Source organism: Exiguobacterium sp. s125, from assembly GCF_018618605.1.
Classification (GTDB): Bacteria; Bacillota; Bacilli; order Exiguobacteriales; family Exiguobacteriaceae; genus Exiguobacterium_A; species Exiguobacterium_A oxidotolerans.
The window spans coordinates 1-41,840 of sequence record NZ_JACSMI010000010.1 but is presented as its reverse complement, the minus strand read 5'-3'; the positions used below and the strand labels follow the sequence as shown (position 1 = coordinate 41,840).

The 41,840-nt window shown below is 47.8% G+C and carries 43 protein-coding genes and 2 tRNA genes; 1 reads left to right on the top strand and 44 read right to left on the bottom strand.

Annotation, left to right across the window (positions count from 1 at the left end):
* Positions 1–365 precede the first annotated feature (365 nt).
* From lysS to metG, 35 genes are all read right to left on the bottom strand, one after another.
* Positions 366–1,847: a lysine--tRNA ligase gene (gene lysS / locus KNQ05_RS15255; protein WP_157898521.1), complete on the bottom strand. Its 1,482-nt coding sequence runs from the start codon at positions 1,845–1,847 to the stop codon at positions 366–368.
* 169 nt (positions 1,848–2,016) lie between these two features.
* A complete protein-coding gene (dusB, locus tag KNQ05_RS15250; RefSeq protein ID WP_214771757.1) occupies positions 2,017–3,012 on the bottom strand; it encodes a tRNA dihydrouridine synthase DusB in 996 nt (331 codons plus the stop codon).
* 31 nt (positions 3,013–3,043) lie between these two features.
* Positions 3,044–3,541, bottom strand: coding sequence for a 2-amino-4-hydroxy-6-hydroxymethyldihydropteridine diphosphokinase (folK, locus tag KNQ05_RS15245; RefSeq protein WP_214806010.1), 498 nt, complete (start codon positions 3,539–3,541; stop codon positions 3,044–3,046).
* On the bottom strand, positions 3,538–3,909 hold the full coding sequence (gene folB / locus KNQ05_RS15240) for a dihydroneopterin aldolase (RefSeq protein WP_088835988.1): 372 nt from the start codon (positions 3,907–3,909) through the stop codon (positions 3,538–3,540). The genes folK and folB overlap by 4 nt, the downstream gene beginning before the upstream one ends.
* Positions 3,910–3,911: 2 nt before the next feature.
* Complete coding sequence (gene folP, locus KNQ05_RS15235; RefSeq protein WP_159172872.1) at positions 3,912–4,703, bottom strand: dihydropteroate synthase; 792 nt, start codon at positions 4,701–4,703, stop codon at positions 3,912–3,914.
* Positions 4,700–5,539, bottom strand: coding sequence for an aminodeoxychorismate lyase (gene pabC / locus KNQ05_RS15230; protein WP_214806008.1), 840 nt, complete (start codon positions 5,537–5,539; stop codon positions 4,700–4,702). The genes folP and pabC overlap by 4 nt, the downstream gene beginning before the upstream one ends.
* On the bottom strand, positions 5,523–6,104 hold the full coding sequence (locus KNQ05_RS15225) for an anthranilate synthase component II (protein WP_214767897.1): 582 nt from the start codon (positions 6,102–6,104) through the stop codon (positions 5,523–5,525). Before KNQ05_RS15225 ends, pabC begins: the two co-directional genes overlap by 17 nt.
* The gene (locus KNQ05_RS15220; RefSeq protein WP_353048603.1) at positions 6,101–7,489 is read right to left on the bottom strand and encodes an anthranilate synthase component I family protein; all 1,389 of its coding nucleotides are present in this window, start codon (positions 7,487–7,489) and stop codon (positions 6,101–6,103) included. Before KNQ05_RS15220 ends, KNQ05_RS15225 begins: the two co-directional genes overlap by 4 nt.
* A gap of 92 nt (positions 7,490–7,581) precedes the next feature.
* Positions 7,582–8,526 (bottom strand): cysteine synthase A, encoded by a 945-nt coding sequence (gene cysK / locus KNQ05_RS15215; RefSeq protein WP_214806005.1) that lies wholly within the window; start codon positions 8,524–8,526, stop codon positions 7,582–7,584.
* An 80-nt stretch (positions 8,527–8,606) separates the two neighbouring features.
* A complete protein-coding gene (locus KNQ05_RS15210; protein ID WP_214803562.1) occupies positions 8,607–8,918 on the bottom strand; it encodes a SurA N-terminal domain-containing protein in 312 nt (103 codons plus the stop codon).
* 12 nt (positions 8,919–8,930) lie between these two features.
* Positions 8,931–9,857 (bottom strand): Hsp33 family molecular chaperone HslO, encoded by a 927-nt coding sequence (hslO, locus tag KNQ05_RS15205; protein WP_029332221.1) that lies wholly within the window; start codon positions 9,855–9,857, stop codon positions 8,931–8,933.
* An 11-nt stretch (positions 9,858–9,868) separates the two neighbouring features.
* Positions 9,869–10,630 (bottom strand): type III pantothenate kinase, encoded by a 762-nt coding sequence (locus KNQ05_RS15200; protein WP_088835982.1) that lies wholly within the window; start codon positions 10,628–10,630, stop codon positions 9,869–9,871.
* A 161-nt stretch (positions 10,631–10,791) separates the two neighbouring features.
* On the bottom strand, positions 10,792–12,798 hold the full coding sequence (gene ftsH, locus KNQ05_RS15195; RefSeq protein ID WP_088835981.1) for an ATP-dependent zinc metalloprotease FtsH: 2,007 nt from the start codon (positions 12,796–12,798) through the stop codon (positions 10,792–10,794).
* Between the two features lie 120 nt (positions 12,799–12,918).
* On the bottom strand, positions 12,919–13,464 hold the full coding sequence (hpt, locus tag KNQ05_RS15190; protein ID WP_012368964.1) for a hypoxanthine phosphoribosyltransferase: 546 nt from the start codon (positions 13,462–13,464) through the stop codon (positions 12,919–12,921).
* Between the two features lie 33 nt (positions 13,465–13,497).
* The gene (tilS, locus tag KNQ05_RS15185) at positions 13,498–14,742 is read right to left on the bottom strand and encodes a tRNA lysidine(34) synthetase TilS (RefSeq protein WP_214767901.1); all 1,245 of its coding nucleotides are present in this window, start codon (positions 14,740–14,742) and stop codon (positions 13,498–13,500) included.
* A gap of 76 nt (positions 14,743–14,818) precedes the next feature.
* Positions 14,819–14,890 (bottom strand) — tRNA-Glu (locus KNQ05_RS15180).
* A gap of 9 nt (positions 14,891–14,899) precedes the next feature.
* Positions 14,900–14,976: transfer RNA gene (locus KNQ05_RS15175), tRNA-Met, on the bottom strand.
* 153 nt (positions 14,977–15,129) lie between these two features.
* The gene (locus tag KNQ05_RS15170; RefSeq protein WP_088835979.1) at positions 15,130–15,654 is read right to left on the bottom strand and encodes a S1 domain-containing RNA-binding protein; all 525 of its coding nucleotides are present in this window, start codon (positions 15,652–15,654) and stop codon (positions 15,130–15,132) included.
* An 83-nt stretch (positions 15,655–15,737) separates the two neighbouring features.
* Positions 15,738–16,118, bottom strand: coding sequence for an FtsB family cell division protein (locus KNQ05_RS15165; RefSeq protein ID WP_088835978.1), 381 nt, complete (start codon positions 16,116–16,118; stop codon positions 15,738–15,740).
* A 65-nt stretch (positions 16,119–16,183) separates the two neighbouring features.
* Positions 16,184–16,456 carry an RNA-binding S4 domain-containing protein gene (locus KNQ05_RS15160; protein ID WP_214767903.1) on the bottom strand — a complete coding sequence of 91 codons (273 nt, stop codon included), beginning with the start codon at positions 16,454–16,456 and terminating at the stop codon, positions 16,184–16,186.
* Positions 16,453–17,883 (bottom strand): bifunctional methyltransferase/pyrophosphohydrolase YabN, encoded by a 1,431-nt coding sequence (gene yabN / locus KNQ05_RS15155; protein ID WP_214803555.1) that lies wholly within the window; start codon positions 17,881–17,883, stop codon positions 16,453–16,455. The genes KNQ05_RS15160 and yabN overlap by 4 nt, the downstream gene beginning before the upstream one ends.
* Positions 17,880–19,430 carry a polysaccharide biosynthesis protein gene (locus KNQ05_RS15150; protein WP_088835975.1) on the bottom strand — a complete coding sequence of 517 codons (1,551 nt, stop codon included), beginning with the start codon at positions 19,428–19,430 and terminating at the stop codon, positions 17,880–17,882. The genes yabN and KNQ05_RS15150 overlap by 4 nt, the downstream gene beginning before the upstream one ends.
* Positions 19,427–22,945 carry a transcription-repair coupling factor gene (gene mfd / locus KNQ05_RS15145; protein WP_088835974.1) on the bottom strand — a complete coding sequence of 1,173 codons (3,519 nt, stop codon included), beginning with the start codon at positions 22,943–22,945 and terminating at the stop codon, positions 19,427–19,429. The genes KNQ05_RS15150 and mfd overlap by 4 nt, the downstream gene beginning before the upstream one ends.
* Before the next feature lie 55 nt (positions 22,946–23,000).
* Positions 23,001–23,558 carry an aminoacyl-tRNA hydrolase gene (gene pth, locus KNQ05_RS15140; RefSeq protein ID WP_088835973.1) on the bottom strand — a complete coding sequence of 186 codons (558 nt, stop codon included), beginning with the start codon at positions 23,556–23,558 and terminating at the stop codon, positions 23,001–23,003.
* 100 nt (positions 23,559–23,658) lie between these two features.
* Positions 23,659–24,615 carry a ribose-phosphate diphosphokinase gene (locus KNQ05_RS15135; RefSeq protein WP_029332210.1) on the bottom strand — a complete coding sequence of 319 codons (957 nt, stop codon included), beginning with the start codon at positions 24,613–24,615 and terminating at the stop codon, positions 23,659–23,661.
* Positions 24,616–24,684: 69 nt separating this feature from the next.
* Positions 24,685–26,034, bottom strand: a complete 1,350-nt coding sequence (gene glmU, locus KNQ05_RS15130) for a bifunctional UDP-N-acetylglucosamine diphosphorylase/glucosamine-1-phosphate N-acetyltransferase GlmU (RefSeq protein ID WP_214767913.1) — start codon at positions 26,032–26,034, stop codon at positions 24,685–24,687.
* Positions 26,035–26,360: 326 nt separating this feature from the next.
* The gene (gene spoVG, locus KNQ05_RS15125; protein ID WP_088835971.1) at positions 26,361–26,672 is read right to left on the bottom strand and encodes a septation regulator SpoVG; all 312 of its coding nucleotides are present in this window, start codon (positions 26,670–26,672) and stop codon (positions 26,361–26,363) included.
* A gap of 162 nt (positions 26,673–26,834) precedes the next feature.
* On the bottom strand, positions 26,835–27,674 hold the full coding sequence (purR, locus tag KNQ05_RS15120; protein ID WP_029332207.1) for a pur operon repressor: 840 nt from the start codon (positions 27,672–27,674) through the stop codon (positions 26,835–26,837).
* 69 nt (positions 27,675–27,743) lie between these two features.
* Positions 27,744–28,604: a 4-(cytidine 5'-diphospho)-2-C-methyl-D-erythritol kinase gene (gene ispE / locus KNQ05_RS15115; RefSeq protein WP_088835970.1), complete on the bottom strand. Its 861-nt coding sequence runs from the start codon at positions 28,602–28,604 to the stop codon at positions 27,744–27,746.
* A gap of 96 nt (positions 28,605–28,700) precedes the next feature.
* Positions 28,701–28,940, bottom strand: a complete 240-nt coding sequence (locus KNQ05_RS15110) for a Veg family protein (protein WP_012368950.1) — start codon at positions 28,938–28,940, stop codon at positions 28,701–28,703.
* An 84-nt stretch (positions 28,941–29,024) separates the two neighbouring features.
* On the bottom strand, positions 29,025–29,903 hold the full coding sequence (gene rsmA / locus KNQ05_RS15105; RefSeq protein ID WP_029332205.1) for a 16S rRNA (adenine(1518)-N(6)/adenine(1519)-N(6))-dimethyltransferase RsmA: 879 nt from the start codon (positions 29,901–29,903) through the stop codon (positions 29,025–29,027).
* Positions 29,900–30,457 (bottom strand): ribonuclease M5, encoded by a 558-nt coding sequence (rnmV, locus tag KNQ05_RS15100; protein ID WP_088838386.1) that lies wholly within the window; start codon positions 30,455–30,457, stop codon positions 29,900–29,902. Before rnmV ends, rsmA begins: the two co-directional genes overlap by 4 nt.
* Positions 30,458–30,526: 69 nt before the next feature.
* Complete coding sequence (locus KNQ05_RS15790) at positions 30,527–31,807, bottom strand: 3D domain-containing protein (RefSeq protein WP_088835969.1); 1,281 nt, start codon at positions 31,805–31,807, stop codon at positions 30,527–30,529.
* Positions 31,804–32,571 (bottom strand): TatD family hydrolase, encoded by a 768-nt coding sequence (locus KNQ05_RS15090; RefSeq protein WP_088835968.1) that lies wholly within the window; start codon positions 32,569–32,571, stop codon positions 31,804–31,806. The genes KNQ05_RS15790 and KNQ05_RS15090 overlap by 4 nt, the downstream gene beginning before the upstream one ends.
* A 58-nt stretch (positions 32,572–32,629) precedes the next feature.
* Positions 32,630–34,582 (bottom strand): methionine--tRNA ligase, encoded by a 1,953-nt coding sequence (gene metG, locus KNQ05_RS15085; RefSeq protein ID WP_214767919.1) that lies wholly within the window; start codon positions 34,580–34,582, stop codon positions 32,630–32,632.
* 341 nt (positions 34,583–34,923) lie between these two features.
* Here metG and KNQ05_RS15080 point away from each other — a divergent pair, with 341 nt between their 5' ends.
* Entirely contained in the window at positions 34,924–35,220 is a 297-nt protein-coding gene (locus KNQ05_RS15080; protein ID WP_012368944.1) for a transition state genes transcriptional regulator AbrB, read from the top strand.
* A gap of 41 nt (positions 35,221–35,261) precedes the next feature.
* On the opposite strand, the gene rsmI is transcribed toward KNQ05_RS15080, so the two are convergent.
* Genes rsmI through KNQ05_RS15035 form a run of 9 tightly spaced genes read right to left on the bottom strand, consistent with a single transcriptional unit; the run spans position 35,262 to position 41,720 of the window.
* Entirely contained in the window at positions 35,262–36,119 is an 858-nt protein-coding gene (gene rsmI, locus KNQ05_RS15075) for a 16S rRNA (cytidine(1402)-2'-O)-methyltransferase (RefSeq protein ID WP_214767922.1), read from the bottom strand.
* The gene (locus KNQ05_RS15070) at positions 36,116–36,370 is read right to left on the bottom strand and encodes a GIY-YIG nuclease family protein (RefSeq protein WP_088835965.1); all 255 of its coding nucleotides are present in this window, start codon (positions 36,368–36,370) and stop codon (positions 36,116–36,118) included. The genes rsmI and KNQ05_RS15070 overlap by 4 nt, the downstream gene beginning before the upstream one ends.
* Positions 36,363–37,100 (bottom strand): tRNA1(Val) (adenine(37)-N6)-methyltransferase, encoded by a 738-nt coding sequence (locus KNQ05_RS15065; protein WP_214767925.1) that lies wholly within the window; start codon positions 37,098–37,100, stop codon positions 36,363–36,365. The genes KNQ05_RS15070 and KNQ05_RS15065 overlap by 8 nt, the downstream gene beginning before the upstream one ends.
* Positions 37,101–37,149: 49 nt before the next feature.
* Positions 37,150–37,512, bottom strand: a complete 363-nt coding sequence (yabA, locus tag KNQ05_RS15060; RefSeq protein ID WP_029332197.1) for a DNA replication initiation control protein YabA — start codon at positions 37,510–37,512, stop codon at positions 37,150–37,152.
* Entirely contained in the window at positions 37,509–38,339 is an 831-nt protein-coding gene (locus KNQ05_RS15055) for a PSP1 domain-containing protein (protein ID WP_029332196.1), read from the bottom strand. Before KNQ05_RS15055 ends, yabA begins: the two co-directional genes overlap by 4 nt.
* A 6-nt stretch (positions 38,340–38,345) precedes the next feature.
* Positions 38,346–39,338, bottom strand: coding sequence for a DNA polymerase III subunit delta' (locus KNQ05_RS15050; RefSeq protein ID WP_088835963.1), 993 nt, complete (start codon positions 39,336–39,338; stop codon positions 38,346–38,348).
* Positions 39,338–39,667, bottom strand: a complete 330-nt coding sequence (locus tag KNQ05_RS15045) for a cyclic-di-AMP receptor (protein ID WP_029332194.1) — start codon at positions 39,665–39,667, stop codon at positions 39,338–39,340. The genes KNQ05_RS15050 and KNQ05_RS15045 overlap by 1 nt, the downstream gene beginning before the upstream one ends.
* A complete protein-coding gene (gene tmk, locus KNQ05_RS15040) occupies positions 39,664–40,302 on the bottom strand; it encodes a dTMP kinase (RefSeq protein WP_088835962.1) in 639 nt (212 codons plus the stop codon). The genes KNQ05_RS15045 and tmk overlap by 4 nt, the downstream gene beginning before the upstream one ends.
* Positions 40,299–41,720 carry an aminotransferase class I/II-fold pyridoxal phosphate-dependent enzyme gene (locus KNQ05_RS15035; protein ID WP_214806002.1) on the bottom strand — a complete coding sequence of 474 codons (1,422 nt, stop codon included), beginning with the start codon at positions 41,718–41,720 and terminating at the stop codon, positions 40,299–40,301. Before KNQ05_RS15035 ends, tmk begins: the two co-directional genes overlap by 4 nt.
* Between the last annotated feature and the right edge of the window lie 120 nt (positions 41,721–41,840).

Below are 41,840 nucleotides of genomic sequence, written 5' to 3'. Positions count from 1 at the left end.
CGTTGACGAAGCTTGCGCTTCATTCATTGTTTGTATCCGAAGATACGTTTTTTGCCTCATCGTTCAGTTTTCAAAGTTCGTCGTGTCGTTTTCAGCGACTTTAATATCTTACCAAGTTATCAACACAATTGTCAACAACTTTTTTTGATATTTTTTTCGGTGTGTCACAACCATTTGCGGCACAAGAAATAATATACCACGGCTTTTTCGATTGTACAAGCATTTTATTAGAAAAACATTTAAAAAGATTATTTACCCGTTTTATTGCTGATTGATTCCAATCCATCATGTCTTTTCGAGCCTTCATTTTTCATAATAAAGCTCCCTCTCTACTATATATAGAAGAAAGGGAGCAAACGTGTTTGTTAGTTTTGTTGGTGGCGCATCGTTGGGAATAAGAGAACGTCCCGAATCGATGGTGCATTTGTTAGCAACATGACAAGGCGATCGATTCCGATTCCAAGTCCACCCGTTGGCGGCATTCCGTATTCCAATGCTTCGATGAAATCATTATCCATCTCGTGTGCTTCGTCGTTCCCAGCTTCCTTTTCAACAAGCTGTGCTTCGAAACGTTCACGTTGGTCGATTGGATCGTTTAACTCCGTGAAGGCATTCGCATGTTCACGACGCACGATGAATAATTCGAAACGATCCGTAAAGCGTGGATCTTCTGGGTTTTTCTTCGCGAGTGGTGAAATTTCAACTGGGTGACCATAAACGAAAGTCGGTTGAACGAGTGTCTCCTCGATTTTTTGTTCGAAGAATTCGTTTAAGATATGCCCCGTCGACATATGTGACTGAACTTCGATTCCGTGTTCATGGGCAAGTTCATGGGCCCGCTCTTTCGAAATATCATCAAAGAAATTGATTCCTGTCGCTTCTTTAACGAGATCTGCCATATGGGCACGTTTCCAACCAACCGTTAAATCGATGACGTCTTCGCCATACGTAACTTTTGTTGTCCCAAGTACTTCTTGAGCGACGTGAGCAATCAGGTTTTCTGTTAAATCCATGATATCTTCATAGTCCGCATATGCCTCATACAACTCAATCATCGTGAACTCTGGGTTATGGCGTGTTGAAATTCCTTCATTTCGGAAGACACGACCAATTTCATATACTTTTTCGAGTCCACCGACGATAAGACGTTTTAGGTGCAACTCAATCGCGATTCGCATGTAAAGCGTCATATCAAGAGCATTGTGGTGCGTGATGAACGGACGGGCAGATGCTCCACCTGCGATTGTGTGTAACATCGGTGTTTCGACTTCCAAGTAGCCGAGACTATCGAGGTATTGACGGATGCCTCGAATTACTTTGCTTCGGGCGATGAATGTCTCCCGTGATTCCGTGTTCGTAATGAGATCGAGATAACGTTGACGGTACCGTTGTTCCACATCTTTTAATCCATGATATTTATCTGGAAGCGGACGAAGTGCTTTCGTCAACAATGTAAACGACGTGACATGGACTGATAACTCGCCGACGTTCGTTTTAAAGACATAACCACTGATTCCGATGATATCACCTAAATCGCATGTCTTGTAAATTTCATATGCTGCTTCTCCGACATCGTCTTTCCGGACATATAACTGAATTTGACCTGTCACATCCTGAACGTTCGTAAATCCAACTTTCCCTTTACGGCGTGTTGTCATGACACGTCCCGCAATCGTTACTTCCGGTTTTAATTCAGCTAATTCCTCTTTTTCGTTCTCGCCGTAAGCTGAACGAATGCTTGCTGTATCCGTTGACCGTTCAAAACGAGCACCGAACGGGTCGAGTCCTTGCTCACGCATCGCGTTCATCTTACCGAGACGCACCTGCATTTGATCATTCATTTCCATGTCCTGACTCACTGTATTCACTCCTTCTAAAAATTGTTCACGACGGTCTTCATCATTCTGCATCAAAAAGCTGCCGGCATGACCGACAGCACCTTGAAAAAACCGATTCGCTCATCTTTAATGCAATTAGCGTACCATAAAACGGGTAATGCCGACTATACTTTACCTGTCACGCATGTACTGCGGTTGTTTCCAAGGTTTCGACATACTGACGTAACAACTCTTGAAGACCGGCATGGGTATCAATATCGAATAAGGCTTTTCGGACTTGCCCGTTCCCACTTAATCCTTTGAGATACCACGCGACGTGGGTACGCATTTCACGAACGGCTAGTTTCTCACCTTTCAGTGCAACGAGTCGTGCCGCATGCAACAAGCAAATATCAATCTTTTCACGTGGTGTCGGCTCGGCTGGTAACGTCCCGGATTCGAGATACTGGATCGTCTGATAGAGCATCCATGGATTGCCGAGCGCCGCCCGACCAATCATCACACCATCTACACCGATTTCATCAATCATCCGTTGCGCGTCTTGCGGCGTTTGCACATCACCGTTTCCGATGATCGGAATCTGCACTGCCCGTTTTGCTTCCCCGATGATGTTCCAGTCCGCAACGCCCTCATACTTTTGCGAACGGGTCCGCCCGTGAATAGCAACCGCCTTTGCTCCACCCGCTTCCGCTGCCCGGACATTATCGACACAATAAATATGATGACTGTCCCACCCTGTCCGCATCTTCACCGTGACGGGCTTCTCGACCGCTTGCGATACAGCATGAACCATTTCATATACTTTATCGGGATCAAGCAACCATTTTGCACCGGCATCACATTTCGTGACTTTTGGAACCGGGCATCCCATGTTGATGTCAATGATATCCGCATTCGTGTTGGCATCGACATACTGTGCCGCCTTTACGAGTGTCTCCTTCGATCCGCCGTAAATCTGCAGACTGAGCGGCTTTTCGCGTTCGTCGACATACAGCATCTCTAACGTCCGTTCATTTTCATACAAAATCCCTTTATCGCTGACCATTTCCGCACAGACGAGTCCTGCCCCGAATTCTTTTGCAATCAAACGAAACGCAGGATTGCAGACGCCCGCCATCGGTGCGAGGATGACACGATTGTTCAGTTCGACGTCACCAATCTTAAAACCTGACATGTAGCGCTCTTCCTCTCTTCTTCAATACCCTCTATTCCTTCACGATTCGTCTGACGCCCGCTCGTTCCGTTTCCGGTAGTTGCGCGTAGAGTTCCTCGACCGTCCTCTTTAAATGCGGTACCTCATATTGCGGATTCAATTCCTGCAACGGCGCGAGGACAAATGCCCGCTCTTGCATCCGTGGATGCGGCACCGTTAATCCTTCTGAATGTATATCATCTGTATTATAAAGGATGATGTCAAGGTCTAACGTTCTCGGTCCATTCTCGAACAATCGCTTCCGTCCTTCTTGGCGTTCGATGCCCTGCAAGTGCTCGAGCAACACCTCCGCGGACCAACTCGTCTCAAGTTCGACGACCATGTTGTAGAATAAATCTTGATCGAGGTAACCGACAGGAACGGTCTCATAAATCGAGGACGGGCGAATCGCTTGAATCTCCGGGTACGCCGTCATCGCTTCAATTGCAGCATGTAAGTGCCCGGCCTTATCCCCGATGTTCGACCCAAGGGCGATGTAAGCACGGTTCATGCATAATCCCCCCGAACCCGATTGATTTCTACCGCGACATGCTCATAGTGCCCTGCGATCGGTGGATCAGGTTTGATGACTTTGACGGTCGCTTCCAAAATTCGTGGATCGAGCAAAAAGACGTGTCGGACGATTCGGTCCGCGAGCGCCTCGACCAACTGAACGGCCTCCCCTTCGACGACATGTTTCGTCGCTTCATAGAGTTCCGCATAATTGACACTTTCCCGTAAATCGTCCGTCTCGCCGGCGCGTGATAAATCAAGTCCGATGGATAAATCCACATTAAAGCGCTGTCCTAACTTCGTTTCTTCTGCGAACACTCCATGATAACCATAAAAACGCATCCCTGAAACGTGTATGCGATCCATCTTCATTCCCCCTTCGGTAATTCTGCTGCAAGCATCGCGTCCATCATCAGAGCGGCCCGCTTGATTTCTTTCACGTCATGGACACGCATCCACTCGCAACCTTGTTGGATTCCGTAACAGACGGTCGCAATCGTCCCTTCCACCCGTTCCGCCGCCGGGAGCCCGAGCGTCAATCCGATCAGTGACTTGCGTGACGTCCCAAGTAAAACCGGGTATCCAAAATCTGTCGCAATCGCGAGGTGACGCATCAAAAATAAATTCTCTTCATACGTTTTCATGAAACCAATCCCTGGATCAAGCCAAATCCGATTTTCCGAGACACCCGCCTGTTTCGCTAATCGGATTGATTCTTCAAGGTCGGCGCGGACTTCAGCTAAGACGTCTGTTCCGTGTGGTTCCGTCCGATTATGCATCAGGATGATTGGGACTTCGTGCCGGGCGGCGACCGTTACCATTGAACGATCCCCCCATTTCGAACCCCAAACGTCATTGATGAGATCTGCACCGGCACGGACAGCGGCTTCAGCGACTTCCGGTTTATACGTATCAATCGAAATCAAGACATCGAGCTCACGCTTCAAGCGACGAATCACTGGAACAACGCGGTCGATTTCATCTGCTGCTGAAACAAATGCCGCACCCGGTCGCGTCGATTCTCCACCAACATCGATTGCATCTGCCCCGTCCGCAACAAGTTGCCTAGCATGACGAACAGCGAGTTCGACATCAACGTATTGTCCACCATCTGAAAACGAATCCGGCGTCACATTTAAAATTCCCATGATTTTTGTCAACGTTTTTCCCTCCTCGACCACCGCGTCTCGACGGCCTCATCGAATAGCTGACGCACACGTTGATAGCCGCTTCCCGATTGACCCGAGAACGTTCGTCCGTCAAGTGATGAAACGGCGACTGCTTCTTGAACGGAATTCGTGTAGAGAATTTCGTCTGCCTCCATCAACTGTGGCAATAAAGCAAGGCGTTCTTCGACCATAAGTTGCTCCATCAAGAACTGGCGGGTGATCCCATTCAAGGCACCCGTCTCAAGCGACGGTGTATACCACTTCTCCCCATAACGCCAAAAAATGTTCGAAGTGATGCCTTCACAAATGAATCCTTCCTTCGTCAAGAAGAGCCCTTCCGCTTCCGGATTAAACAGTTGGCGTTTCGCAACTAGATTGTTCATGTAGTGATGCGACTTTAAGCGATACGCCGTTTCCGGTGTACTGCGTGGCAACCGGACCGTTTCAAGCGCCCGCTCCGTCGCTTGTCGCGCACCAATCGGTCTCGCATAAATCACGACCGTCGGCGTGTCATACCGCTCAACGGAGAGTCCGATATCACGGGGACCAGCCGAGACATTTAAGCGGATGTATAAATCAGTCGTCGCATGGGCACGGTATAAGGTCTCAATCGCAACTAACAGTTCATCCCGCGTATAGGGGATGACGATTCCAATCGCGGCACAACTCATCTGTAGCCGTTTAATATGATCATCAAATAAAAATGGATGTCCTGCATACGTACGAAATGTCTCAAAAATCCCCATTCCATATAAATAACCATGGTCAAATGGTGAAATCCGAACGTCTTCTTCTTTTACTACCTGTCCATCATGCCAAAGATACATATCGATTCAACTCCAAAAAGTTTTTTAACATCCGTTTCCCGTCTCGGGTCAAGATTGCTTCCGGATGAAACTGGACACCGACGATCGGTAACTCGCGATGTCGCAGGGCCATGATTTCTCCCCCTGCTTCCGCTGTCACTTCCAGGGCATCCGGAAAGGTCTCCCGCTCGACGACAAGCGAATGGTACCGTGTCACTGGTGTATCTTGAGCGATGCCTTCAAACATCCCGGTCGCGTCGTGAGACAATAACGAAACTTTTCCGTGCATTAAGTCTTGTGCCCGGACGACTTGTCCGCCGAAGACTTGTCCGATTGCTTGATGACCGAGGCAGACACCAAGGATAGGCAACTTGCCTGCGAAGTATTCGATCGCAGCAAGGCTGATGCCCGCCTTGTTCGGAGTACAAGGTCCTGGCGAAATCACTAGGTGATCGGGTTTGAGTTGTTCAATCTCCTCGAGTGTAATCGCATCATTCCGAAACACCTGGATCTCTTGCCCGAGCTCCCCAAAGTATTGGACTAAGTTGTACGTAAATGAGTCATAGTTATCAATCAATACAATCATGTCGTTCCCTCCGCCATTTCTTTTGCGACCCAAAGTGCCTTTGCCTTACTGAGTGATTCTTCATATTCGCTCACTGAACTAGAATCGGTGACGATTCCTGCTCCCGCCTGAATATAAGCGACGCCATCTTTGGCGACGAGCGTCCGAATCAAGATGTTGAAGATCGCATCGTCCGCCCAACTGATAAATCCGAGTGACCCTGTATAAATACCACGCCGGACCGGTTCTAACTCCTCGATGATCTCCATCGTCCGGATTTTTGGTGCACCGGTGATCGTCCCACCGGGGAACATCGCTGCGAGAACATCGCTCGCACCTTGGTGTTCCGCTACTTTCCCACGGACATTCGAGACGATATGTTGGACATGAGAATATTTTTCGATCACCATCAATTCATCGACATGAACGGACCCATACCGGCTGACCCGTCCTAAATCGTTGCGTTCTAAATCAACGAGCATGACGTGTTCCGCCCGCTCTTTTTCATTATCGAGCAGCGTCTTCGCAAGCGCTAAGTCTTCTGCTTCATCCTTCCCGCGCGGACGTGTCCCAGCAATCGGACGCGTCGCGAGATCGTCTCCAATTTTTTCGACGAGCAACTCGGGTGACGCTGAGACGAGCGTCAACTCTTCATCGACGAAGTAGCCCATGTACGGCGACGGGTTCACCTGCCGCAACACGTCATAGACATGAGCCGGCGATGTTAAGAGACGTTCATGTTGACGAACCGCAAGATTGACTTGAAAGACGTCACCCGCTTCAATATAACGTTTGACGCGGTCTGCCGCCTCGACAAAGTCGGCTTGTTCGAACGACCGACCCCGCTCTAACCGTTCATTCGAAACCGGGCGAAAGACTGGCGCAGGACTCTCCACTTTCCAAGCAAGTACTTCAGTTTCAAGTGCTGCTTCCGCTGCCTCGACCGTATCACGCGTCACGGCAACGAATAACTGACCTGCCTGTTCGTCATACACGGCGACTTCATCGTACCAATACAACGAAATATCTGCTGTTTCTAAATCGTCCTCCGCTTCGTCCGGTAATCGCTCTAAATACCGGACAGCGTCATAACTGACGTAGCCTGCCAGTCCACCGAAAAATGCAGGCATCCCGTCCGGACGAGCCGATGCATGACGTGCGCGTACTTCTTCAATTAATGAAAACGGAGAATCTGTTCGTTCTTCGACACCATCACGTGTTGTAATCGTCGTTTGTCCGGATTTCGTGCGTAACTGCCCGACCGGGTGCACACCAGCCATCGTATAGGAACCGATACGACCACTTTCGAGCCAGATATGACCGGTTTGTTCTTTTGTCCGCTCCACATAACGGTTATAAAATTGTTCCTTCGTCCATGTAAATGCTACATATCTCGTCTGTCGCACTTGCGTCCCCCACCTCTGTACGTATTCTGTCCTCATTATACGCAAAAAAAAGGCACGCGGGAGTCGAATGACTTCCGTGTGCCTGAAAAAAATTATAGTTTCGAACCTTCTTCTTCCTCGACTTGATAGAGTGGCGTACTGAGGTAACGTTCTCCATTCGAAGGAATGATCGCTAACACATTTTTGCCTTTTCCAAGACGTTTGGCCGTTTTAAGAGCTGCAGCGATTGCAGCACCTGAAGAAATCCCACCGAGAACTCCGTTTGATTTCGCGGCACGGCGCGCATGATCAAATGCTTCTTCCGTCGTGATTTGTTCGACACCGTCATAGATGTGTGTATCGAGAATCGAGGGTACGAATCCAGCACCAATTCCTTGGAGCTTGTGCGGACCCGGTTTACCACCCGAAAGAACAGGTGAATCCGTTGGTTCGACAGCGATGATTTCGATTCCCGGGAAGGCGTCGCGTAATACTTTACCAGCACCCGTGATCGTCCCACCTGTTCCGATTCCGGCGATGAAGGCATCCAGTGATAGTCCTTCGAACGCTTCAACGATTTCAGGTCCTGTCGTCTGTTCGTGAACGACGGGGTTCGCTCCGTTGTTGAATTGTTGCGGCATGAAATGACCATGTTCCTCTGCTTCCGCCATCGCTCGCGCGATTGCACCCTTCATTCCTTCCGGACCAGGTGTTAAAATCAACTCCGCGCCGTACGCACGAAGAAGAGTTCGACGTTCCATGCTCATTGTTTCTGGCATGACGAGAATGGCCCGGTATCCTTTCGCTGCTGCGACCATCGCTAGACCAATCCCGGTGTTGCCACTCGTTGGTTCGATGATCGTATCGCCCGCTTTCAGTTTCCCAGCATCCTCTGCCGCTTCAATCATCGACAGCGCAATCCGGTCTTTGACACTTGACCCGGGATTCATGTACTCCAGTTTCAAGTAGACATCTGCATCCTCTGGTCCTGTCAGATGGTTCAATTTGACGATCGGCGTGCGGCCGACTAAATCTAGTACTGAATTTGCAATACGCATGACCATTCCTCCTCATAATGAAAAACCTTTAATTCCAAGTAATCCGATAAATCAATTATCAATGGACTGGATGAAATCTGTCAATCAAAGCGCTCCACGGTAGGTTTCGTTCCATTTTTGGATTGACGTTCTATCGCTTCTTGAATCAAACGATCGAGTGTATCTTGTTCGTGTTCTTTACGCATTACTTGATAGACATCCGCTCGTGTGATGTCTTCGTCTCCCACTGTCGCGACGACGTCTTCAAGCGGTCCACCGATACTTTCTTGGACGATCTTCGGAGAATCAACTTTCGGTAGTTCTCCCATGAAGGCATATGCTCCCGTTAAAAAGTTCGTCAACAGTAAGATGAAAATCAACATCCACAAGTACTTAGAGTTTACATTTCCCATTTTCAGACCCTCTTATGCTCGTTCGAGCGATTTTTCACGAAGTGATTGTAATTCTTCGACGCCATACTGATAGTGTTCTGAACAGAAATGACAAACTGCCTCTGCTCCACCATCTTCATCAATCATCGATTGAATCTCGTCAGGTCCGAGCGCCACGATGGCTGTCGCGAGCTTTTCGCGATCACATGTGCAACCAAACGTAACCGGCACTGTATCGAGGACTTCGTATGATTCACCGAGGACGAGTTCAAGCATTTCTTCCGGTGTTTTTTCTTCTCCGACAAGAATCGAGATTGGTTTTAATGCGGCCACTCGTGCTTCGAGTGCGGCAATCGTTTCTTCCGATGCACCTGGCATCAATTGCACGATTAACCCACCTGCTGCGATGACCGACTCATCTTCCGGATAAACGAGCACACCTGCACCGACGACAGATGGACTTTGTTCTGAGACTGCGAAGTAATACGTAAAGTCTTCACTGATTTCACCGGTTTGGATCGGTGATTGCCCTCCGACGAAGTCACGAAGTCCTAAATCTTTGATAACGGAAATATTTCCGCGACCGACTGCATCGCCGACTTTTAATTTCGTCAGACCGTCTGCATTGACGTACGTATCCATTTCGACACGTGGATGGCTGACGTATCCACGGACCGTTCCTTTTGCATCGGCATCGACGATGATTTTTCCGATCGGACCGTCCCCTTCAACTTTCAGGGTCACACGTGTGTCGCCTTTTTGCATCGTTCCCATCATCGCACCGATTGTCAGCGTCCGGCCAAGCGCCGCCGTGACGACCGGAGTCGTTTGGTGCCGGAGCTGTGCTTCATACACCGACTTTGTCGAACGGATTGCAAATGCACGGACTTCGCCGTTAAAACCGAGCGCCCGTACTAAATAATCATCTTTTAGTTGTGCTAATAATTCTTCACGTTTCATTATTTATTCCCTCACTTATTTCGTTCGTAGATAATACGCAACCCGTCAAGCGTCAAAAATGGATCGACGATTTCAATCGTTGCGGATTCCTCGCTGATTAATCGGGCAAGCCCACCAGTCGCGATGACTTTTGCTTCACCCATTTCTTCTTTCATCCGGTGGACAAGACCGTCCACTTGCGCGACATATCCAAAATACGTCCCTGACTGCATCGCATGAATCGTATTCCGCCCAATCGCGGATTGTGGTTTCGCAATCTCAATGCGCGGCAGTTTTGCTGCTTTGTTATAGAGTGCCTCAGTCGACACCATGACACCCGGTGAAATGATTCCACCGTAATAGCGTTTTTGTGAATCGATATAACAATAGGTCGTTGCTGTCCCAAAGTCGACGATGATCAATGGACCATCATATTTGACCGTCGCGGCGACCGCATTGACGATTCGATCCGCCCCGACTTCCCTTGGGTTATCGACTTTTAAGTCGAGCCCGGTTTTAATACCTGGTCCAATCACGAACGGGCGTCGATTGAAATAACGGACGCACATATTCTCCAGTGGAAACACGACGGGGGGTACGACAGATGATAACACGATTCCCTCGATTTCTTCCACGTTTAACTCTGCATCCCGGAACAAGGCTTTGACGAGCATCCCGTACTCATCGGTCGTCCGTGTCCGATCGGTTGCGATCCGCCAGTGCTCGACCAATGTCTCGCCAGCATAGACACCCAGTACGATATTCGTATTTCCAACATCAATTACTAAGATCATTTGACTGATTCCCCACTTTTCTATACGATACCTGCAATATACGTTGTGATTATACCACGTCGTCTAAGCTTCACCTACCGAAGTGCGCAAGCATCACGGCATATAAAAACAGGACCAGCACCCGCATAGCGGGTACTGATCCTGTCTCGTTGTGTCAGCGATTAAATTTGATCATCACGGCGTGGTTGATCAGGCTTTTCTACATCCACATTTTGACCTTCGTCGATGACTGAACCACGTTGTGTCGGAGATTCTGTCGGTTCATCGATGACAGGAGTCGTCGATTCCGGTTTTTTCTCGTCTTCTGTTTGTTCAGCTACCACTTCTGGCTCGTTCTTTTTGTATTCACCTGTCTCAATGAGGTGGTGAATTTGTTTTTGATCCAGCGTTTCAACTTCAAGTAACGTTGTCGCAATCAAATCAAGCTGATCACGTTTTTCCGTTAAGATCGTTTTCGCTTTTTGGTAACAGCGGTTGATGATCGCTTGGATTTCTGTATCAATCTCATGCGCAATCGCGTCCGAATAGTTTTGTTCATTTTGGAAGTCACGTCCTAAGAAGACATTTCCGCCTTGACCTGAACCGAACTGAAGCGGTCCGAGTTTTTCACTCATCCCGAACTCCATCACCATCTTCCGGGCGAGTCCTGTCGCACGTTGGAAGTCGTTGCTTGCCCCAGTCGATACTTCACCAAAGACGATATCTTCCGCGACACGACCACCAAGCAATCCGGTAATTTTATCTTCAAGTTCTGGTTTTGTCATGAAGTAACGATCTTCTTTCGGAAGCATGACGACGTAACCGCCGGCATTCCCACGAGGAACGATTGTTACTTTATGCACTTCATCCGCATCATCAAGTGTGACACCGATGATCGTATGACCTGCTTCATGCCACGCAACGATTTTTTTCTCTTTCGGCGAAATGATCCGGCTCTTCTTCGCTGGTCCAGCGATAACGCGGTCAATCGCTTCTTCTAGATCGACAATGGAAATCTTATCCCGGTCGGTACGCGCTGCAACGAGTGCTGCTTCGTTCAACAGGTTTTCAAGATCAGCACCAGAGAATCCTGGTGTCCGCTGTGCGATTGCTTTTAAATCGACTGTTGAGTCGAGTGGTTTATTTCGTGCATGTACCTTAAGAACTGCTTCACGACCGACGACATCTGGACGCTCAACCGTAATTTGACGGTCAAAACGACCTGGACGAAGCAAGGCTGGGTCCAAGATATCAGCGCGGTTCGTTGCTGCAATCATGATGATGCCTTCATTTTCACTGAATCCGTCCATCTCAACGAGAAGTTGGTTCAATGTTTGTTCACGCTCATCATGTCCGCCACCGAGACCTGCGCCACGTTGACGACCGACTGCATCGATTTCATCGATGAAGATGATACACGGTGCATTTTTCTTTGCATTTTCGAAGAGATCACGTACACGTGACGCCCCGACACCAACGAACATCTCAACGAAGTCAGAACCTGAAATCGAGAAGAATGGAACGCCAGCCTCACCCGCTGCTGCACGTGCAAGTAACGTTTTACCTGTACCTGGAGGACCGACAAGAAGGACCCCTTTAGGGATACGTGCACCGAGACGTGCAAATTTACGTGGGTCTTTCAAGAATTCGACAACTTCGACGAGTTCTTGCTTCTCTTCGTCTGCACCAGCGACATCTTCAAACGTAATTTTCTTTTTCTCCGTATCATAGAGGCGCGCTTTTGATTTACCGAAGTTCATCACGCGGCCACCGCCGCCGCCACCTTGTGCTTGATTAATTAAGAAGAAGAAGAGAATGAATATGATGATGAACGGGACGATCGTCGTCAGTAACGCGATCCAACCGCCATTCGTCTCTGCTGCTTTAAAGTCCATATTGACACCTTGACTGCGCAATTGTGTATAAAGATCCGTTAACTCCGTATCAACAGCTGGAACAACCGTTTCATACGTCGAATCCTTTTCACGTAAATCACCAGTCACATTATACGTCTGTCCTTCGTACTGGAAGGTAGCCGTCTTAATTTCACCTTTTTCAACCGACTCGACAAACTGTGTGTAATTGATTTCTTTGCTTTTGTTCACTGGACTCTGCAAGTATTGCAGAAACAAGATCAAAGCTAGAAAAATGACCCCAAACACGAGGGTATTCTTCACTGCTCGGTTCATCTTATGCCTCCTCTCCGCACCAACTGACATACCTTCATCAACTGATACGAATCCTGACGCGGCAAAGCGCGCTTTGTAATTGGTTTCATCTTATCATGTGACAGTCAAGATTAAAAATAATTAGCCACCGTAGACTGCCGGCTTCAACACACCAACATATGGCAGGTTACGATATTTCTCTTCATAGTCGAGACCGTAACCGACGACAAACTCGTGTGGAATCACAAATCCACTATAATCCGCGTGAAGATCATTTTTGCGACCTGACGGCTTATCGAGCAATGTCACGATTTTGACAGATTTTGCTTTACGGTACTTGAAGAGATCAACCAAGTATCCAAGCGTCAATCCACTGTCAATGATATCTTCGACAATCAGGATGTCACGTCCTTCTACAGATGTGTTCAAATCCTTTTCGATTTTAACTTCGCCTGTCGATGTCGTTCCACCGTGGTATGTCGAAACATCCATGAAATCCATCTCAAGGTGCATGTCCATCTTTTTGACGAGATCAGACATGAATGGCATTGCGCCTTTTAAGACACAGACGAGCAGTGGAAAACGATCACCATAATCTGCTGTCAGTTCACCCGCGAGTTCACCGACTTTATGTTGGATCTCTTCTTCCGAAATCAGTACTTTCTCCATATCATTCATTAAGGTCATGCTAGGTATTCCTCCTCCATTTTAAACACTACATTACCATTCTATCATTAAATAAGACCGTGCGAGGAGTTCAAATGACCCGAATTTTGCAATTCGATGTCCGACGACCGCTAAAACTTGACCCGTGGCGTCGACGACGACCGGAACTTCTGCCCGAAGATAACGTGGTACTTTCGCATCAATTAGAATCCGGCTTACTTTTTTCGTTCCGATTTCTAGCTGTATCCGGTCCCCTGGCAACTGACTTCGTACCGTCAGCGGGAAAGTAACTTCCGCTAACGGAATCCCTGCATCCCCGTATGAAAACGTCACATCTCGTTCACCATAACGGTATGTTCCCAAATCAGCCCCTACTTGAAACGATTCAAGTGCAGAATCTGTCGTATCTTTCTCGATACAGGTCAAGTATCCGTACGCGCGGCGAATCCTCCAGTTTCCATAATACACTTCGCTCGAGGGCATATCTACTCGGAGCCATGCTAAAAAGCGATCGAAATCCTCTGATGTCAACCGGACATCCGGTAAGAGCACTTGTAAAGCGAGTCGTCTCAAATCTGTCGGCAGCTGGTTGATCTCATCGATTACTATCCCATCCTCCGTCGTATGTCGCGCTACTAATGCTTCGACGTACGCTAAGTGCTCGTCCTGTATCGTTTGACGAAGCCGTGCGGCACGGACCGCCGCTTCTTCGAACCCCGGGCGCACTTGAGCGAGCCTTGGTAAAATATCGTGCCGGATTTGATTTCTTAAGTACTTCGTTTCCGCATTTGTCGCATCCTCACGCCACTCGATTTGTTGACGCGTCGCATAAGCCGTCAGTTCCTGTTTCGTCCAGTTCACCAGCGGACGATGCAACTGACCGGGACCGAACGGGCGATGAATCGGAATCCCGTCGATCGTCGCTTCACCCCGCAACAACTGAATCAATAACGTCTCGAGTTGATCGTCACGATGATGTGCTAAAACTAAGTGACTCCGGTTCGTCTCTTCCATTAAGTTTTCAAAAAACTGATACCGTTTCTCGCGACAACGGGCTTGACTCACCCGTTGTCCACCCCATTCTAAACGGATCGTCCGGAACGGGATATTACGTTCAAAGGCCCAGTTTTCGACAAACGCGGCTTCTTCATCCGATACTGCACGAAGACCATGGTGGACATGGGCAATTAAAAGATCAAACTTCGCCTCGTGCAACAGATGCGCGAGCACCATCGAGTCGCAGCCTCCGGATACGCCGACGATGAGCGGTTCATTCGGAACAGGAGCAATCGTTTCCATGATGTACGCATCCCCTTTTCGAATCTACTATACTAAAAAAAGCCACCTCTATATAATAGAGATAGCTTTTAAAGAATGACCCGTACGGGAATCGAACCCGTGTTACCGCCGTGAAAGGGCGGTGTCTTAACCGCTTGACCAACGGGCCAAAAAAATATGGTAGCGGCGGAGGGAGTCGAACCCACGACCTCACGGGTATGAACCGTACGCTCTAGCCAGCTGAGCTACACCGCCATATTTTTAACTCGTGCGTCTTAAGCACATTTTCTATAATACGGTGGAGTCAAATGAAAGTCAACGCTTTTTATAAAAATAATTTCAAAAAAATAAAAGATGGAATGAACAGCGTCATTCCATCTCTATTCTTATAAAGAACAGGTCAGCAAGTTATTGACGTTTAGCACCGCGTCCGCCACGTTTTGAATCCGTTTGGCGTTTGAGTGTCGCAAGACGATCTTCACTGTCTTTGAGGAAACTCGTCATCAACGTATCGAACGTTTGCTCTTTACGTGGAGCAGGTGCTCCGCGACCACCTTTGTTGAATCCTCCACGATTTCCACCACCGCCGCCACTGCGCGGTCCTTTGTTATCAAACGGACGTGGTCCGCGATCTTGACCGGCCGGGCGTGGGCCACGGTCGAATTGACGTGCAGGACGAGGACGTTCGCCTTCAGGGCGGTCAACAGCCTTCTTGATTGAAAGACCGATTTTACCATCGTTTTCTACACTCAAGACTTTAACTGTGATTTCCTGTCCAACCGTCAAGACATCATTGATATCTTTAACGTAAGAATCTGCCACTTCGCTGATGTGAACGAGACCGGTTTTCCCAGTCGGTAATTCTACGAACGCTCCGAAATTAGTGATGCCTGTAACTTTCCCTTGCACTTTGCTGCCTACTTCAATCGACATAAATTGTATTGCTCCTTTTTAGTTGATTCATTTCTTATTATACGAGTGATTACATATTTTTTCAATCAATCGGCAACCATCGGTTAATCTTCAGGTGAGAAATAGAAAATTGTTTCGCCTTTTTTCGAGTACAACAACTCACTTCTCGCTAAGTTCGCAACATATTCTTTATCGTTCAGCCGTTCGATTTCCTCTTTCAGGCGTGCCGACTCTTTTTTCGCTTTTGTTTGCTCTTGTTGAGCGACCTGGAACGATTGATTTTGTTCAGCAATCAATTGTTTCTTTTCGATGTATGACCACCCCATGAGAGAAAGGACGATGAGAAAGATTGACATACAAATCAAGAAACGTTTTTTTAAGCGCGATCGGTTCTCAATCGCATTTTGGCTTAATTGCTTTTTACGATCATTGAGCGGTTTAATCTTTGGTGGTGTTTGACGACCTGATTCTAACGGTGCCGGCATATCATCCCTCCTTATCCGAGTGGTCATCTCTGACACTCTTTAGTATACTTCCTTTTTCAGGTAAATTACATTGATTCTTCAGAATTCACTTTTTCTTCACGAATAATCTTATACATGTCCGTCGCTTCTTCTTTTTTCGCATGCTCTTTAATGCCGTCGATTTGAACGGTGACGATTTTGTTTCCGAATCGAATCGTCATCTCATCGCCGACTGCGACGTTACTGCTTGCTTTGGCGACTAAACCATTGATCGTGATACGGCCTTGATCGGCTACTTCTTTTGCGAGTGTCCGTCGTTTAATCAAACGGGATACCTTTAAAAATTTATCGAGTCTCATGACTGTTCCTCCTGCTTCGCTTGATTCCATAACTGATCTTGTTCGTCGAGCGACAACTCTTCAATTGGTCGCTTTGCGAGTTGTTCCACCCGCGTAAAACGGCGAATGAACTTATCGTTCGTCAGCTGCAACGCTTCTTCTCCCGATAATCCCATATATTTTCCGACAAGTGCTAACGAAAATAAGAGATCTCCGAATTCAGCAAGTTGCTCTTTTGGCGCTGCTTCTTGTAGTTCACGTATTTCTTCTTGTACCTTTTCAAGCGCACCACTGACTGTGTCCCACTCAAAGCCGACTTTTGCGACTTTTTTCTGAATCTGTTCAGCACGCATCAAGGCAGGTGCCCCTTTTGTGACACCGTCGAGCAGATATTTCCGCTCTGGTTTCTCCTGCGACTTGATCGTTTGCCAGTTCGCAACGACGTCTGCCGCCGAATCAACCGTCGTCTCTGCAAAGACGTGTGGATGACGACGAATCATCTTATCGCTGACACTGCCGATGACGTCCCGGATATCAAAGTACCCTTCATCGAGACCGATTTGTGCATGTAACATGACTTGAAGTAAGACATCCCCTAATTCCTCTATCATTAAGTTATCGTCCTGAAGGTCGATTGCTTCCAGTAATTCGTAAGATTCTTCGATTAAATGTTTTTTGAGCGATTCATGCGTCTGTTCTTGATCCCATGGACACCCTCCTTCACCACGTAAACGGGCGATGATGTCCTTGAGCGTCGCAAAATCCCGATTCAGCGCCTTTTCCTCCGTCACCGGCGGCACATAGACCGTCGTCAAATTACTGAGCATCGTCACACGATCCAGTTCATAGAGCGGAACTGTCATGACGTGTTGCTTGCTCGTCCCCGCTGCTGTGACGAGCGTCACCGGGTGTTCATCCGGATAACGTTCCATCAACATGACTTTCAAGTCACCTGCGACAAACGCATCGTACACTTGTCCGATCAGTACGTGTTGACGAATTTGCGCTTCATCAACACGGAAGGCCGTTGCGTCAAGCAATTGAAATCCTTCAATCGGATCTACCCCGACCGCTGCGAACATCGGATCAAGAAAACTTTGTCCACCGACGATGTCGATGTCAGTCGCACGCGCAAGTAGTTGTTGAACGGTACTTTCTGCTACAAGCGGGTGTCCCGGTACCGCATAGATGATTGGCGTTTGTGTCGCCTGATCAAGCAGTGTTTCGACGATGTCCGTATAGACCGCTTCAAAACGGTCGTGCCGCTCATAAATCGAATCAAACGATGTAAATTTCATTCCCTCTGTCGCCAGTTCTGAAACGACGGGATGATCTGCTGTCCGTAAATAAACAGGTTGTGTTGTTTCTTTCAATAACTTATAAACGCCAAACGGCAATTGCTCTAGTTCGCCAACACCTAAGCCGACGACTGTAATACGGTGTGTCATATGATTTTCCTCCGATGATGAATTCGATAAAGTTTGTCTCCGAACGGCAATAAAGACCACTCCCGCTCTGTCAGGACCCGCCTGCGCAGTGCAAATATACAAAAGATCAAAGCACCACCGATGACGAGTAGACCCACTTCAAACATCGCTCCAATCCGCGTCTCGAAACCTGCCCATTGAAACAGACGTTCGACCACGTACAAAAACAACGCCATCGGGATGATTGCTTGGAGCAATCGGACGTAGAAAATTCGTCCTGCTGTTACACGTCCGAATTTCCGATTCAATAAGATGAGTTGTGCTGATGCCATCATTGCGAATCCGCCGAATGTCGCCATTCCCGCCCCGATCATACCATAACGGGGCAACAAGTAGATGTTTAATAACAGCTTGACGACCAGTCCGAGCACGACGCCTGCAAAGGCATATTTTTCAGCATCGACGGACTGGAGACAAGAGATGATAATCATCGAGAGCGATGCCGTAAAGGCCGTCGCAGCAAGCCAACTGAGCGCAATCGTCCCTTTATCATCTTGATAGAGCGCGATGTTGAGTGGACGCATGACACTAAACAATCCGACCGTCGCAGCTGCCGCGACCAATAGACCAGAACGAAGGAGTGTTTCAAGGTGCAACCGTGTCGCCGCGTCATTTTGTTTACGATACTCCGTCAGCAACGTCGGAACACTGGCCAGACTGATTGACGTCGCAAATAAAATTGCGAACTGCAACAATGGATAACCACGATCAAAAATCCCCTTCTCGATTTTCGTCTCCATCGTATCCCCGAGCAAGTTGACGAACGTCAATCCATCAATCAACTGCATCAACAGTAAAGCAAGCGACGCGATACTGACCGCCATCCCACTCGTCAATAAGACTTTCCCGACACGTTTTAAATGACGCTTCGAGACGACCGGGCGACCAATCCGCCCTTTCGCGAAGCGAAGGAGCAACAACAATGAAGCGACGCTGCCACCGAGCGCCGTCACGTGTGCCGCAGCACCGATTTGATAAGGATTCGCTCCGATCGAGACACCATAATACGTCACGAGTAACAATAGACAGACACGCACGGCATTTTCCGTAATTTGTGAAAAGGCGGTCGGTCGCATCTCAAGGTCTGCTTGAAACATTCCTCGTAACACGGCAATGACCGGCAATAAATAAAACGTCAACGTCACAGCACGTAACGGAAGGACGAGCTTCGGATCTCCGAACAGTAAAGCAAGTTCTGGTGCGATGATCCAGCCGAGCAGACCGAACACTAACGAAAGACTCGCAAGGACAAAGAAAATCGACCAGAGAACCTCTCGTTTTTCTTCCGGGTGATGCAACGTCAACTTTGCGACGATGACGGGTAGCGCATAAATCCCCAGTGCTGCCGCAATCGCGAATAATGGATAGACCGTCTGATAGACGTACAATCCAAAATCCCCTGCCATGTTTTGATACGGAATCCTATAAAAAAAGCTCAGCAGCTTTGAGACGTAACTCGAGATCGCCAGGAGCGCTGCCCCTTGCGCAATCGTTCGCCGTTGACTCATCGCATCGAGATCCGGCGGTCAAGTTCAGCGAGCAACCGCTCTGCTTGTTCCGTTGTTTGTTGAACGGTTTGTTTGCCACGGTTCAACGTCAAAACAAGTTTTCCTTCTTGTTGTCCCATGCCGAGTCCGCGACCAATCGGTACCGTCCACTTGACGAAATCCGCAACATCGAGCGTCTGAGTCGTTTGTTCGGATAAGACGATCTCGATTTTCGGGTCCGTTTGTTTGACCCGCTCAATCCGAGCCCGTTCAGCAAAAATCCGCATCCGCGTCAACTGAATCAATCGTGCGACTTCATTCGGGAATTCACCGAAGCGCTCCAGCATCTCTCCTTCGAGTGCATCAAGACTTTCTGTCGTATCAACATACTTCAAGCGTTTATAGAACTCAATTTTCAGTTCAGAATCCGACATATAATGACTCGGAATATACGCATCGAGACTGAACGTAAAGTCTGGTACGAATTTTTGGACACGTTGTTTCCCTTTCATCCGTTCCTTCCGTTCTTCGACGGCTTCCGATAACATTTGTGAATACAAATCGAACCCGACTGAATCGATAAAACCGGATTGTTGGGATCCGAGCAGATTCCCGGCACCGCGAATCGACAAGTCACGCATGGCAATCTTGAAGCCACTTCCAAGCTCCGTAAATTCCTTGATCGCCTGAAGACGACTCTCGGCGACTTCGGTCAACCGTTTTTGCGGACGGTACGTAAAGTAGGAATACGCGACACGACTTGAACGTCCGACACGACCACGCAGTTGGTAGAGCTGTGATAGACCCATTTGATCGGCATCGTTGACGATCAATGTATTGACGTTCGGAATATCGATCCCCGTTTCAATGATTGTCGTACTGACAAGAACATCGGCATCCCCCTCGAAGAAGGCAATCAATTGACTTTCAAGTTCCGTCTCTGTCATCCGACCATGTGCCGTGACGACACGTGCTTCCGGAACGAGCGCCCGGATTTCCTCCGCCTTCCGTTCAATCCCTTCAACGCGATTGTAGAGGAAAAAGGCTTGCCCCCCTCGACCAAGTTCACGTTCAAGTGCTTCACGCATGATGATTCCGTCGTACTCCATCACGTACGTTTGGACAGGATAGCGGTTTTCAGGCGGTGTCTCGAGGACCGACAAATCACGAATCCCGATCATCGACATGTGTAAGGTCCGTGGAATCGGTGTCGCCGTCAACGTCAAAACATCGACATTCGTTTTGAGTTGTTTCAATCGTTCTTTATGTTTAACACCGAAGCGTTGCTCTTCATCGATGATCAACAGACCAATGTCAGCGAACTGAACATCTTTTGATAAGACACGGTGTGTTCCGACAACGACGTCGATCGTTCCTTCTTTCAAGCCTTTTTTTGTTGCTTTCAGTTCTGACGCCGATCGGAACCGACTCATGACTGAAACATTGATTGGCCATTCGCTGAATCGCTCGAGCATCGTTTCATAGTGTTGTTGGGCAAGAACAGTCGTCGGTACAAGGAGAGCGACTTGTTTCCCTGCCATAACTGCTTTAAATGCCGCCCGAATCGCGACTTCCGTTTTCCCGTATCCGACGTCTCCACATAACAGACGATCCATCGGACGCGGCCGTTCCATATCTTTCTTAATCTCTTCAATCGACCGGACTTGATCGACCGTTTCCTCGTACGGGAACGAGGCTTCGAATGCCTGCATGCTGTCATCATCTTCCGGGAAAGCAAATCCAACTGCCGCTTCTCGTGTCGCATACAATTTGATTAGTTCATCTGCGATGTCCTCAACTGATTTTTGGACTTTCGCTTTGACTTTCTTCCAGTCCGTTCCGCCGAGTTTATAGATTTTCGGTTCTTTTCCTTCTGCTCCGACGTATTTTTGAATCAAGTCGATTTGGTCAACCGGAACATACAAGGAGTCGTCACCGGCATAGACAAGGTGCAAGTAATCTTTATGGTTCCCTGCGACATCAATCGTTTTGATGCCGTGGTAACGACCAATTCCATGGTGGATATGGACGATATAATCACCCGTCTTCAACTCTTGGTAACTTTTGATCCGTTCCGCGTTCGTCAATTTCGTCGTCTGTTTCCGGCGACGGGTCGGTTGCTTAAAGACTTCTTCTTCCGTCACGACGACGAGTCGTGCATTCGTCATTTCGAAACCACCATGAATGCCACCGATTAAAATCGACGGATGTCCCCGACGCATATCTTCTTCTGCCGTATGCAAGGACGCTTCGACACCGTAGTCGGAAAGTGTCTGCCGCATCCGCTCCGCCCGCTCTTTGTTACTCGCAAGAAAGACCATCCACATGTCTGCCCGGGCATACCGATCGATTTCCTGTTTCAGACGTTCCATTTGGCCATGAAACGGAGCGATCGGTTTGATGTTGAAGTGAATCGCTGCACTTTCAGGGACGCCGCTTCTGCGTGTCGGAAGGAGCGACAAGTAGAGTAGCTGACGTTGTTCGAAGACTTTGAGCATCGGAACCGAGAGAATGTAATCACTAACGCTTTGCCCCCGTTCAATCAACGAAGCCATCCATTCCGCTTCTTCCGCATCCTGAACTTCCGCCGCTTCTTCGATCCGTGCGATTTCATCGACGATCAAGACGGCATCTGTGATATCAGCCAGTAATGTCTTCTGATACAGTAACGGCGCGTATTTCGCGAGTTGTTTCGGTCGCTCCCCACTTTCGAGCAATTCGACGTCATAGGCGATCCCTTCTTCAAGTGCTGCAAGGACTTCCGTGCTTTGGACACGTTCTTTCGTCGCTTCATAGAGTGCACGCAACCGTTCACCCGCGGCACGGAGATTTTCCGTCGTCGCAAAGTGTTCAGCTGCCGGTGGAAGCAACGCTTCTGCGACCACACCGAGTGATCGTTGCGTTTCTGCATCGAATGTATAAATCGAGTCGACTTCTTCATCAAATAAATCCAATCGATAGGGACGGTCGACCGTCAACGGATAAATATCGATGATACTCCCGCGGACTGAAAATTCTCCCGGTGTCGTCACGGTCGCCGTCCGCTCATATCCGGCGTCGACTAATTCTTGAATGAAGTCCGGAATCGCCAAGATATCGCCCGGCTTAATCCGTTTCGTATGTGCTAAGAAATCACTTGCAGGTGGAGCATACCGTCTGAGACCGACGAGTGGGATGATTAAAATACCATCATCGGTCGTCAGGAGCCGGTGCCGCGTTTCAATCCGTGTCGCCCGTAATTCCGGGCTCGCCCCGTACGATAATTCAGCGGCCAATGTCTCGTCGACCGGGTAGAGCATCACTTCCTGTTCAGGCACTAGTTCAATCAAATCATCATACAGTTTTTGCGCTTGAAACATATTGTGGGTGACGATGACGAACCGTTTTTTTGTTTCTTGATAAATGCCTGCGACGAACAACGCTTTCCCGCTATTCATCAAGCCTGTGATGAGTTGGGCATCGACCCCTTGTCGAAAACGCTCACGGACCGTTTTTATTTCTGGTATTCCGAGCAACAGATTTTGTAGTTGTTTCATAGTTTCCCCTCCTAAGACGACAGCAAAAACGCTTTGGAATTCCAAAGCGTTTCGTTCAGTTATAGCGATTCATCAAAGCCAAAAATGGTGTATCGGTAAAGTCTGTCGCGATTTTCACAGCGTCCGCCAATACTTCCCGCAAGACAGGTTGTTCTGCTTTTGAGAACGGCATCAAGACCCAATCGATGACTTGAATCGGAGCAGGCGGACGACCGACACCGAGTTTTAAGCGTTTAATTTCTTGTGTGCCTAAATGCTGAATAAGCGACTTGACACCATTATGCCCACCGGCGCTTCCTTTTGAGCGAAGACGCATCTTTTCAAGCGGCAAATCGAGATCATCATAGATGACGAGGACGTCTTCGACCGCGATTTTATAAAAATCCAGGAGCGGACGAACTGCTTCCCCGGATAGATTCATGTAAGTCAATGGTTTGACGAGCACAACACGTTCCCCATTTATCATTCCCGTTCCGAAGACTGCTTTAAACTTCGACTCGGATAATTTTATTCCGTGTTCCTCCGCCAACGCATCAATCGCGAGGAAACCGATGTTGTGACGTGTGTTCGTATATTTAGCTCCAGGGTTCCCTAGACCGACGATACATTTCATATCGCTACCTCCTTTTGTTCATTTCCTTTGATGAAAAAAAAGCACGAACAAGGGTCCGATTTCAAAAAACCGGACCTCATCGTTCGTATCTGTTTGTTGATCAGCTAAAGAGCGGGCTGATTGATTTTTGTTCATGGACACGGATGATTGCTTCTGCAAGTAACCGCGCGACAGAAATTTGTTTGATTTTGCTTGCGCATTCACGTTGCGTCAAGTCGATCGTGTTCAAGACGACGAGCTCTTCAATCGCTGAGTTCTCAATCCGTTCCATCGCTGGACCAGAAAGAACAGGGTGCGTACAACAAGCATAAACTTGTTTCGCCCCATTTTCGATTAAAGCGTTCGCAGCAAGTGTAATCGTTCCTGCCGTATCGATGATGTCATCGATGATGATGGCGATTTTGCCATCGACTTGACCGACGATGTTCATGACTTCCGCGACGTTCGGTTTCGGACGACGCTTATCGATGATTGCGATCGGTGCTTTTAATTGTTCTGCTAATTTACGTGCCCGTGTAACACCGCCATGGTCTGGAGAAACGATGACGAGTTCATTTGGGTCGATGTTTTTCTTCTCGAAGTAAGTAGCAAGAAGTGGAACACCCATTAACTGATCTACTGGAATATCGAAGAAACCTTGGATTTGAGCGGCATGGAGATCCATCGTGACGACACGTGTCGCTCCTGCGACTTCAAGTAAGTTCGCAACAAGTTTTGCTGTGATCGGCTCACGCGAACGTGCTTTACGGTCTTGACGTGCATAACCATAATACGGCATGACGACGTTGATCGTCCGTGCAGAAGCACGTTTTAATGCGTCAATCATGATGAGGAGCTCCATCAAGTTCTCGTTGACCGGCTGACTTGTCGATTGGATGATGTAGATATCATCTCCGCGAACGCTTTCTTCGATGTTCATCGAGATTTCGCCATCACTGAAGTGTTTGACTGAACTTTCGCTAACGGGAATTCCGATGACCTTAGCGATTTCCTCTGCCAGTGGTTTGTTCGAGTTGAGTGCGAAAATACGAATTTCATGTTCTAAGACAGTAGACATGTTTAGGTGGCCTCCATTTGTTTGGTTTAGACGAGTAGAGCGACAAGTAATGAATAAGGTATAGCTGAATTAACGATAATCAGGTTTTGTCGTTTGACGCTCACGGGCGATCGCAAGACCGTTTTCCGGAACATCATCTGTCACTGTCGAACCTGCTGCGACGAGTGCATTTTTACCGACTGTGACGGGGGCAATCAAGTTGACGTTACAACCGATGAACGCATCATCCTCGATGACCGTTTCGAACTTGTTTGTTCCATCATAGTTGACGGTGATTGATCCACATCCTAAATTGACGTTTTTACCAATCGTTGCGTCTCCGACGTAACTCAAGTGTGCCGATTTACTTCCTTCACCGAACGTCGATTTCTTGACTTCAACGAAGTTACCGACACGCGTGTTCGCTCCGAGCACCGCTTGCTGACGCAAGTGCGCGAATGGACCGACTTGTGCCGCTTGCCCGATCCGGCTATCGGTTACGACCGACTGACGGACGACGGCAGCATCTGCCACTTCACTGTTACGGATGTCACTATTCGGTCCGATGATACATTCAGACCCGATGATCGTCTTCCCAAGCAATTGTGTCCCTGGGTAGAGCGTGGTATCCGAACCAATCGTAACATCTGGTCCGATATAGGTCGATGCCGGGTCGATGAATGTGACACCTTGACGCATCCAATGCTCGTTCGTCCGCTTACGCATCGACGTCTCAGCTTGCGCGAGTGCGACACGGTCATTGACACCGATTGTCTCTTCAAACGTCGGCGCCGCATAGGCAGCAATCGTTTCGCCATCGGCTTTCGCGATTTCGATGACATCCGGCAAGTAATACTCTCCTTGGACATTATCGTTCTTGACTTGTTTTAACGCAGCGAACAACAACTCATTATCAAACACGTACGTTCCTGTGTTGATTTCTTTAATCGCGAGTTCTTGTTCTGTCGCATCTTTATGTTCAACGATTTTTGAAACATGTCCCTCTTCACCACGAATAATCCGACCATATCCAGTCGCATCATCCGCATGAGCCGTCAAGACGGTCACTTTTGCACCCGTTTCTGCATGGTGGTCGAGTAACGCGGCTAACGTCTCACTCGTTAAGAGTGGTGTATCCCCACAGACGACAAGCGTCGATCCTTTTTCGTTTCCAAGTACCGGTTCTGCCATTTGAACAGCATGACCCGTGCCAAGCTGCTCACTTTGAAGCGCATATTCCACCGATGTGCCAAGCACTTCTTTTACAGACTCCGCACCATGCCCAACGATTACGACTTGACGTTTGACGCCAAGTGTCGCGAGTTGGTCCACGACGTGTTGTACCATAGGTTTCCCAGCTACTGGGTGGAGTACTTTGTAGAGTTTTGATTTCATGCGTGTTCCTTTACCAGCTGCTAGAATTACCGCGAAATGATTCATCCTTGTCGCTCCTCCACGTAAATTAGTGTTGATTTCGTTCAGAAATAGTACACTCGTACCAACTATAACGAAAATGAGGCCACTATTCAATCACAGGACCGAGTCAAATTGATGAAACATCCATTAAAAACAGACTGTAGACAACGTGAGGAGGCTGACTCATAAGTCGTTTTAAAATCAACCTTTGTGATGGACGGGCTTTTCTTTTCATTGCTTTCATCGAAAGAGGCGCAACCCGTTGTTGTTTTGTAAGAAGATTGCAGCAAACCTTTTTAACAGCAAAAAAAAGACCGGTCCGCCGCAATACGGGAAACCGGTCTTCTCTATTAAGGGCGATCTGTCAATTCGACTGATGTCAGCTCTAAATCGAGCGCCTCTTCATTTTCTTCACGCAACACATATGCTTCTAGTACTGAATCTTCGACCTTTTTTCGCATTAATGCATTGATTGGATGAGCGACATCACGAAAGATGCCTTCTTGCGTCCGTTTGCTCGGCATCGCGACGAAGAGACCACTGTTCCCTTCAATCACACGTAAATCGTGTACTACGAATTCGTGATCGAGCGTAATCGAGGCGAGTGCTTTCATGCGCCCCTCTGCCACGACGCGACGAATTTTAACGTCCGTAACGTTCATTTTGTCCGCACCCCTTTTAGTAACCGATGTCACAACTCTTCGTTGTCTACTTCTACTTACGGTTCAAAACAAATAAAGGTTTAGCTTTTTCCAATCTTTTTAGGCATAATTTCCAAAAGTTTGATAATCACAGTATAGTTTCAAAGAAATCACGTGTCAAATTCAGGTATTCCCATCACTTGTGAAATACTGGTCGACGTTCCCACGCTTCACTTGAATCTGTCCGAGATCGACATCGACGTCGGCAAGTTTCATTAAGCTGACGTATTCACTGACCATCTTCTTCTCGGCACCTTCTGCTTCAATCAAGACCCCGACACCGGCTACTTTCGCTTCGAACTCGCTCAGTAAACTCATCATCCCACGAATCGTTCCCCCAGCTTTCATGAAGTCATCAATCAACAAGACGTTCGCTCCGCGCGGAAGACTTCGTCGCGCCAGTGCCATCGTCCGAATCGCTTTTGATGAGCCTGATACGTAGTTGATGCTGACGGTCGACCCTTCCGTAACACGACTGTCCGAACGAACGATCACGAACGGTACACCGAGTTGTTCAGCGACGGCGTAAGCAAGCGGGATTCCTTTTGTCGCAATCGTCATGACGACATCCACTTTTTTCTGACTGAAGACAGATGCAAAAACTTGTCCCATCTGCTTGACCATCCGTGGATTGCCAAGTAAATCTGTCAGATACAAATACCCACCCGGCAACAGACGATCTGGCCGTGCGACGCGTTCACATAAATCATCGATGAACGGTAATGCTTTTTCGCTACTCCATGTCGGAATGAACATGACACCGCCCGCAGCCCCCGGGACTGTGACGAGTCGTCCTGTTCCTTCATGCTCTAACATTTCACTCACGATATCTAAATCTTCACTGATTGACGATTTTGCAGATTTATAGCGTTCTGCGAAAATTGTCAATGAGATCAGATGATGCGGATGGTCGAGTAGATAACGTGTCATATCGACTAACCGACCACTTCTCCGAATTTTCATCTAAATTGTTCCACCTCTCCGTAATTCCGAATATTCACTAGTGAATATATCATTTTCATACGGATATTATCAATGGTTTTCGCCTAAAAGACGAACGACGTAGACTTCGTTACAAAAACCTCTTAAGCCATTATAGAGACGTTGGGCCCGGTTTTCGTGTTCCGTCAACGCGAAGACCGTCGGACCACTCCCGCTCATCAAGACACCTTCCGCCCCGCAACTCGTCATGAAATCCTTGATTTGCTCGACTTCCGGGTGCATCGGTAACGTGACCGACTCAAGAACATTTCCGAGTGATTGACAAATCGCCGTAAAATCCTGCTCTTTAACAGCTGTAATCATCGCTTCGACATCCGGTCGTTTGGCCGTCGTCAAATCGAGTGCGCCATAAACGTCTGCCGTCGACACACCAATCGTTGGTTTCGCAAGCACGACCCAGCACGGAGGCGGAGCAATCAATTTTTCAAGCTTTTCACCACGTCCTGTCGCGATCGCCGTCCCACCCATGACACAAAACGGGACATCCGAACCGACTTCCGCGCCGATTTCTGCGAGTTGTTCGAGCGTCAATCCGAGCTGCCATAAATCATTCAAACCGCGTAATGTCGCGGCAGCGTCACTCGATCCACCCGCGAGACCCGCTGCGACCGGAATTTGTTTCTCAAGGTAAATCTCTACTCCAGCCTGGATGTTAAATTTTTTCTTCAAGACGGCTGCCGCCTTGTAAGCCAAGTTCCGCTCATCGTTCGGAACATAGGCGTGCTGTGCATTCATTCGAATCTCGCCTGACGAAAGTTCCGTCAACTCTAAGCGGTCTGCCAAGTCCACTGTCGTCATCACCATATGTACATCATGGTAACCATCTGTCCGCTTCGCCGTCGCATCCAACACTAAATTGATTTTCGCTGGTGCCTTTACAATAATCGTCATCGTGCCGTTCCTCCTCTAGTACGTATCCTGTACGAATTGTATCAACCTTTCCACAAAAAAAGAAGCGAACATTTCTGTCCGCTTCGGAAGGTAAGTTTACGAATTCGCAAATTCGATTTGTACGGAGTCGGTTAACACGTCAGCGTAGCTATAAGAAACTCGCTCGACATTGTGGCGCTCTGCGTCTAGCTTGACTACAAACACCGAAGGATACGTCTCAACGAGCGTTCCGATTCGGGTTACGACCTTTTTACGACCGCCGCTTGCTTTTAGCGTCAGTCTTTCACCAACATGTGTTTCGAAAACATGTCTGATTTCGTTCAACGTCTTTGGCATACGCTTCACCTCACTAATATTTATTATAGCATATTAATTAAATATTAGAAAGGGCAAATATTATATCTTTTCTTCCCGCTACCGTCAACGTTTTTTAATCGGCAAAAGTGCGTCCGCGAGCTGTGCGAATTCCTGCAAGCTGAGCGTTTCACCACGACGTCTTGGGTCGATACCTGCTTCATGCAACGCGGCTTCGACAGCTTCTTTTTCTGCTTTTCCGAAGTGGCTCGACAAATTATTTAAAATCGTTTTCCGGCGCTGGGCAAAACTCGCACGCGCAACTTCGAAGAATAATTTTTCATCTTTCGTTTGGACGGCCGGTTCTTTTCGGATGTTCAAGCGGATGACAGCCGAATCGACGTTCGGAGCGGGAATGAAGACTTGCTTCGGCACCGTGAAACAGACTTCCGCTTCCGCATAGTATTGAATCGCAATCGATAATGAACCATACGCTTTTGTACCTGGTTTCGCACCGATCCGTTCCGCGACTTCCTTTTGAATCATCATGATGAGTGTCCGGAATGGTGCTTTCGCCTCTAATATCCGCATGATGATAGGTGTTGTGACATAGTACGGTAAGTTTGCGACGACCGCAAGATCCGTAATTCCTTCTTGTGTGAACTCCTCGTTGACAATCGTTTCGAGATCCAGTTCAAGTGCATCTCCATGGATGATTTTGACGTTCGGATAAGGTGAGAGCGAATCATCTAAAATCGGTAACAGCCGTTGGTCGATTTCAAGGGCGACGACTTTTTTCGCCTGTTTCGCGGACTGTTCCGTCAACGACCCGATTCCCGGTCCGATCTCAAGAACACCGCTCTCCTTTGTTAACGAAGCAGCGCCGACAATGTTCGCGAGTACGTTCAAATCGATTAAAAAGTTTTGTCCTAAGGACTTCTTAAATGAAAATCCGTGTCGCGCGAGGATTTCCTTCGTCCGGTGTAGTGTTGCGATGTCTTTCAATCTTGTTCCTCCTCTAACTGTCTCAGTGCAGCTTCCCATTCCTCTTTTGTGATCCGAATCGAAGCGACGCGTTTGACGAGTTGTTTCGCATTCGGTTCACCGATTGCGAGCAACTGTCCGAGCCGACGTCTGCGTGACGATGCTGATGGACCACCGATTAAGTCTGCTGCAAGTATCATATCCCGTGTCACTTCTGCGACATGGACTTCTTCTGTTTCATAAACGGCTGCGAGTGCACGTTCGATTGCCTGCGGTGAAGCATGCTCGACACCGATTTTACCGCGTTTATCTTTTGCGTCCGCACGTGGCAGATAGGCTTGTTTGCATCCCGGAACACGTTCATTGATACGTGCGCGAATCCGGTCACCCGGAAAGTCTGGATCCGTGAAGACGATGACGCCTCGGCGTTCGAGTGCTTTTTCAATTCGTTGTAACGTTTGCTCATTGACGGCAGAGCCGTTCGTTTCAATTGTATCGACATTGAATACTTCCTGTAGTCGTGTCGTATCGTCACGTCCTTCGACGACGATGACTTCTTTTAAGCGTTTTTGCATCAATTCTTCTCCACCTTCTTCAAACACTTCCGTAATTGTACCTGTTTCCACGAAAAAAACAAGGAAGCGTCAACTGCCCGCTTCCGTGCCCGACTCATTCGGAATGACCCAAAGCTTGACGGTCTTCCGCCCGAACGTCTTCGCCGTCTGTTCGTCACTGACGAGGACATCAATTTTATTGCCTTTAATGGCACCGCCCGTATCGAGCGCGACCGCCAGTCCGACCCCCTCGACATACACTTTCGTCCCGAGCGGAATTACTTTCGGGTCGACGGCGACGATCGGTAACCCTTGATAGGTGATTGTATCCGTGACATCGTACCCCGTCGCTGTCAATGCGCGCCCATCATACAATTGACTCCCGTTCGATGCCGGGTCATTCGTATAGGCCGTCGCCTCGACCATCAGCGTCTTCGCATTCTTGAAGTCTAAGTCTGCCGTGACTTCCGGTGCGACCGTCAATGGCGTCGTTGCCTCCTCTTCATTGAAGACAGGTGCCGGTGTTTCTACTCGTTCAATCGGTTTTGTTCCGACTTTAATGATTTGTTTCACCGGTTCACTCGTTACTTCATCGGTCAGTAACTTCTTCTCTTTACTGAGCCCGTCAGCGAGCGTCAATTCGTACTTTTGGGTCCGGATTCCAGGACGCCCCGTCGTCGTTACAAGTTGTTGTCCTTTCGGTAATGTCGGATCTTCTACTTGCTCGACATCGAACGGAAGCAACTGTTCTTCCGTTAAGGTCGCCCGTCGCGTCGTATTGACGGTGACGAGCGTATCTTCCGAGACAACGGTATCAAGGCTCGGCGCAACACGGTCTGTTGCTTGTAACGTCACTCCTTGTTTCGCAAGGAGCTCACGGACGGTCGTTTGGTACGTATAGACTTGACTGGCTCGTCCTCCGATGACGATGTCAACCGGAAATGCTTCACGGAATCGGACTGTCATCCCGGTCGTCAAGACGGCATGAATCGAAGGGTATACATCATCGGTATCGGCTTGGACGATGCCACGTTCCTTCAATAAATCCGATACAAGACGAGCATGTGTCCGAACCGTCTGTGCTTGCCCGTATCCGACAATCATCGTAATTTCTTTTGCACGTTGGATGACAATCAAACCATTCTTTGGTAAATCCGCACTGCGCGAAGGTTCGATGTTATCCTCCGCTCGCACTTCGATTCCATTTTCCCGTAAGACACCATAGACTGATGTTTCTATCGTCTTGACGTGTTGTTCTTGTCCGTCGATCATGATAGTGACGTCACGCGGATGATCCATCGCCAAGTAGATTAGAATCGCAATTAACAATAAGGCACACCCTGTCGCGATATAAGAGAACGAACGCATCATGGTAAACGGAAGACCCGCTTCGCGTTTTCTGTTGTCGCTTGTTCGATATCGGCATACATCATGCCACGCAGTTGCGCGATTTCTTCCGCCACGAACCGGACGTACGCCGGTTCATTCCGTTTGCCGCGGTATGGTGTCGGTGTCAGGTAAGGACAATCTGTCTCGACGAGTAACCGATCAAGCGGAACTTCTTGAGCGACACGTTTTGGCATCTTCGCATTTTTAAACGTTACCGGTCCACCGAGCGAAATATAAAAGTTCATCGCTAGGCAACGGGGTAAGAGCTCGGCACTCATGCTGTAGCTATGGAGAATCCCACCGACTTCTTTCGCGTCTTCTTCTTCGAGAATACGTAACGTATCTTCCGTTGCTTCCCGGTTGTGAATGACGATTGGCTTATTCTTTTTCTTCGCAAGTTGAATTTGTTTACGAAACGCAGCTTCCTGGACATCTTTTGGTGACGTATCCCAGTGATAATCAAGACCAATCTCACCGAGGGCGACGACTTTCTCATGGTCCATGAGGCGCTCGACTTTCGCGTACGCTGCATCGTCGAAATCGATTGAATCGACGGGATGCCAACCGATGACGGCATACAGATCATCATACTGTTCAACAAGTTCCATCGCCCGGTCGATTGTCTTATGATCGAATCCGACGACGATCATCGGTGAGACTCCGTTCGCGCGTGCGCGTTCAATCGTTTCTTCGACGTCTCCGTCGAACTGATCGGAATTTAAATGTGTGTGTGTATCGATTAACAATATCCTCAACTCCTTTTTCAAAAAAATGCCTGTGACGTGAAGTCCACAGGCATCTGAATTATTTTACACTGGCACCGTTCGCCATCGTTGACGGGACGGTCGCTAGTTCAAGTTTACCTGATTTTTCAGCCGCAAGCACCATACCTTGCGATAATTCGCCACGGAGAGTGACCGGCTTCAAGTTCGCGACGACGATGACCTTCCGACCGACCAGGTCTTCCGGCTCGTACCATTCAGCGATGCCTGAAACGATCTGGCGTGTTTCTTTCCCCATGTCGACCGTTAACTTTAACAGTTTTTTTGCTTTTTTGATTTTTTCTGCTGTGACGACTTCGCCGACACGCAGCTCAATTTGATCAAAGACATCAATTGTCGTTTCCGGACGAACATCCTCATCTGTTTCTTCGACTTCTTCTTCCTCAACTCGGGCAGCAGATGCCTGTTGCATCATTTCGACGATTGCTTCAACTTCCTCTTTCATGTCGCGGCGCGGGAAAATCGGTTCAGCAATCCCGACTTTTGTTCCTTCTTCAATCGACGCGAACTGTGCGAGTGCTTCCCAGTTCATCGGCTGACCAGCAAGACCAAGCTGACGGAACATCTCGGTCGGAGATTGTGTCATGAACGGTTGCAACATGATCGCGACGTGACGCAGCGTTCCGACGAGGTGGACCATGACCGAGCCGAGTTCATCCGTCTTCGTTTCGTCTTTCGCGAGTACCCACGGTTGTGTCTCGTCGATATATTTATTCGCGCGACTGATTAATTGCCACACGTGCGCTAAGGCAACCGAGAATTCCATATGCTCCATCGAAGCCTCGACCTTCTCGACTGTTTCTTTCGCAAGCGTCGACAATGTCGCATCGAACGGCGTGACATTTCCCGCATAGGTCGGGATGACCCCATCAAAGTATTTCGTGACCATCGCAATCGTCCGGTTGAGTAAGTTCCCGAGATCATTCGCGAGATCGAAGTTCATCCGCTCAACGAATGCTTCGGGTGTGAACATCCCATCTGAGCCGAAAGGAACTTCGCGTAAGAGATAATAACGAAGAGCATCAAGACCATAACGGTCAATCATCGGAATCGGGTCAACAACATTGCCTTTTGATTTCGACATCTTCCCATCTTTCATCAACAACCAGCCGTGCGCGAAAACTTGTTTCGGCAATGGGAGATCGAGTGCCATCAAGAGTGCCGGCCAAACGATCGTATGGAAACGAACGATTTCTTTTCCGACGAGATGAACGTCTGCTGGCCAGTACTTGTCGAAGTTCCCTTGATCATCCGTTCCGTAACCGAGTGACGAGATGTAGTTCGTCAAGGCATCAACCCAAACGTAGACGACGTGTTTCGGATTCGACGGGACTTTAACGCCCCAGTCAAATGTCGTCCGTGAGACGGCGAGATCTTGGAGACCTGGTTTAATGAAGTTGTTGATCATTTCATTCTTCCGTGATTCCGGTAAGATGAATGATGGGTTCGCTTCAAAGTATTCGACTAAACGATCGGCATACTTACTAATTCGGAAGAAATAACATTCCTCACGAACAAGTTCGACGGGATGGCCGCTATCTGGGCTTTTTCCATCCACTAACTGCGATTCCGTGTAATACGTCTCGTCCGGAATCGAATACCAGCCTTCATATTCACCAAGATAGATGTCACCTTTTTCAAGTAATGTCTCAAAAACGTGTTCGACGACTTTCTTGTGGCGTGGTTCTGTCGTTCGAATGTAATCGTCATACGAGATGTCGAGACGATCCCACAGGACTTTAATCTGCTCGACGACACCGTCGACGAATGCTTGTTCAGAAATACCTGCTTCAGCTGCTTTTTCCTGAATTTTTTGTCCGTGTTCATCCGTTCCTGTTAAGTAACGTACATCGAATCCTTGAAGACGTTTATAACGGGCCATCGCGTCTCCTGCGACCGTCGTGTACGCATGACCGATATGTAGCTTCGCGCTAGGATAATAAATCGGTGTCGTGATATAAAATGTTTTTGACATGTTATTCCTCCGTTCTATTGTTCATTCCATTATTATACGCTGTTCTATCGCCGCTGTCGAAACTCGTTTTTTGTCGAATCAAAACATTTTTTGACATCAGACATCAAATTACAAAAAAACACACTCAATAGTTTGAATTCCTTTAAAAAGGGAAAATCTATTAATAAATCGTTTCAATTATGGCTTTTTTGAGAAATAAATGACATTTTGATTTCAAGCTATTCGGATTGGTTGACTACTTTTGGAAAGTTTAGTATTCTACATTCTATAGAAGTGATGTCGAATTTTGACGATTTTTTAAAAAATACAGAGACTTAGACATCCAGAGGAGGAACAACAAAATGAAATCAACAGGTATTGTACGTAAAGTAGACGAGCTCGGCCGGGTAGTCATTCCAATTGAACTTCGCCGCACACTCCAAATCGCAGAGAAAGATGCACTCGAAATCTACGTCGATAACGAGCAAATCATTCTTAAAAAATACAAACCAAACATGACTTGCCAAGTTACTGGTGAAGTATCAGAAGATAACTTCAAATTGGCAGACGGAAAATTAATTCTCTCTCCAGACGGCGCACAACGTGTCCTCGTTGAGTTAAAAGATTTCCTCGATCGTCATTACGCAGGAAACGAATAAAACCAAGAAGGAAGCGCGCCGATTCGGTACGCTTCCTTTTTTCATTTCGATTCGTGATAAGACAGGTATAAGGCTTGTCGGTCAAGTCCCCGTTCCTTCGCAACACGTTTTAACGCTGCATTCGGTTTTTCACCGTCTGCGATATACCGTTCGATTTGATCGAGTGGATTTGCCTCTTGCTGGATTTCACTCGGACGTTCTTCCGTCGTTCCTTCGACGATGACGACAAATTCGCCCCGGACCTCTTCTGACGCCCAGTCTAACGCTTCCGTCACCGATCCACGAATGTATTCTTCATAACGTTTCGTCAATTCACGGGCGAGCGTGAGTTGGCGATCACCGAGTATTTCGAGGACACCTCCAAGCATTTCCTTTAGCCGATGGGGTGCTTCATAAAATATCAATGTTCCTTGCTCATAACGTAACGTCTCGAGTGCTTCACGCCGCTCTTTTTTCTTGCGTGGTAAAAAGCCGTAATATAAAAAACGTTCCGTCGGTAGACCTGACGCGACGAGGGCCGTCAATGCCGCATTCGCACCCGGTAAGACGACGACCGGAATGTCTGCTGCAATCGCGAGTCGGATTAAGTCGCTCCCCGGATCGGAAATCCCGGGCATTCCAGCGTCGGAGACGAGGGCGACCTGTTTCCCCGACAATAAGTCTTCGAGCAGCCGTTCACCGCTAACTTGCTTATTGTGTTCGTGATAACTGACGAGTTTCGTGTCGATTTCAAAGTGATTGCACAATTTCATCGTCTGGCGTGTGTCTTCTGCCGCGATGATATCGGCCTCTTGTAAGATGCGGACGGCTCGATACGTCATATCCTCTAAGTTCCCGATTGGCGTCGGTACGATATATAAGCCGTTCGTTTGATCCTTAAAACTGCTGGTCGCCTTCATGACGTCCCTCCTTGAATAAGCTGTTCTTTTTTCGCACGCGTCAATTGTTTGATCGCATACTCGCGTTTCAGCGCTTCCGATTTCGTTTCAAACGTCTCTGTGTACGCAAGGACGACCGGTAGCCGCGCCCGTGTGTACTTGGCACCCTGCCCCGTGTTGTGCGTCGCAACACGCTTCTCGACATCGACGGCATATCCCGTATACAGACTCCCATCACGGCAACGCACGATATACACCGCATGCTTAGACATTCAGATGTTCCCGCATTTGTAAGGTATACGTGTCATCTTGCTCGTAGACGATGAACGGGGGTAACATCTTCAAGCCCGGTTTTGCATCCTTGATGCCTTCAATCAACAGCATGTTCGCTTCTTTCCCTGCCTTCGGATAAATCAATTGCATCCGCTTCGGCTCAATCCGGTACTGACGCATCAGCGTCACGATGTCGAGTAAACGTTCCGGACGATGGACGAATGCCGTTTTCCCGCCTTGTTTAAGTAAGTCGGCGGCTGAACGAATGCAATCTTCAAGTGTACATAACACTTCATGCCGGGCAATCGTATAGTGTTCACTCTCATTTCGGTTCGATGATTCATGTGCTAAAAAATACGGCGGATTGCAGGTCACGACATCATAGGCACCGTATCCGAGTTGTTTCCCGGCCGTTTTGACATCCCCCTCAATCATTTGGAGCTGTCCCGCTTTTTCGTTCAACTCGATACTACGGCGTGCCATCTCGACGAGGCGCGGTTGAATTTCGAGTCCCGTGATCGTTCCGTTCGTCCGGTACGATAAAAAGAGCGGAATCGCACCGTTTCCGGCACACAAATCGACCAACTTACCTTGGCGGATCGGGACCCAGACGAATTGCGCGAGTAACGCGGCATCCAGTGAATACGAAAAGACGGTCGGACTTTGAATGATGCGACCGTCTCTTCCGAGGAGATGATCGAGTCGCTCATCTGGTAATAATTCAAGCATAGGTGTCTTCCTTTCTGAAAAAAAGACTGACTCCTAGGAAGTCAGCCTCTCAATGTTTCGTTAACATGGACAAGCAGAACAGGCAATCCCCGTCTTTACGGACTTGACCGTAGTGCAAGTTACAAATGTGGAATCCTTCTTGATAGAGGCGACCGAGGTTATCGTATCCGGCACCTACTAACGCTTCGGCTTCCGCTTCTTCTGTAATCGGTTGTTGTTCGTCTCGCTCCACCTTCTCACGCAGGTGATGATTTTCGAGGTAGAGGTGTTGATTTTCCTCCATCATGTAAGCAAGCTGATCTTTTAATACGCTCAGATGCTCAGTCAGCAAATGAATCTGTTGCTCGATCGCATCGACACGCGTAATGATTTCTTTTTTATCGACTCTCTCCACGCGTATGCACCCCGTCATTCTTTTGGTCGTTTTTGTTTTACGGCACCGACGGATAACAATTCTTCCATCGAATAAGTCAGAACGCGGGAACGGTCTTTCAGTTCAATTTGAACTACTTGATCGAGGATGTTCAATCCGACGACACGACCTTCGCCTTCTGGTACAGTCAGACGTTTTCCGTAATCCGGTAGATCACGTCGCATTTCTTCATACGTATCGTTCTCGTATTTCAAACAGCACATTAAACGGCCACAGACCCCGGAAATCTTCGTTGGGTTCAGTGATAAGTTTTGATCTTTCGCCATCTTGATTGAGACCGGCTCAAATTCACCTAAGAACGATGAACAACAAAGGACACGGCCGCACGGACCGATTCCACCGAGCAATTTCGCTTCATCACGAACTCCGATTTGGCGCAACTCAATCCGTGTCCGGAAGACTGCTGCTAAATCTTTAACGAGTTCCCGGAAGTCGACGCGACCTTCCGCTGTGAAGTAAAAGATGACTTTATTACGATCAAACGTATATTCGACGTCCACGAGTTTCATATCGAGCTTATGTTCGCGAATCTTTTCGACACACACTGCATGTGCATCAAGTGCTGCTACTTTATTTTCACGGACGATCATTGCATCTTTATCATCAGCAATCCGAAGAATTGATTTTAATGGTAAGACCACATCTTCCTCGTCCATTTGTTTATCGGCGATTACCACTTCGCCATATTCAATGCCCCGTACTGTCTCCACGATGACGGCTTGTCCTCGTGATAATGACTCTTGTCCAGGTGCAAAATAATAAATTTTGCCCGCTTCTTTAAAGCGAACGCCTACTACTTCTAGCATATCGCTCTACCCTTTCTGTAAGTCAAACATGAGACGCTCAACTGTTAATTGAGGATTAACATTCGCTTCGACCCGTTTGACGGCTGCAAGTACTGCCTGCAACCAGCGGGTGATCGTCGCCTGACTCTTTCCACCCATCTGCTCAAGTAATGGTCGGCTATTTGTATACGTAATGATCTCCCATGATGGATTCAACTTCAGATGCAAGGCATCTTCGAAGAAACATGTCACGAGTTCTAGACCAATCCGGACGTCTTGCCGATTCTTAAATTGATTAATCCACTTCTCTTGAACGAACAAAGGCAAATCTGCCGGACGATTCGCTAATTCCTCCATCAATTGTAACACTGACGCTCGCGCATTTACAAACCAGTCTTCGATTAAGGCTTGCTCCGCATCATCAATTTTTGAATAGACGCGCGCTGCAAGTTGGGTTAACTCCGCATCTCGGGACGTTTTATCCGATAAAACTTGTCCAATCATCACACGATCGGCCGGTCGAAAACTTAACAGTTGTCCACGAGAACGAATCGTCGGTAATAACAGTTGCGGTTGATTCGTTAGTAGAATCGCTACTTTTCCTTCGCCCGGTTCTTCGAAGAACTTCAATAAACTATTCGCTGCTTGTGGAGTCATCCGGTGCGCTTGCGTCACGACATAGATTTGCCGATCCCCTTCTAACCCCCGAAGTGACAAGTCATGCATCAATTGCTGGATTTGTTCTTTTTTGATGGTTGCCCCATCTGGCTCAATCTGGTAGTAATCGACAAGATTTCCGCTATCCATCCGTCGACAGCTTCGGCATTCATTACACGGCTCTACTTGATCTTTCCGCTCACAAAATAAACTCTTGGCGAACAATTGAGCCGCTTCCAAAAGAAGCGGCTCATAGTCTCCCGTAAAGATATAAGCATGATTGATTCGATTTGCTCGTAAAGAATTTTGAAGAATCGTCGAGATGACAGATTGTGTTTGTTCGAGCTCATGAAATGTCCGCATCAGAACTGATGAAACCCTTCAATCGGCAAGACAAAGACTGTCGCGCCTCCGACTTGAACTTCAACCGGATAGGGAATATACGAGTCGGCGTGTCCTCCCATTGGTGAGATCGGCGAGACCATTTGATCGCGGCTCGAACAATTTTTCTTGATCAAACGCATCAAATCGTCAACGCGTTCACTTTGAACCCCAATCATGAATGTCGTGTTACCTTCTTTTAAAAAGCCGCCCGTCGTCGCAAGTTTAGTTGCCCGAAAATCATTTTCAACAAGCGCTTCTGCTAAACGTAAGCTATCTTTATCTTGAACAATCGTAATGACCATTTTCATGATAATCTCTCCCTTTTCTTCAAATAGGCTAACACATCTTCTAACAATAGCGACTGGACTGCTTCAATCGATTGATTGGCGTCAATCAATCGAATGCGTTCCGGTTCTGACGCGGCTAATGATAAAAAGCCATGATAGACACGCTCTCTGAATGCATCATCACGTTGCTCGATCCGGTCAAGCGCCCCTCGTTCAATCATTCGTCTTTTCGAGTCCATGACCGTCAAGTCAAACAAGTACGTTCGATCAGGGGTTAATCCTCCTGTTGCTTGCTGATTGACGTTACGGATCTGTTCAATTGAATACCCGAGTCCATATCCTTGATACGCAATCGAGGCATCAACGAAACGATCACATAAAACGACAGTCCCAGCTGTAAGTGACGGACGAATCAATTCATTGACGTGCTGCGCCCGTGACGCCGCATACAATAAAATTTCTGTCATTTCATCCATCTCCGTGAAATCTGGATTCAGAATCAACGAACGGATTTCATTCCCAACGCGTGTGCCGCCTGGCTCTCGTGTCATGATGACCTGATAACCCTCTTTTTTTAATGCTTCTGCCATCAATTGAAGCTGTGTCGTTTTTCCTGCGCCATCTGGTCCTTCGACTGTAATAAACGTTCCCTTCATTCAACAAACCCTTCCTCTATGACACGCAACGTACCTTCTTGCAAAGACTCTCCACCCTGAAGATGGACGGATGCGGCTATATGATGCTCAATACATACTATCTGTTCTTTTGTCACACGCTCTCCTCGCAACAAGACTGGAATACCTGGCGGATATGGAATAATCGTTTCAAGTGCAATCTGACCAATCGTTTCACGAAGCGGAAGAATCCGATATTCCCTCTCCTCTAACTGATCCAGTGGGCAAGCGAGTGAAGATACTTTTATTTTACCCATAATTGATTGCTCGATATACCTTTTTGAGGGAATTCCTTTCATTTTCAACTTTTCAATCGCATCTTTTACCTGTCTTAACCACTGAGTTCGGACAGTTTCCGATAATTTGTGAAGAGGTAAAATGCAGACGACAAATGAAGCTAAAGCAAACTCTGCATCTATTTTTTCATTGGCTAATGCATCGAGTAACTGTTCTCCGGAATAGTCCTCATAGGAAAGAATCACGCGTGACCAATCATCAAAAGTAAAAGCATGCATTCCATCTAGTCCGTCGAGTTCGTCTTTGAACAGTTGATGACTGTTCCGGACCTCTTCCATTTCATCAATCGTCCACTGCTGTCGATAGTATCGAGCATAATCGAGCGAAGCCATGATGAGATACGAAGGGCTTGATGTTTGAAACGACTGGAGTGCATGGTGGAGCTTACGACGTTGTACGTCCGTTAATCGCTCATGAATCCAAGCCCCCATCGTTAATGCCGGTAACGTCTTATGAGCAGATTGGACGACAGCTGTAGCACCCTGTTCAAAGGCTGAGCGGATTCCAACTGCTTCTCCAAAATGTGCACCATGTGCCTCATCAACTAATAATGGTATTTTATAACGTGCTGTCACTGCTACGATTTCTTCGATAGCTGCTGTTTCTCCATAGTAACTCGGTGAAGTTAAAAATACCGCGACTCCATCCGGATAAGATGTTAACGCTTCCTTTAATGTTTCACGTGAAACATTGCCGGCGATTTGTGTTTCTTCATCATACTCAGGGCTCATGAAGATTGGAGACAATCCTAACCATTCGAGTGCATTAAAAATCGACTTATGTGAATTTCTCTGAACGTAGACGCGATCTCCTCGTTTAGTCACAGCCGCAAGCATTGCCCAGTTACCACTTGTTGAACCATTGATTAAAAAATGACTATCTTCCGAATCATAGACTTCACGCAACAATACTTTTGCTTCTAGAATCGCTTCTGTCGGATGGTGAAAATCATCTAAGCCAGCTAGTTCTGTTTTATCCCATTCCAAAAAACTAGGTAGACCTAATACGATTGATCCATTTTTATGACCAGGAACGTGCCAAGATGTTGCCTTACGTTCGACATGTCGCTTAAGTGCCTCAATGATTGGAAGCTGACTTTTCATGAAATACACCTCTTGTTTTTAAAATACAAAAGACCGACCTGCAAGATGCAGATCGGTCCTTTTCAATTGCCTGGCAACGTCCTATCCTCACAGGGGGAAGCCCCCAACTACTTTCGGCGT

What these genes read in the sequence shown, in the direction of transcription:
- KNQ05_RS15225 (WP_214767897.1), bottom strand. Translation starts at nt 6,104, where the DNA reads ATGATTGTATTGATTGATAACTATGACTCATTTACGTACAACTTAGTC.
- hslO (WP_029332221.1), bottom strand. Translation starts at nt 9,857, where the DNA reads ATGAAACGTGAAGAATTATTAGCACAACTAAAAGATGATTATTTAGTA.
- lysS (WP_157898521.1), bottom strand. Translation starts at nt 1,847, where the DNA reads ATGGAAATGAATGATCAAATGCAGGTGCGTCTCGGTAAGATGAACGCG.
- rsmI (WP_214767922.1), bottom strand. Translation starts at nt 36,119, where the DNA reads ATGAAGGCGACCAGCAGTTTTAAGGATCAAACGAACGGCTTATATATC.
- rnmV (WP_088838386.1), bottom strand. Translation starts at nt 30,457, where the DNA reads ATGCAAAAACGCTTAAAAGAAGTCATCGTCGTCGAAGGACGTGACGAT.
- mfd (WP_088835974.1), bottom strand. Translation starts at nt 22,945, where the DNA reads ATGAAACAACTACAAAATCTGTTGCTCGGAATACCAGAAATAAAAACG.
- KNQ05_RS15110 (WP_012368950.1), bottom strand. Translation starts at nt 28,940, where the DNA reads ATGCCAAAGACGTTGAACGAAATCAGACATGTTTTCGAAACACATGTT.
- KNQ05_RS15135 (WP_029332210.1), bottom strand. Translation starts at nt 24,615, where the DNA reads ATGTCTACTGTCTTAGAACATGAAATTCGTATTTTCGCACTCAACTCG.
- KNQ05_RS15035 (WP_214806002.1), bottom strand. Translation starts at nt 41,720, where the DNA reads ATGAAAAGTCAGCTTCCAATCATTGAGGCACTTAAGCGACATGTCGAA.
- ftsH (WP_088835981.1), bottom strand. Translation starts at nt 12,798, where the DNA reads ATGAACCGAGCAGTGAAGAATACCCTCGTGTTTGGGGTCATTTTTCTA.
- tilS (WP_214767901.1), bottom strand. Translation starts at nt 14,742, where the DNA reads ATGGAAACGATTGCTCCTGTTCCGAATGAACCGCTCATCGTCGGCGTA.
- folK (WP_214806010.1), bottom strand. Translation starts at nt 3,541, where the DNA reads ATGAACCGTGCTTACATCGCCCTTGGGTCGAACATCGGGGATAAGGCC.
- KNQ05_RS15045 (WP_029332194.1), bottom strand. Translation starts at nt 39,667, where the DNA reads ATGAAAATGGTCATTACGATTGTTCAAGATAAAGATAGCTTACGTTTA.
- KNQ05_RS15210 (WP_214803562.1), bottom strand. Translation starts at nt 8,918, where the DNA reads ATGGGAAATGTAAACTCTAAGTACTTGTGGATGTTGATTTTCATCTTA.
- yabN (WP_214803555.1), bottom strand. Translation starts at nt 17,883, where the DNA reads ATGACACACCGTATTACAGTCGTCGGCTTAGGTGTTGGCGAACTAGAG.
- pth (WP_088835973.1), bottom strand. Translation starts at nt 23,558, where the DNA reads ATGAAATGTATCGTCGGTCTAGGGAACCCTGGAGCTAAATATACGAAC.
- KNQ05_RS15080 (WP_012368944.1), top strand. Translation starts at nt 34,924, where the DNA reads ATGAAATCAACAGGTATTGTACGTAAAGTAGACGAGCTCGGCCGGGTA.
- hpt (WP_012368964.1), bottom strand. Translation starts at nt 13,464, where the DNA reads ATGACCTTAATGAATGATATGGAGAAAGTACTGATTTCGGAAGAAGAG.
- metG (WP_214767919.1), bottom strand. Translation starts at nt 34,582, where the DNA reads ATGTCAAAAACATTTTATATCACGACACCGATTTATTATCCTAGCGCG.
- KNQ05_RS15150 (WP_088835975.1), bottom strand. Translation starts at nt 19,430, where the DNA reads ATGAGTCAACGGCGAACGATTGCGCAAGGGGCAGCGCTCCTGGCGATC.
- yabA (WP_029332197.1), bottom strand. Translation starts at nt 37,512, where the DNA reads ATGACGGGGTGCATACGCGTGGAGAGAGTCGATAAAAAAGAAATCATT.
- glmU (WP_214767913.1), bottom strand. Translation starts at nt 26,034, where the DNA reads ATGAATCATTTCGCGGTAATTCTAGCAGCTGGTAAAGGAACACGCATG.
- cysK (WP_214806005.1), bottom strand. Translation starts at nt 8,526, where the DNA reads ATGCGTATTGCAAATTCAGTACTAGATTTAGTCGGCCGCACGCCGATC.
- spoVG (WP_088835971.1), bottom strand. Translation starts at nt 26,672, where the DNA reads ATGAACGTTACGGACGTTAAAATTCGTCGCGTCGTGGCAGAGGGGCGC.
- KNQ05_RS15070 (WP_088835965.1), bottom strand. Translation starts at nt 36,370, where the DNA reads ATGTCTAAGCATGCGGTGTATATCGTGCGTTGCCGTGATGGGAGTCTG.
- ispE (WP_088835970.1), bottom strand. Translation starts at nt 28,604, where the DNA reads ATGACGATTATTGTAAAGGCACCAGCGAAAATCAATTTAGTGTTGGAT.
- KNQ05_RS15165 (WP_088835978.1), bottom strand. Translation starts at nt 16,118, where the DNA reads ATGCCGGCACCGTTAGAATCAGGTCGTCAAACACCACCAAAGATTAAA.
- KNQ05_RS15160 (WP_214767903.1), bottom strand. Translation starts at nt 16,456, where the DNA reads ATGAGACTCGATAAATTTTTAAAGGTATCCCGTTTGATTAAACGACGG.
- purR (WP_029332207.1), bottom strand. Translation starts at nt 27,674, where the DNA reads ATGAAAATTCGGAGAAGTGGTCGGTTAGTCGATATGACACGTTATCTA.
- KNQ05_RS15200 (WP_088835982.1), bottom strand. Translation starts at nt 10,630, where the DNA reads ATGATCTTAGTAATTGATGTTGGAAATACGAATATCGTACTGGGTGTC.
- folB (WP_088835988.1), bottom strand. Translation starts at nt 3,909, where the DNA reads ATGGATCGCATACACGTTTCAGGGATGCGTTTTTATGGTTATCATGGA.
- dusB (WP_214771757.1), bottom strand. Translation starts at nt 3,012, where the DNA reads ATGTCAGGTTTTAAGATTGGTGACGTCGAACTGAACAATCGTGTCATC.
- KNQ05_RS15055 (WP_029332196.1), bottom strand. Translation starts at nt 38,339, where the DNA reads ATGCTAGAAGTAGTAGGCGTTCGCTTTAAAGAAGCGGGCAAAATTTAT.
- pabC (WP_214806008.1), bottom strand. Translation starts at nt 5,539, where the DNA reads ATGTATCTTTGGCATGATGGACAGGTAGTAAAAGAAGAAGACGTTCGG.
- tmk (WP_088835962.1), bottom strand. Translation starts at nt 40,302, where the DNA reads ATGAAGGGAACGTTTATTACAGTCGAAGGACCAGATGGCGCAGGAAAA.
- KNQ05_RS15065 (WP_214767925.1), bottom strand. Translation starts at nt 37,100, where the DNA reads ATGCTTGAATTATTACCAGATGAGCGACTCGATCATCTCCTCGGAAGA.
- KNQ05_RS15790 (WP_088835969.1), bottom strand. Translation starts at nt 31,807, where the DNA reads ATGATGCGTTCGTTCTCTTATATCGCGACAGGGTGTGCCTTATTGTTA.
- KNQ05_RS15170 (WP_088835979.1), bottom strand. Translation starts at nt 15,654, where the DNA reads ATGTCGATTGAAGTAGGCAGCAAAGTGCAAGGGAAAGTTACAGGCATC.
- KNQ05_RS15050 (WP_088835963.1), bottom strand. Translation starts at nt 39,338, where the DNA reads ATGCGGACATTTCATGAGCTCGAACAAACACAATCTGTCATCTCGACG.